The sequence below is a fragment of the Nitrospira tepida genome (genome assembly GCF_947241125.1).
In the GTDB taxonomy this organism is placed as follows: Bacteria; Nitrospirota; Nitrospiria; order Nitrospirales; family Nitrospiraceae; genus Nitrospira_G; species Nitrospira_G tepida.
This window is the reverse complement of record NZ_OX365700.1, coordinates 566,085-622,353: the sequence shown is the minus strand read 5'-3', so window position 1 is coordinate 622,353 and position 56,269 is coordinate 566,085. Positions and strand designations below refer to the sequence as shown.

The 56,269-nt window shown below is 61.5% G+C and carries 55 protein-coding genes and 2 tRNA genes (1 of these 57 running past the window's edge); 21 read left to right on the top strand and 36 right to left on the bottom strand.

The genetic code is table 11. The annotated features are described in order from the left end of the window. The 17 genes from aroF to QWI75_RS02955 form a co-directional block, all read right to left on the bottom strand. Nucleotides 1–793: the 5' portion of a 3-deoxy-7-phosphoheptulonate synthase gene (aroF, locus tag QWI75_RS03035; protein ID WP_289267210.1), read on the bottom strand. It extends 221 nt beyond the left edge of the window; only the first 793 of its 1,014 coding nucleotides appear in the window; it begins with the start codon at nt 791–793; the stop codon falls past the left edge of the window. Nucleotides 794–809: 16 nt separating this feature from the next. Continuing rightward, a complete protein-coding gene (gene hisC / locus QWI75_RS03030) occupies nt 810–1,904 on the bottom strand; it encodes a histidinol-phosphate transaminase (RefSeq protein WP_289267209.1) in 1,095 nt (364 codons plus the stop codon). Nucleotides 1,905–1,906: 2 nt separating this feature from the next. Further along, on the bottom strand, nt 1,907–2,983 hold the full coding sequence (gene pheA / locus QWI75_RS03025) for a prephenate dehydratase (RefSeq protein WP_289267208.1): 1,077 nt from the start codon (nt 2,981–2,983) through the stop codon (nt 1,907–1,909). Nucleotides 2,984–3,238: 255 nt separating this feature from the next. Then, nucleotides 3,239–4,243 carry a Holliday junction branch migration DNA helicase RuvB gene (ruvB, locus tag QWI75_RS03020; RefSeq protein WP_370693611.1) on the bottom strand — a complete coding sequence of 335 codons (1,005 nt, stop codon included), beginning with the start codon at nt 4,241–4,243 and terminating at the stop codon, nt 3,239–3,241. A gap of 5 nt (nt 4,244–4,248) precedes the next feature. Beyond that, nucleotides 4,249–4,743 carry a hypothetical protein gene (locus QWI75_RS03015; protein ID WP_289267206.1) on the bottom strand — a complete coding sequence of 165 codons (495 nt, stop codon included), beginning with the start codon at nt 4,741–4,743 and terminating at the stop codon, nt 4,249–4,251. After that, a complete protein-coding gene (gene ruvA, locus QWI75_RS03010) occupies nt 4,744–5,343 on the bottom strand; it encodes a Holliday junction branch migration protein RuvA (RefSeq protein WP_289267205.1) in 600 nt (199 codons plus the stop codon). It abuts the gene before it with no gap. Nucleotides 5,344–5,391: 48 nt separating this feature from the next. Next, the gene (locus QWI75_RS03005) at nt 5,392–6,144 is read right to left on the bottom strand and encodes a YebC/PmpR family DNA-binding transcriptional regulator (RefSeq protein WP_289267204.1); all 753 of its coding nucleotides are present in this window, start codon (nt 6,142–6,144) and stop codon (nt 5,392–5,394) included. A gap of 92 nt (nt 6,145–6,236) precedes the next feature. After that, the gene (locus QWI75_RS03000) at nt 6,237–7,055 is read right to left on the bottom strand and encodes a hypothetical protein (RefSeq protein WP_289267203.1); all 819 of its coding nucleotides are present in this window, start codon (nt 7,053–7,055) and stop codon (nt 6,237–6,239) included. Between the two features lie 96 nt (nt 7,056–7,151). Next, on the bottom strand, nt 7,152–7,913 hold the full coding sequence (locus tag QWI75_RS02995) for a PCP reductase family protein (protein ID WP_289267202.1): 762 nt from the start codon (nt 7,911–7,913) through the stop codon (nt 7,152–7,154). Nucleotides 7,914–7,954: 41 nt separating this feature from the next. Continuing rightward, nucleotides 7,955–8,893, bottom strand: a complete 939-nt coding sequence (locus QWI75_RS02990) for an Mrp/NBP35 family ATP-binding protein (RefSeq protein ID WP_289267201.1) — start codon at nt 8,891–8,893, stop codon at nt 7,955–7,957. A 111-nt stretch (nt 8,894–9,004) separates the two neighbouring features. After that, entirely contained in the window at nt 9,005–10,843 is a 1,839-nt protein-coding gene (locus QWI75_RS02985; RefSeq protein WP_289267200.1) for a GTP-binding protein, read from the bottom strand. 7 nt (nt 10,844–10,850) lie between these two features. Continuing rightward, complete coding sequence (gene cysD, locus QWI75_RS02980; protein WP_289267199.1) at nt 10,851–11,648, bottom strand: sulfate adenylyltransferase subunit CysD; 798 nt, start codon at nt 11,646–11,648, stop codon at nt 10,851–10,853. Nucleotides 11,649–11,678: 30 nt separating this feature from the next. Further along, nucleotides 11,679–12,737, bottom strand: a complete 1,059-nt coding sequence (locus QWI75_RS02975; RefSeq protein ID WP_289267198.1) for an anthranilate phosphoribosyltransferase — start codon at nt 12,735–12,737, stop codon at nt 11,679–11,681. Next, nucleotides 12,737–13,150, bottom strand: coding sequence for a DsrE family protein (locus QWI75_RS02970; protein WP_289267197.1), 414 nt, complete (start codon nt 13,148–13,150; stop codon nt 12,737–12,739). Before QWI75_RS02970 ends, QWI75_RS02975 begins: the two co-directional genes overlap by 1 nt. A gap of 53 nt (nt 13,151–13,203) precedes the next feature. Next, nucleotides 13,204–13,923 (bottom strand): phosphoadenylyl-sulfate reductase, encoded by a 720-nt coding sequence (locus QWI75_RS02965; RefSeq protein WP_289267196.1) that lies wholly within the window; start codon nt 13,921–13,923, stop codon nt 13,204–13,206. A gap of 139 nt (nt 13,924–14,062) precedes the next feature. Beyond that, nucleotides 14,063–16,555 carry a ferredoxin-like domain-containing protein gene (locus QWI75_RS02960; RefSeq protein ID WP_289267195.1) on the bottom strand — a complete coding sequence of 831 codons (2,493 nt, stop codon included), beginning with the start codon at nt 16,553–16,555 and terminating at the stop codon, nt 14,063–14,065. Nucleotides 16,556–16,619: 64 nt separating this feature from the next. Next, entirely contained in the window at nt 16,620–17,066 is a 447-nt protein-coding gene (locus QWI75_RS02955; RefSeq protein WP_289267194.1) for an RrF2 family transcriptional regulator, read from the bottom strand. A 528-nt stretch (nt 17,067–17,594) separates the two neighbouring features. Between QWI75_RS02955 and QWI75_RS02950 the strand changes: the two genes are divergently transcribed. The 7 genes from QWI75_RS02950 (at nt 17,595) to rplT (ending at nt 21,943) form a co-directional block, all read left to right on the top strand. Further along, the gene (locus tag QWI75_RS02950) at nt 17,595–18,182 is read left to right on the top strand and encodes a helix-turn-helix domain-containing protein (protein WP_289267193.1); all 588 of its coding nucleotides are present in this window, start codon (nt 17,595–17,597) and stop codon (nt 18,180–18,182) included. A gap of 104 nt (nt 18,183–18,286) precedes the next feature. Then, the gene (locus QWI75_RS02945; protein ID WP_289267192.1) at nt 18,287–18,559 is read left to right on the top strand and encodes an HU family DNA-binding protein; all 273 of its coding nucleotides are present in this window, start codon (nt 18,287–18,289) and stop codon (nt 18,557–18,559) included. A 129-nt stretch (nt 18,560–18,688) separates the two neighbouring features. Then, nucleotides 18,689–18,763 (top strand) — tRNA-Val (locus QWI75_RS02940). Nucleotides 18,764–18,839: 76 nt separating this feature from the next. Then, nucleotides 18,840–20,765 carry a threonine--tRNA ligase gene (gene thrS, locus QWI75_RS02935; protein WP_289267191.1) on the top strand — a complete coding sequence of 642 codons (1,926 nt, stop codon included), beginning with the start codon at nt 18,840–18,842 and terminating at the stop codon, nt 20,763–20,765. Nucleotides 20,766–20,768: 3 nt separating this feature from the next. After that, nucleotides 20,769–21,302 carry a translation initiation factor IF-3 gene (gene infC / locus QWI75_RS02930; protein ID WP_306417601.1) on the top strand — a complete coding sequence of 178 codons (534 nt, stop codon included), beginning with the start codon at nt 20,769–20,771 and terminating at the stop codon, nt 21,300–21,302. Nucleotides 21,303–21,331: 29 nt separating this feature from the next. After that, entirely contained in the window at nt 21,332–21,535 is a 204-nt protein-coding gene (gene rpmI, locus QWI75_RS02925; RefSeq protein ID WP_289267190.1) for a 50S ribosomal protein L35, read from the top strand. A 45-nt stretch (nt 21,536–21,580) separates the two neighbouring features. Beyond that, nucleotides 21,581–21,943, top strand: a complete 363-nt coding sequence (gene rplT / locus QWI75_RS02920) for a 50S ribosomal protein L20 (RefSeq protein WP_289267189.1) — start codon at nt 21,581–21,583, stop codon at nt 21,941–21,943. 119 nt (nt 21,944–22,062) lie between these two features. Here the strand turns inward: rplT and pheT are convergent, their stop codons facing one another. Genes pheT through fmt form a run of 5 tightly spaced genes read right to left on the bottom strand, consistent with a single transcriptional unit; the run spans nt 22,063 to nt 28,585 of the window. Further along, entirely contained in the window at nt 22,063–23,820 is a 1,758-nt protein-coding gene (gene pheT / locus QWI75_RS02915) for a phenylalanine--tRNA ligase subunit beta (RefSeq protein ID WP_289267188.1), read from the bottom strand. A gap of 13 nt (nt 23,821–23,833) precedes the next feature. Next, a complete protein-coding gene (gene pheS / locus QWI75_RS02910; RefSeq protein WP_289267187.1) occupies nt 23,834–25,396 on the bottom strand; it encodes a phenylalanine--tRNA ligase subunit alpha in 1,563 nt (520 codons plus the stop codon). A gap of 21 nt (nt 25,397–25,417) precedes the next feature. Beyond that, nucleotides 25,418–26,125, bottom strand: coding sequence for a ribulose-phosphate 3-epimerase (gene rpe / locus QWI75_RS02905; protein WP_289267186.1), 708 nt, complete (start codon nt 26,123–26,125; stop codon nt 25,418–25,420). Next, nucleotides 26,125–27,672, bottom strand: a complete 1,548-nt coding sequence (gene rsmB / locus QWI75_RS02900; protein WP_289267185.1) for a 16S rRNA (cytosine(967)-C(5))-methyltransferase RsmB — start codon at nt 27,670–27,672, stop codon at nt 26,125–26,127. The genes rpe and rsmB overlap by 1 nt, the downstream gene beginning before the upstream one ends. Further along, nucleotides 27,623–28,585: a methionyl-tRNA formyltransferase gene (gene fmt, locus QWI75_RS02895; protein WP_289267184.1), complete on the bottom strand. Its 963-nt coding sequence runs from the start codon at nt 28,583–28,585 to the stop codon at nt 27,623–27,625. The genes rsmB and fmt overlap by 50 nt, the downstream gene beginning before the upstream one ends. Nucleotides 28,586–28,674: 89 nt before the next feature. Here fmt and QWI75_RS02890 point away from each other — a divergent pair. Next, nucleotides 28,675–28,751, top strand: a tRNA-Met gene (locus QWI75_RS02890). Between the two features lie 509 nt (nt 28,752–29,260). Here the strand turns inward: QWI75_RS02890 and QWI75_RS02885 are convergent. Then, nucleotides 29,261–29,836, bottom strand: coding sequence for a hypothetical protein (locus QWI75_RS02885; RefSeq protein ID WP_289267183.1), 576 nt, complete (start codon nt 29,834–29,836; stop codon nt 29,261–29,263). 1,163 nt (nt 29,837–30,999) lie between these two features. Here QWI75_RS02885 and QWI75_RS02880 point away from each other — a divergent pair. Further along, nucleotides 31,000–31,632, top strand: a complete 633-nt coding sequence (locus QWI75_RS02880; RefSeq protein WP_289267182.1) for a hypothetical protein — start codon at nt 31,000–31,002, stop codon at nt 31,630–31,632. A 246-nt stretch (nt 31,633–31,878) separates the two neighbouring features. Here the strand turns inward: QWI75_RS02880 and QWI75_RS02875 are convergent, their stop codons facing one another. Next, the gene (locus QWI75_RS02875) at nt 31,879–33,150 is read right to left on the bottom strand and encodes a PQQ-dependent sugar dehydrogenase (protein WP_289267181.1); all 1,272 of its coding nucleotides are present in this window, start codon (nt 33,148–33,150) and stop codon (nt 31,879–31,881) included. A gap of 356 nt (nt 33,151–33,506) precedes the next feature. Between QWI75_RS02875 and QWI75_RS02870 the strand changes: the two genes are divergently transcribed. After that, on the top strand, nt 33,507–34,427 hold the full coding sequence (locus QWI75_RS02870) for a GGDEF domain-containing response regulator (protein WP_289267180.1): 921 nt from the start codon (nt 33,507–33,509) through the stop codon (nt 34,425–34,427). Nucleotides 34,428–34,538: 111 nt separating this feature from the next. Further along, nucleotides 34,539–35,645: a magnesium/cobalt transporter CorA gene (gene corA / locus QWI75_RS02865; protein WP_289267179.1), complete on the top strand. Its 1,107-nt coding sequence runs from the start codon at nt 34,539–34,541 to the stop codon at nt 35,643–35,645. A gap of 447 nt (nt 35,646–36,092) precedes the next feature. Here corA and QWI75_RS02860 read toward each other — a convergent pair whose 3' ends face one another. Beyond that, a complete protein-coding gene (locus QWI75_RS02860; RefSeq protein ID WP_289267178.1) occupies nt 36,093–36,908 on the bottom strand; it encodes a right-handed parallel beta-helix repeat-containing protein in 816 nt (271 codons plus the stop codon). A 353-nt stretch (nt 36,909–37,261) separates the two neighbouring features. On the opposite strand from QWI75_RS02860, the gene ybgF reads away from it, so the two are divergent. After that, the gene (gene ybgF / locus QWI75_RS02855; protein WP_289267177.1) at nt 37,262–37,819 is read left to right on the top strand and encodes a tol-pal system protein YbgF; all 558 of its coding nucleotides are present in this window, start codon (nt 37,262–37,264) and stop codon (nt 37,817–37,819) included. 34 nt (nt 37,820–37,853) lie between these two features. On the opposite strand, the gene QWI75_RS02850 is transcribed toward ybgF, so the two are convergent. Then, the gene (locus QWI75_RS02850) at nt 37,854–38,372 is read right to left on the bottom strand and encodes a DUF2726 domain-containing protein (protein ID WP_289267176.1); all 519 of its coding nucleotides are present in this window, start codon (nt 38,370–38,372) and stop codon (nt 37,854–37,856) included. Beyond that, nucleotides 38,372–39,604 (bottom strand): anhydro-N-acetylmuramic acid kinase, encoded by a 1,233-nt coding sequence (locus QWI75_RS02845; protein ID WP_289267175.1) that lies wholly within the window; start codon nt 39,602–39,604, stop codon nt 38,372–38,374. Before QWI75_RS02845 ends, QWI75_RS02850 begins: the two co-directional genes overlap by 1 nt. Nucleotides 39,605–39,799: 195 nt before the next feature. On the opposite strand from QWI75_RS02845, the gene QWI75_RS02840 reads away from it, so the two are divergent. From QWI75_RS02840 to QWI75_RS02825, 4 genes are all read left to right on the top strand, one after another. Beyond that, a complete protein-coding gene (locus tag QWI75_RS02840) occupies nt 39,800–40,738 on the top strand; it encodes a metal ABC transporter substrate-binding protein (protein ID WP_289267174.1) in 939 nt (312 codons plus the stop codon). Between the two features lie 44 nt (nt 40,739–40,782). After that, nucleotides 40,783–41,562 carry a metal ABC transporter ATP-binding protein gene (locus QWI75_RS02835; protein ID WP_289267173.1) on the top strand — a complete coding sequence of 260 codons (780 nt, stop codon included), beginning with the start codon at nt 40,783–40,785 and terminating at the stop codon, nt 41,560–41,562. 252 nt (nt 41,563–41,814) lie between these two features. Further along, nucleotides 41,815–42,645 (top strand): metal ABC transporter permease, encoded by an 831-nt coding sequence (locus QWI75_RS02830; protein WP_289267172.1) that lies wholly within the window; start codon nt 41,815–41,817, stop codon nt 42,643–42,645. 220 nt (nt 42,646–42,865) lie between these two features. Continuing rightward, complete coding sequence (locus QWI75_RS02825) at nt 42,866–43,504, top strand: outer membrane protein (RefSeq protein WP_289267171.1); 639 nt, start codon at nt 42,866–42,868, stop codon at nt 43,502–43,504. A 135-nt stretch (nt 43,505–43,639) separates the two neighbouring features. On the opposite strand, the gene QWI75_RS02820 is transcribed toward QWI75_RS02825, so the two are convergent. After that, the gene (locus tag QWI75_RS02820) at nt 43,640–44,116 is read right to left on the bottom strand and encodes a GNAT family N-acetyltransferase (protein ID WP_289267170.1); all 477 of its coding nucleotides are present in this window, start codon (nt 44,114–44,116) and stop codon (nt 43,640–43,642) included. 77 nt (nt 44,117–44,193) lie between these two features. Here QWI75_RS02820 and QWI75_RS02815 point away from each other — a divergent pair, with 77 nt between their 5' ends. Further along, the gene (locus QWI75_RS02815) at nt 44,194–44,373 is read left to right on the top strand and encodes a hypothetical protein (protein WP_289267169.1); all 180 of its coding nucleotides are present in this window, start codon (nt 44,194–44,196) and stop codon (nt 44,371–44,373) included. Between the two features lie 70 nt (nt 44,374–44,443). Here QWI75_RS02815 and QWI75_RS02810 read toward each other — a convergent pair whose 3' ends face one another. The 8 genes from QWI75_RS02810 to QWI75_RS02775 all read right to left on the bottom strand — a co-directional run bounded on the left by QWI75_RS02810 (nt 44,444) and on the right by QWI75_RS02775 (nt 51,372). Then, nucleotides 44,444–44,872: a hypothetical protein gene (locus tag QWI75_RS02810; protein WP_289267168.1), complete on the bottom strand. Its 429-nt coding sequence runs from the start codon at nt 44,870–44,872 to the stop codon at nt 44,444–44,446. A 37-nt stretch (nt 44,873–44,909) separates the two neighbouring features. After that, nucleotides 44,910–45,920 (bottom strand): RluA family pseudouridine synthase, encoded by a 1,011-nt coding sequence (locus tag QWI75_RS02805; protein WP_289267167.1) that lies wholly within the window; start codon nt 45,918–45,920, stop codon nt 44,910–44,912. 77 nt (nt 45,921–45,997) lie between these two features. Continuing rightward, on the bottom strand, nt 45,998–46,429 hold the full coding sequence (locus tag QWI75_RS02800) for a hypothetical protein (protein WP_289267166.1): 432 nt from the start codon (nt 46,427–46,429) through the stop codon (nt 45,998–46,000). 79 nt (nt 46,430–46,508) lie between these two features. Next, nucleotides 46,509–47,192, bottom strand: coding sequence for a hypothetical protein (locus QWI75_RS02795; protein ID WP_289267165.1), 684 nt, complete (start codon nt 47,190–47,192; stop codon nt 46,509–46,511). Between the two features lie 225 nt (nt 47,193–47,417). Continuing rightward, on the bottom strand, nt 47,418–47,741 hold the full coding sequence (gene rbp / locus QWI75_RS02790) for an RNA-binding regulator (protein ID WP_289267164.1): 324 nt from the start codon (nt 47,739–47,741) through the stop codon (nt 47,418–47,420). A 284-nt stretch (nt 47,742–48,025) separates the two neighbouring features. After that, complete coding sequence (locus QWI75_RS02785) at nt 48,026–48,523, bottom strand: hypothetical protein (protein ID WP_289267163.1); 498 nt, start codon at nt 48,521–48,523, stop codon at nt 48,026–48,028. Nucleotides 48,524–48,670: 147 nt separating this feature from the next. After that, nucleotides 48,671–49,654 (bottom strand): glutathione S-transferase family protein, encoded by a 984-nt coding sequence (locus tag QWI75_RS02780; protein WP_289267162.1) that lies wholly within the window; start codon nt 49,652–49,654, stop codon nt 48,671–48,673. 158 nt (nt 49,655–49,812) lie between these two features. Further along, nucleotides 49,813–51,372: an HDOD domain-containing protein gene (locus QWI75_RS02775; RefSeq protein ID WP_289267161.1), complete on the bottom strand. Its 1,560-nt coding sequence runs from the start codon at nt 51,370–51,372 to the stop codon at nt 49,813–49,815. A 185-nt stretch (nt 51,373–51,557) separates the two neighbouring features. Between QWI75_RS02775 and QWI75_RS02770 the strand changes: the two genes are divergently transcribed. The 4 genes from QWI75_RS02770 to QWI75_RS02755 all read left to right on the top strand — a co-directional run bounded on the left by QWI75_RS02770 (nt 51,558) and on the right by QWI75_RS02755 (nt 55,670). Next, a complete protein-coding gene (locus QWI75_RS02770) occupies nt 51,558–52,148 on the top strand; it encodes a Tll0287-like domain-containing protein (RefSeq protein WP_289267160.1) in 591 nt (196 codons plus the stop codon). A 294-nt stretch (nt 52,149–52,442) separates the two neighbouring features. After that, complete coding sequence (locus tag QWI75_RS02765) at nt 52,443–53,867, top strand: circularly permuted type 2 ATP-grasp protein (protein ID WP_289267159.1); 1,425 nt, start codon at nt 52,443–52,445, stop codon at nt 53,865–53,867. A 55-nt stretch (nt 53,868–53,922) separates the two neighbouring features. After that, the gene (locus tag QWI75_RS02760; protein WP_289267158.1) at nt 53,923–54,903 is read left to right on the top strand and encodes an alpha-E domain-containing protein; all 981 of its coding nucleotides are present in this window, start codon (nt 53,923–53,925) and stop codon (nt 54,901–54,903) included. Further along, nucleotides 54,900–55,670 (top strand): proteasome-type protease, encoded by a 771-nt coding sequence (locus tag QWI75_RS02755; protein WP_289267157.1) that lies wholly within the window; start codon nt 54,900–54,902, stop codon nt 55,668–55,670. The genes QWI75_RS02760 and QWI75_RS02755 overlap by 4 nt, the downstream gene beginning before the upstream one ends. The last annotated feature ends 599 nt before the right edge of the window (nt 55,671–56,269 follow it).

Below are 56,269 nucleotides of genomic sequence, written 5' to 3'. Positions count from 1 at the left end.
GCAGGTGCGACAATTCCTTGAGCGTGGGGACCGCCGAGAGGTCGAGCGTGTTGCGATATTGGGTTTCGAACGTCCGGATGCCCCGCTCGCACAACATCACGTTCCGGTTGCCGCGCGACATGATGTATTCCGCCGACAGCAGGAACTCCTTGAGCGTCGCCGAGAGTCCGCGCTTGAGCAGCACCGGCTTGTCGTAGGAGCCGACCTCCTTGAGCAATTCGAAGTTCTGCATGTTGCGCGCGCCGACTTGAATGATGTCCGCCTTTTCAAGAAACAAATCGATGTCGCGCGTGTCCAGGATCTCGCTCACGACCGGCAGCCCCGTCTGCTTCCTGGCCTCCAGCAGATAGTCGAGCCCTTCCCGGCCCACTCCCTGGAAAGAATAGGGCGAGGTCCGCGGCTTGTAGGCGCCGCCACGCAGGATGCTTGCCCCGCCGGCCTTCACCTCATGGGCGATGCCGACGGTCAATTCCAACCGCTCCACGGCGCAGGGACCGGCCATCATCGCCAGCTTCTTGTCCCCGATTTTCACCCCGCCGACATCGATGATCGTCCCCTCTTTCTTGAACTCCCGGCTGACCAGTTTCCACGGAGCCAGAATGGGCGTGACGCTCTCCACGCCCGGGAAGGCCGTCAACGGCTGATTGTGCAGGATGCGATCATCCCCGATCACGCCGATGATCGTGCGTTCCTGTCCCGTGGAAATATGCGACTTTAATCCGAGTTCCCGCAGCCTATCGAGCAGATGATCGATCTGCTTTTCCGTCGCGTCCGGTTTCAAGACAATGATCATGTTGTGGCCTCGACGCTCAAGACTGTATTGGTTCACGCTCCAGCACGTTCCGGAGCGCGGCAAGAAACATCTGATTCTCCTCGGGAAGGCCGATCGTCACCCGCACCATCGACCCTTCGATGTGCCGGACGATGACCCCTTCGCGGAGCAGGGCCTGGAACAGTTCCCGCCCGTCGCGTCCCGCATCGAAATACAAAAAATTCGCCTGGCTCGGGAGCGGAGTCAAGCCCAGGGCTTCGAGTCCCTGCCGCACCACGGCCATCTGCTCCCGATTGAGGCTCCGGCTTCGCGTCACATGGGTCTCGTCGCCTAAGGCCGCGATCGCCGCCTCCTGCGCGACGCTATTCGCATTGAAGGGGGGACGCAGCCGGTTGAGGTAACTCGCGATCTCCGGGGTGGTCAGCCCATAGCCGATGCGCAGGCCGGCCAAGCCGTAGATTTTCGAGAAAGTCCGGAGCACGATCGCGTGGCGCCCCTGTTTCACATAGGCCAGCGAATCGGCATAGTCGGCCGCATCGGCATATTCATAATAGGCCTCGTCGAATACCACGACGACCTGCTCCGGCACCCGCTGCATCAGGGCCCGGACTTCGGTCTCCGTCACCATGGTGCCCGTGGGGTTATTGGGATTGCAGATAAACAGCAGCCTGGTGCGAGGGGTGATGGCATCGGCCATGGCGGAGAGGTCATGGCGTCCGTTCTTCATCGGCACAGTCACCGACTTCCCGTGCGCGGCGGTCACTTCCATTTTATAGATCACGAACGTCTCGCTGGCCATGACCGCTTCGTCGGCGGGAGAAAGGAACGTCCGCGCCAACAGGCCCAGAATCTCGTCCGAGCCGTTACCCAAGAGCACTTGGTCGGGAGTCACCTTCCATCGTTCCGCCAGCGCGGTGCGCAGCCGGAATGCCCCGCCGTCCGGATAGCGATGCAGGGAACCGGTCACCGGCCCGATCGCCGCCACCGCCTTGGGGGAAGGACCCAGCGGGTTCTCGTTCGAGGCGAGCTTGACGATCCGCGACAGGCCCAATTCCCGCTGCAGCTCCTCGATCGGCTTGCCCGGGACGTAGGGAACGAGCGAATCAATGTCTGGATGAACAATCAGTGCCATGGTTACGCGTGCGCCGGGTACGATCCGAGAATTTTCATGAAGAGACAGCGGGACTTGACCTCGTCGAGCGCTTTCTTCATGCGCTCTTCTTCGACATGCCCTTCCACGTCGACGAAGAAAATGTATTCCCAGGCCTTCCGTCGCGAGGGACGGGATTCGATTTTGGTCATGTTAATGCCGGATGAGGCAAAGGGCCGCAACAGGTCATAGAGGGCGCCCGCGCGGTCCTTGACCGAAATCATCACGGAGGTCTTGTCCTTTCCGGTCCGCTGGGGAGCGGTCTTGGCCAAAACCAGAAACCGGGTGAAGTTATTGATGTTGTCTTCAATCCTCGACTGCACCACCTTCAGGCCGTACAGGTGCGCCGCCAGCTCCGAGGCGATGGCTCCGGCGGAGGCGTCTTCGGACGCCATTTCGGCGGCGCGTGCAGTGCTCGCGACTTCGGACAGGGGTACGTTCGGCACGTGGGTTTCCAGCCAGTTCCGGCATTGGGCCAACGCATGGGGGTGTGAATAGATCTTTGTGATCTCCTCCTTCGCCCCCGACTTGGACAGGAGGTGATGCGACACCTCAAGCAGGACCTCCCCATAAATGAGCAGGGGTGAATCGATGAACATATCGAGCGTGTGGCTCACCACCCCTTCCGTCGAATTCTCGATCGGCACGACCCCGAAATTCGCCCGGCCCCGCTCGACCTCCGTGAAGACATCTTTGATGCTTGTCACCGGGACATATTGCGCCGACTCGCCGAATTTCTGGCGGGAGGCCAGGTGCGTGAACGTGGCGCGCGGCCCCAGATAGGCAACCTTTTGCGGTCCCTCCAACGAGAGAGAGGCGGACATGATCTCCCGGTAGACCGACCGGATCGCATCGCTCGGAAAGGGGCCGGGATTCCGGCTGGTGAGCCGCTGGATGATCTCCGCCTCGCGCGCGGGGGTATGCAGATTCGCCCCGGCGTCGTTCTGCCGCTTGAGTTGGCCGATTTCAATGACATAGGTCGATCGCTCATTCAGCAACCGAAGGATTTCATCGTCCAGTTGGTCGATCCGCCGCCGCAGCTCTTGCAGGTCTCTGTTCATCACCGGAGGGTCCGTCTCATACGAGAATTCCTACTGGATGCGGCTCGACCAGAATTGGCGCTATAGCGCAGCCCTGGAATGCATGGCCGGAGAGAAGGAACTTCTCTTCACGTCCAAAGTGAAGATGTTACTAAAAACCCCTGAAGTCTTGCAAGGATAGGCCAGTCGAACAAATCGGGTACTCAGCCGGGAGTGATGCGAGGGGCCCGGTGGTGAACCCCGCGATCATTCTCATGCCATCACCCTGATGCTCGCCTATGCGAACAGATCTTTTTTCTTGCCGAAATGCTCATAGGCCAGCCTTGTGGCGCAACGGCCGCGCGCGGTCCGCTCGAGATAACCGGCTTGAATCAGATAGGGCTCGTACACTTCTTCGAGCGTGGCCCGGTCCTCGTTGATCGCGGCAGCGAGGGATTCGACCCCGACCGGCCCTCCTCCGAACTTCTCCAGGATGGTCGAAAGGATATTCCGATCCATTTCATCGAACCCAGCCCGATCCACCCCGATCCAGTCCAAGGCATCCTGCGCCACTTGGCGGCTAATGTGCCCTTGGGCCTTGATCTGGGCAAAATCCCGCACCCGTTTCATCAGCCGGTTGACGACTCGGGGCGTCCCCCGGGCCCGCCCGGCGATTTCCCTGGCGCCCTCCTCGTCGATGTCCACGCGAAGCAGGCGGGCGGTCCTGCGGACGATCGCTTCCAACTCTTCCGGCGAATAGAACCCCAGCCGATAGACCAGTCCGAACCGTTCCCGGAGGGGGCTGGTCAGGGCACCGGCTCTGGTCGTCGCGCCTACCAGGGTGAAGGGCGGCAGCTCGAGCTTGATGGTCTTGGCCTGCGGACCCTGCCCGACGACCAGGTCCAACTGATAGTCCTCCATCGCCGGATACAGGGCCTCCTCTACCGAGGCGGGCAGGCGATGGATCTCGTCGATAAACAGCACATCACCGGCTTGCAGGTTGGTCAGGATCGCCGCCAGGTCCCCGGCATGGGCCAAGACCAACCCCGAGGTCGAGCGGATCGCCGCCCCCATTTCCCGCGCGATGATATGTGCGATCGTCGTCTTGCCGAGCCCGGGAGGGCCGTAAAAGATCGCATGGTCCAGCGCCTCCCCCCGTTGCTTGGCTGCGTCGATGCAGACTTGCAGCGACTGCTTCATCGACACCTGGCCGATATAGTCCTGCAGGCTCTGAGGCCTGAGGGTCAACTCCAACCCCTGCTCTTCATCCGTCTGGCCGGGCGACACGATGCGCCGATCCATGGACATTACTGGCTCCCCTGACCAGTCGAAGGAGGCGGCGGCAACGTCTGGCCGGGAGGCGGCATCGCGCCCTGTCCCGGCGTCGGGAACTGACCGGCGCAGTCAGGCGGGCAAAAGCGGCCGCCCTGGGAGGGATTCGGCGTGCTGGAATCCATTTTTTGGAGCTGACATCGGCTCATGGCGCCTCCGTCCCTGGCGCACTGGGTCGGTACCATCGTTCCCCCGACCTTGACATAGCCTTCCGGGCATTCTCCGCAGACGGACAGGAGATTGCCTCCGAGCGGCACGCACTGCACCAACGTGGCATCGCCCTCCGGGCAGGTTTTCGGATCACTGGTCACCGCGGTCGTGGCAAACCCCTCCGGGCAGCTCCCGCAGCGCAACTGCCTGATCTTCGGCTCTTCCTTCTCTTCGGCTCCCGCGGGAGTTACGAGGAGGCCGGCGGCCAGGACGGCTCCAGTCAATCCTATAACGCCTATGACGGTGACCTGTCTCATCATTCACCCCTTGGCTAAGTGCTTGAGCGTCGCCCGTATGACGTCGGTGAGATCGGCCTGTTCAAGATGGAGCTTGCTCAAGACCTGTTTGACATCGGCCGGCTTGTACCCCAGATTCACCAGGGCGGAGGTCGCGTCCTCATAGACGGATGTGGCAGGACAGCCGGCGGCGGGTGACGACAGCCCGCCGATCACCGACAGTCGCTCGACCCTGTCCTTCAATTCGAGCACAAGCCGGCTGGCGGATTTCTTCCCGATACCGGGCACGGTTGCCAACCGATCGATATCGCCGGCCTGCACCGCCTCGGCCAGGTTCGGAATCGTAAAGGTCGAAAGCACACTCAGCGCCAACTTGGGTCCGATCCCGCTGACCGTGGTCAGCAGCCCGAACGCAGTCTTCTCCGGCTCAGTCAGAAATCCGAACAGTTGAATCGCATCCTCCCGGAGGCAGGTCTGCACATGCAGGCTGGTGACCTGAGCCACGTCCGGGAGTCCACAGTAGGTGCTGAGGGGAATAAAGAGTTCGTAACCGACGCCCTGCACATCGATGACGGCCTGGCTCGGGGATTTGCGGACCAGTCGGCCCGTCAGTGAGGCGATCATGCCGGCTCGGGCAGGGGCCCGATGACTCTACAGGCAACCAGCTTGATACTAACCGGCTGCCGCAGCCTTCTCCATGATTTCTTCCGAGATGTCGAAGTTGGCGTGAACCTTCTGGACATCGTCGTGATCGTCCAGCACCTCCAGAAGCTTGAGCATCTGCTCGGCCGCCTTTTCTTCAAGCTGGACGGAGTTCTGGGGCAGGAACGTGACTTCGGCCAGCGAGGGTTCGATCTGGGCATCCGCGATGGCTTTTCTCACCGGCTCGAAATCATGCGGCGCGGTGATCACTTCAAAGGTCTTGTCCGTGACCTTGACGTCCTCGGCCCCGGCGTCAAGGCTCAGAGACAGGAGCCTGTCTTCCTCGACCTTGTCCTTATCGACGATGATCAGGCCCTTCTTGTGAAATTGCCAGGCGACGGCGCCGGCCTCAGCCAGGTTGCCGCCGTTCTTGGTGAGGAGACTCCGGATTTCCGCGACGGTGCGGTTTCGATTATCGGATTGGATTTCGATCAGGAGCGCCGTCCCGCCCGGACCGTAGCCTTCCAGCGAGAACTCTTCGATCGTGACTCCGGGCAATTCGCCGGTCCCGCGCTGGATGGCCTTCTTGATCGTGTCATTGGGCATGTTGGCTTCGCGGGCCTTGATGATGGCCAACCGCAAGCGCGGATTGCCGTCCGGGTCCCCTCCCCCCCTGGCCGCGATCGTGATCTCGCGGATGACCTTGGTGAAGAGCTTGCCCCGTTTGGCATCAACCGCCGCTTTGTGCCGCTTGGTGGTGGCCCAATGACTATGGCCGCCCATAGGACCCTCCTGCCATCAACCGGTGGAACTTGGTACAGCTAGCACAGACTGAACGGGGGTGTCAACGCGACCGCGGTGCGGCTCGATCCGCACTATTCCCGATACAGCAGCAACTGCACCGCGATCACCAGCACAAGCAATGACCAGGTGAGGTCCCACCAGGAGATGTTGCGAGTGCCAACGCCCTCCAGGCCGACGCCGGCTCTTGGACTAAGTTGCCGGACGGTCTTCCAACCAGCGAGGGTCTTGGCAATCCCAGCCGCGACCGCGGTGGTTCCCATCAAGGCATGGTGCATCGCAATATGTTGCGCCGCGGGATGGGCGCCATGGTTGTGGGAGAACAGCATGAGCCCGCCCACAATCGCGAAGAGCGGCAGCGGGAACAGCCAACCCGGAGCCTGAAGAGCCTCTCGCCGCCTGGCCAATTCAATCGCGCCGACGCCCAAGGCGAGCAGGCCGTATTGCTTGTGTTGCGCGATCTCGCCCGTTGCCCTGACGAAAGTGTCGAGAAAACTCATGTGCCCGACCGGCCAGGCATCATGGTCGCTCCAGATCAGCAGCCAGACCCCGGCCGCCATCAGCGCTCCCGGCAGCAGATACGTGTCCCAATCTTTGCCACGAACACCAAAGCTGGACCGGAGTTCGCCCAAGCCGAGCAGCAGGACACAGAGGGCGCTGATCTGATGGCTGAATTCAGAATAGGCCTTGCCTTCCGCCGACCCTTCCCACTGCGGGACTTTCGACGCGGGCTCTGCATGCCCGGGGACTCCATAACCGGCATCGGATTCCCCGTGCTGGTCCTGATAATGTTGGGCCTGAAGAACGGAGGGAGAGATCCAGGGTGAAGCGACGAGAACAATCGCGAGCCACAGATGCCGAAACGAAACCCACCAACCTTTGATCTCAGACATTCCTTCCAACTACCCGACCGACGAGCGCCCGACAAACAAAGAGCCCATTCGGCCTGCCGAATGGGCTCTGTACCGCAGCCCGCTGCAACCCATTGCTTACATGAACTTCAGAAACTTGTCCTTTGCCTCATCCATGACCTGAGCGGTGACGGTCGCCGCGCCACGTTCTTTGGCGAGCCGTTCGATTTCACGCCGCGCCATTGGCCGGATGAAGTCGGGGATATTTTCAAGCCGTTGTTCCGCCTCCGCGGTCCAGGTGAGGCCGTTGGGTTCGCTCTTCGCATCATCCATGACCTGTAGGGTAATGCTCGCGTACCCATGCCGTCTGGCATAGGCCTCGACGCTGGCCTGCACCATAGGTTTGACGAAGGACGGCAAACGTTCCAACCGCTCGGTAGCATCCGGAGTCCAAGTCAATCCCGAGGGGGCGGTCTCCGCCGGCTTGCTCCCGCTGCCCATTCCCATCTGGGCGACGACCGCGGCGAAAGGACAGGAGCCTCCCGACTTCTCCCCCTCCTTCGGCGAGGCGGAGGCGGCTGGCTTGGGATGGGCCTCCTGATGCGCCGGTTGTCCCGCCTGGATCTTTTCGTTCAGATAGGCCGCCATTTGCCCCATGCCGGCCTTGGCTTCTTCCTTGAGCGTCCCCCGGGTCATTTCAAACGGCTCGGCCGGAGCCGGCCTTCCGCCGAGCTTGACGCCGAGTGAACTGACCATCTGCGTCTCGCCCGGATTGGTGACCATGGAAAACTTGGCCCCGCAGGCTGGGCAGCCGAAAAACACCCCCAGCGAGCCCTCCGCCGGTTGCTCGACCTTTTGGAAGGTCATGTAGGTTTCACAGTTGAGGCAGACGAACTTCATGCCAGCACCTCGTGATGTCGCACGTCCAGGTTACAGCGTCCTTAGAGCTTCTCAGCCAAGACCTTTCGGTATTCGGCCAACGTCACAACCCGTTCGGCGATCTGCCGATAACGTTGCAGGGTCGGATAGGTCTCGTCGAGCAACGGCACACCCTTGTCGAAAGTCTTCGCCAGGGTCCGGTCGAAGGGGATCCGTCCGAGCAACGGGACATCCAAGGCTCCGCACATGGCCTCGGTGTTGCCTTCGAACAGATCGTGTTCCGCCCCGCAGGAAGGACAGCGGTATTGGCTCATGTTCTCGACCACTCCGAGCACATTGATGCCCATGTCCCGCGCATAGGTGATCGACTTCTGGACGACATCGGAGGCTACTTCCGACGGGGTGGTCACCACGACGGCGCCGGCCAGGTCGGGAATAAAGCCGGCGATGACCGGCGGCTTGTCCGCCGCGGCTCCGGGGGGAAGGTCCGTGAGCAGGTAATCAAGCTCCCCCCAGATGACATCGCCGAGAAATTCGCGAATGACGTTCATTTCCATCAAACCCAGCCAGACAGGGCTGAGGTCCATCGGCCCCTTCCAACGCACAGGCGAGGTCGCGTCGAGGAAGAAATCCATCGATGCGACCTTGATGTTGAGCGGTCCGATCGGCGGCAGGGCCCCTTCCGGCGTGATGGTCAACCGCTGGCCATGCAGGCCCATCATGCGGGGCACGCAGGGCCCGTTGAGATCGACATCCAACAGCCCGACCTTATAGCCCATCCGCGCCAGGGCCAGCGCCAGGTTCACGGTCGTCATGCTTTTGCCGACGCCGCCCTTGCCGCTCATGACCACCAGCTTGTATTTGATGCCGGCCATGCGGTCTTGGACCTGCCGCATCTGGGCCGTAATCTGCTCCACGACCTTGGCGTCGTCCTGGTATTGGAGCTTCGTCAGAATGTCCTTGAGATTCTTGTCCGGCGCCATGGCCGTGGTATCACTCATCGCAGAGCACCGTTTGTAAACGGGCACCCTAGCACAGGCTTTTCGAGAGAGTCAAACCACCCGAGCCCCGCCGGCGGGACGGCGCCTATTCACGTCGACCGCCGCCGAACATCAAATGGAATACTGCGGAGAGGGCGTTCCTCCCCCCTGATGGGAGAGAATTCCTCGGTCCTTCAGCTCGGCGATGATCTGCTTGGCGATAGCCTCAAAATCCTTAGGACCGGCAAACGACACATCGGTGCCCGGCGGCGGCTCCTCCGGTTGATTGGACAGGTGCACGGTGATCACCGGCGTCGGCTGGACCAAGGTCCGGACATCCTGATGGTCGGCCCGGCTGAAGGTGTTGGTCGTCGAAATCACGATCAGGCCGGCATCCGTGAACAGCCGGGCCACTTCGCCGAACCGCCGGACCAATTCCTTTTCCTTCACATCTTCGTCCCGCACGTCGCTGTCGAGCCCGTGCCGGAGATTCTGCCCGTCCAGCAAATAGGCGTGCCGTCCCTCGGCGATCAGGCGGACTTCCAACCGGCGGGCCAGGAAGGATTTGCCGGCATGCGCCCCTCCGGTGATCAGGACCATCGCCGCCCGGTGCCCGAACAGCGAGGCCCGCTCGTCCGGGCTCACGTCCCCCTTGACCCAGGCGATATCACGCCGCCGAGCCTCCTCGCGGAGCTGGGTCTGGTCGTCCTGGAGCCCCTCGGTGATGATGCCGCCGCCGGACACGTCATACTGGTCCACGAGCACGAACCGTCCGGTGACATCGGAATCCGAGTAACGATCGAACGCGATCGGTGATTTGGTCCGGATGGTCAGCTCGGCGACTTCGTTCCGGCCGACCGAGGTGTGGATCTGTTTGGCATCCAGATCCTGCGTGTCGATGATACGGTGGATGGTCGCGACCTCGCAGTCCACCTCCCGCGTGGCCAGACGCAGGAGATACTTCCGCCCGATCTCCAGCGGCCTCCGTCCCATCCAGAACAGATTACATCGGATCAGCGTCGAGACCTGAGGCACGGTTTCCTGATGGGACGCCATCTCGCCCCGCTCGACGAAGATCTGCTCATCCAGTGTGATGCCGGTGGATTGGCCGGCGCGCGCTTCTGTCGGAACGGGATCGACATTGAAGGCCTCCACCGTCCGCACCACCGCGGACTTGTTGGAGGGAGAGAACAAGAGCCGGTCGCCGACCTTGAGCACGCCGCTGGCAATGCGGCCGGCCAGGATGCGCCGGGCGTCGAACTTGTAGACGTCCTGCACCGGAAACCGGAGCGGCTGCTGCTCGCGGGCGGTCTCTTTGGTGAACGACTCCAGCGTTTGAAGCACGGTCGGGCCGCTGTACCAGGGCATGTGCGCGCTCGGCTGCGCGATATTGTCGCCCAGCTTGGCGCTGACGGGGATGAACCGCTGCGGCTTCACTCTTAGTTGCGCCAGAAACTCGCTGTACTCCTGTTCGATGCGGGCGAAGGTATCCTGGCTGTAGTCAGCCAGGTCCATCTTGTTCACGACCACCGCCACCTGTTTCACGCCGAGCAGGGACAGGAGATAGCCGTGCTTCTTGGACTGCTCCTTGACGCCCTCATGGGCATCGATCAGCAGCAGAGCCGCTTCCGCCCGTGCGGCGCCCGACACCATGTTCTTGAGAAACTCCTTGTGGCCCGGGGCGTCGATGATGATGTACTGCCGGTTCTTCCACGAGAAGAACGTGCGGGCCGTGTCGATCGTGATTCCCTGTTCCTGTTCCTCCAGAAAGGCATCGAAAAGAAAGGCATACTCGAATTCCTTGCCCTGCTGGCGGCAGATCGCCTGCACCTTTTCCAACTTGCCGTCCGGCAGCGAGCCGGTATCGGCGTAGAGGCGGCCGACCAAGGTCGATTTGCCATGGTCCACGTGGCCGACGATGACGATATTCAAATGGGCCTGAGAAACGTGAGTATCGGTCGCGGTAGTCATAATCGGCTCACATGTATCCGTCTTTGCGCAACATCTCCATCCCCCGCCCTTCGTCCTGTGCACGGCCCGCCCGCTCCGCTGTCTTGGTGCATCGCAACTCGTCGATGATGTCATCGACGGTCTTGGCGGTAGATTTGATCGGGAACGTGCAGGGGGCGCAGCCCAGGCTGCGATAGCGGATGCCCTCCCCCTTATCCAGATAGAGGTCGATGAAGGGGATGTTCTCCAGCTTGATGTATTCCCAGATATTGATCTCGGTCCAATCCAGCAGCGGATGGATGCGAATGTGTGTCCCGGCCGGAAAGGAGGTCTTGAACTGGTCCCAGAGTTCGGGCGGCTGCTCACGGAAGTCCCATTCGCCGTGCTTGTCGCGGGGAGAAAAGTACCGTTCCTTGGCCCTGGTGGCCTCCTCGTCAGCCCGAACACCAAGAATGATTCCCGTGTAGCCATGCTTCTCGATAAGCTGCTTCAGCCCGTTGGTTTTCAAGGCCGTGCAGCAGACCTGCCGCCCCAATGTATGGTTCATGCCGGCCGCCAAGGCTTCCTTATTCTGTCCCACAACCAGGTTGAGCCGCCATTCGCGGGCCAACCGGTCGCGGTATTCGATCATGGCCGGGATCTTGTAACTCGTATCCACATGGAGCAGGGGAAACGGCACGTGCCCGAAAAAGGCCTTGCGCGCGAGCCACAACAGCACCGTCGAATCCTTCCCCATCGACCAGAGCATGGCCAGGTTGTCGAAATGCTTGTAGGCCTCGCGGAGAATAAAGACGCTCTGATCTTCCAATTGCCGGAGATGTTTCATCGCTCTGGTCCTTTATCTCTTGCTGGATCTCTAGCTCGCGCGCAATCGCGAGGCGGCCGAGGCTGTACCCATTTGCGCCAACAGCCGCAGTTTGTCGCGGGCCGCTCCGCGATCGATCGTCTGGTTCGCCAGCGGCACCCCCGCGACCATCGACGGCGTCACGCCGCTTGCGTAGAGCAGCATGGCAGCGTTGAGCACCACCCAATCCCGAGGACCACCCTTCACTTCGCCCTGGAGAATTTTCACGAGCAGCGCGGCCTCCTGGTCCCGCAGCGACGGGGCAAAGCCGGCCATGTCGCGGCTCGTGCCCAGCGGCAAACCGACATCCTTCGGATGGAGCGTGGTGGGAATGAGTCTGCCGTCGCGCAACTCGACGAACCGGGTCAGGGACGCGATCGACAGTTCCGGCTCTCCCTCCACCCCTCGCATGACCAACGCATGCGGCGCGCCCAACATATTCAAGGCTTCCACCGTCTTATCGCAATAGGGCGGATGGGCCATGCCGATCAACTGGCAACGGGCCCGCGCCGGATTGATCAGCCGCGCCACCGGATGAAAAAAATTCCGCAGTCCCAGCTCCCGGCGCAAATCAAGAAACCGCGCCAACGGCGGATGGTAAATCGCCATGTCCAGATAGGCGAACCCCTTGCTTGCCAAAGTCTCGCTCACCTCCGCCGGTCCAAGGTCGGTGGAAATGCCCAAACGTCCCAGCACAGACCAGGGTCCGGGCCGCTCCGGCGTCCCTTCCCACCCATGCATCAGCACGGATGCTCCGGCCGCAGCCGCGATGATGGCCGCGCCGACGACCGCGTAGAAGGTGTCTCGCTTGCCCGCATAACAGGGCACGTCCACCATCTTGAGCCCGGAGAGGCCGGACAGCGGCAAAACATATTGGCGCGCCACCGCGGTAAAAGCGGCCAATTCCCCCACCGATTCCCCTTTCATTCGCATGGCCATCAAGAAGGCGCCGGCCTGGGCCGGCGTGGCCGATCCCTCGATCAGGAGACCCATCGCCTGTTTGGCCTCATCCCAGGTCAAATCCTTGGCGGTCTTGGCCCCCTTGCCCACTTTGGCGATGAACGCCTGCATTAAAACGCCACCACTTGGTCGGCCGTGCCGACCTCCTCTTTCCAAAAGACATCCAGACCCTGCACTTCGTCGATCTCCGCGATGATTTGATCCACGGTGATGTCGAAGTAGGCCAACGAATCCCGGCAGATCGACATCTTCACGTCTCCTCGTTCCTTCATCTCCCGCATCAGCGCCGCCAGATCGTGCCGCTGTTGCTCTTTCAACAGATTCTTCACCCGCGTTTCGCGTCCGCGATAGGCGTCCGAAAACGGGATGTCGCGGACTTTATCCTTGGTCATGCGGGAGACCGCTTCATCTCGGAAGAGCACACTGACCTGCACCCCATGCTGCGTGGCAACCCCCGCGAACTCCAGAGCTTGCAGCAACCGGTTGTAGGCCCCGCTGGTGATGAGCACGGCAAGTTTTTTCACAGGACGACCCTCTGACTGTTAGTCATCTGACGATCCCTCAGGATGATGATGGATTACTTGTGGAGCCCGCACTCGGTCTTGCCGAGATGTCTCCACCGGCCGGAGCGCGGATCCTCCCCGTTGCCCACCGGAGCGGTGCAATGGGTGCAGCCGATGCTGGGATAATTCCGGTCGTGAAGGACATTGTAGGGCACGTCGTGCAGACGGACGTAGGTCCACACCTCGTCGCTGGTCCACCGGGCCAGCGGGTTCACCTTGACCAACTCGAATTTCCGATCCCACTCGATGATGCCGGCCCCGGCCCGTGTTGGAGCCTGGTCCCGCCGAATGCCGGTGATCCAGGCCCGATAATCTTTCAGCACGCGCGTCAGCGGCTCGATTTTGCGCAGGCCGCAGCAGCGGTCGGCCCCCTCCGGTCCCTGATCCCACAGGGCTTCGCCGTATTGACGGGCTTGGGCCTCGGGCGTCAACAGCGGCCTCATCCGGATGACCTGCTCGGACTTGAGCCCGTACCGCTCGATCACGCGGTCCCGTACCTCGTGGGTCTCCGGAAACAGAAAATCCGTATCCAGGTAAAACAGCGGCGTAGCCGGGTCGATCCGGTGGATCATGTCGATCAAGGCGACGTCTTCCACCCCGAAGCTACAGGCCAGGACGATCCGTGGCGCGTAGCGCGGCAGCACCTCGGCCAGCACCTCCCACGGCTGTCTCGACTCGAACGAGTCGCTCAGATCCTTCAGCTCGCTCTCCGATGGTCTGACTGTCTCTGTCATCGCTCGCCTCTGCCTGCTTCACGCCATTTCGACTGGCATCGGCCCCGTTCGCGTCAATCGTCAATGGTCACCGGTCAATAGTAAAACAAACCGGGCGTCCACTCTCACCGAGCGACCACTGACTGATGACCATGACCCATCATGTCTCCACCTTCTCAACCAGGATCTTGAAGTGTGCCGCGGTTGGATCGAGGGGCTGTTCCGACAAGACCTTATGGCCGTCGTTGCGCAGGCTCATCGGCACATTCCGGATCGGCTCGCCGGCATCCAACCAGACTTCAAGCCGCTCGCCGGCCTCCATCATTTCCAGCTTGAGCTTGGTCTTGACATAGTTCATCGGACAGGCAACGCCGCGGAGATCATAGACCGGCGCCGCAGAGGGCTCCTGCGCCGACGCCCCGTTCCCCACCGCTTCTGGTGCGTCCTGGATCGGAGACGGCGCCGACACGGCCGCTTTCAGCTTCAGGTCCTTCCCAATCCCTTCGGTGGCGTTGCGGCAGGCCTCGATGAACCCCTTAGCAAAGTCCAGCCGCGCCAGCGCGAACTCGGCGCCGGCGTCCTTCGGACCGAGGTCTCCGCAACGCTCCTGCAAGTTCCGGTAGGCGGAGGGAATCACGCCTTTGCTGGCCAGCCTGGTTTCGAACTCGCGGAACGTGTCGGCATCGGTTGCCGGCTCGACCCCTTCCGTGACCAACAGGGCCTTGGCGCAGGCGATGATGGCTCGATAGGCCTTGTTGACCGCCACCGCATATTGATGTTTTTCCAACAGCAACTTCGCCTGATAAAACTCCTGCTCGGCCTCCAACATCTGGTTGTCGATCAATTCCAGAGCGCCGCCGGCGCATTCCCCTGGTCCCAAGTCTTCCAGGACAAATTCCTTCTCCCCCTCCCAGTCGTAGTAGTAGGTCGGGTCCTCTTCAAACGACGGGAGGATCGTGTGGGGAATCAATTCATCCTTCAGCTTGGATTTGCCGACCCGGGCGACAAAGGCCGGGAGCGTTTCCTCTCCCTGGCGGTCCCGACGGAACACCTCGACCAGGTGCGAGACCGCCGCCGGCACGTTCTTCGCCGGCAGTTTGACAACCAGTTGCCCGATACGCGCCATGCCGTTCACCCCGCCGCCGACGTGGAGTTCGTAATGGGGAGCCGTGTGGTCTCCGATGCGCTTGCCGACTCCGTGCAGCCCGATCGTGGCAATGTGGTGCTGCGCGCAGGAATTGTGGCAGCCGCTGATCTTGATGCTGGTGCCCTTGAGATCGTCCAGGACAGAGCCGGCAGGGAACACTTCGGCCAGGGCTCTGGCCAAGCCCTTCGACGAGGTGATGCCGAGGCCGCAGGTGTCCGTGCCCGGGCAGGCCACGATGTCCTCCACGAGTTCCGCACCCGGCTCGGCCAAGCCATGGGCGGCGAGCAGGTCGTAGAGCGCGGGGAGTTTCGATTCGGGCACCCAGCGGATAATGAGATTCTGACTGATCGTGGTCCGCAGATTGCCGTTCGCGAACTGCTCGGCGGCATCAGCCAGGACGTACATTTGATCGACGGTGGCGTCCCCCATCGGCAGCTTGATGAACACGGCCGCATAGCCAGCCTGCTTCTGAGCCAAGACGTTGGTGCGTCTCCATCGATCATAAACTTCGACCTCCGTGAGATGCATGCCCGGCACATGGCCGTTGCCATGGCCGCCGCCCTGCCCGCCGTTCTTCGACGGCATGATCAGCGGACCCGGCTCATCCCAATGGTCCAGCAAGCGGAGGGGTTCGGTGCGGGGAACGCCGTGCCCCATCGAAACATAGGCCTCTTCCCAGCGCCGCTTGAACTCCTCGAAGCCCAGCTTGTCGATGACGAACTTCATCCTCGCCTTATGGCGGTTTTTCCGGTTGCCGAGTTGGTCGAAGACCTTGATCACGGCTTCGATCGTGGGAATCAGTTCGGGCATCGGGACGAAGTCACGCAGGACCTGCGCGAGGCGCGGCGTCGAGCCGAGTCCTCCGCCAACCACCATCCGAAAGCCGATCTCGCCGTTGGGGCGGCGGGCGGCGAGCAACCCGATGTCGTGAATCGGGGTAAGGGCGCAGTCGTGCGCGCAACCGGAAAAGGCGATCTTGAACTTCCGGGGCAGGCTCTGGTTCAGCGGGTTACGCAACAAATGCAACGCGACCGTCTTCGCATAGGGCGTGACGTCGAACACCTCTCCGGCGCAGACTCCGGCCAGGTGGCAGGCCGTGACGTTGCGGACCGTGTTGGCGCAGGCTTCCCTGGTCGTGAGACCGACTTCGGCCAGGCCTCGCATCATCGTGCCCACATGTTTGAGTTCGGCGTAATGCAGTTGAATGTCCTGCCGCGTCGTGACATGGCCGACCCCCGTCGTATACAAGTCGGCCAGCTCGGCGATCCGGCGCAGTTGGTTGCCGGTCAGCCCTCCGAAGGGAATTTTGATCCGAAACATCTGGACGCCGGGTTGCCGCTGCCCGTAAATGCCGTGCTGGAGGCGGAAGGGTTTGAAGAGATCGCCGGACAGTTCACCCGACAGAACCCGTTGCGCCTCGATTTCGAACGCTTCAATCTCTTCGAGAATGTTCTGGGGGATGGGGGCCGTCTGCACCGGCACCCGTTGTATGGTGGCTGTGGTCATCGTCGTCCCTCTCGGCGCCGTGACAAGCAGGCGCGCGTCCGCCGCGATCGTCCGTCGATCGCGGTTAAATGTGATACATCTGGCTGTCCGCCTGGTGGGCGGTTTGATAGCGATCGATCAGTTCTTGGAGCGTGATGCGGTTGAGCACGTCGTTTTCCGCCTGGCGAAGCCGTTCCGTGACGACCCGAAGAAGCAGGTCGATCTGAGTCGGCCGGTGCAGGTGCGCCGGACCCCGCGCCGCCGTCCGTCCCATGATCGGCCCTTCGACCGCTTCAACGATCTGCGCCAGAGAGAGTTCGGCCGGCTGCTTGACCAAGAGATAGCCGCCTTGCGCCCCGCGCACGCTCTCGATCAGTCCGGCTCGCTTCATCGCATTCAGGACATGTTCGAGAAACCTCGCCGGGATGGATTGTCGTCGCGCGATGGTCCTCGCCTGAATCGGGCTGATCCCCCCATAAAGTGCCAGGTCGATGACGACCAAAATGGCATAATGGATTCGCTTACTTAACATGAAGATCTATAAATCCTACATATCCGATAGAGATTAAGGTTCGCATGGGGAGATTAGCGTATCACGCTGGGCGCTGTCAAGACGCTGGCACCAGGTGAGGAGCGACCGGCTGATGTGATCGACTTGCGAATCGAAGATGGATGGTCTTCTGACAGCTCCACCTGCTTCCGCTTGAAGCATGGTTGCAACCTTTGAGACGAGTCCATCGGTCGATTCGATCTATCTGTTTGCAACTTGGTTCACAGAATGAACGTCGTCTCGCGAGTTCCATTCGGCACATTGGCGCCATGCATCATCATTTCACGTTGCATTTCATGCTGTTCTCATCGTCGATGCCGATTGAGTCGAAAATACGTCCAATTCCAAGTTATTGAAATGGCTGCGCGCCCGCTTGTTCTGTTGATTTGCGGCGATCGAACACGCGCGAACAGCATCGGCTCCGATTTTTTTCGAATGCGATATTCCGAATTGACATCGTGCTGGACCTGGGACATAATCCCGCCCTCTTCTCCTGCTGGAATCCACACCATGGTTCGTGCCGTACCCCTGAATCTTCTGCTCGTGACTTCTGATGCGGATTTGCAGGCGCAGGTCAAACAAACGTTCAAGGACGCCACGGTCACCCATGCGAAGGAAGTCGGAGGGCTGTCACGGCTGATCCCCAAGAAACGGTTCGATGTGGCCTTGGTGGAATGTACGACCAATGCTTTCGCCGAACCGGGACCGCTCAAAGCGATCGTCGATTCGCACAAGCCGCTCGTGGTCGCCGGATCGCGCCAGTCCCTGCAGCAAGCCATTCGCTTTCTCCATGCATCGCCCGAAACCCGCAACGGCCAGAAACCCAATGGCCGCGTGCTGTCGCTGGAGGAACTGATCGAATCCAAAGTCGGAGATTTCGTCAAGGGCATGCGGAACGGATCCGCCAAGAATCTTTATCCGATTCTCATGTCGGCCGTCGAGCGGCCCCTGCTGACCCGCGCGCTCAAAGAAACCAACGGCAACCAAATTCAGGCCGCTCGATTGCTGGGGATGAACCGCAACACCTTGCGAAAGAAAATCACGGCCCTGCACATTCCCGTTTCCAGAACTAAAGCGGTTCAGACCATCGCCTCGTAGATTCAGGCCTGTGGCCTGCGTTTCATGTCACCATTAACCCGTGAGGGCGCCCCCTCTGAGCGAAACGGGGCGACCCTTGTGGCGCGTTACGGGAGGAATCAGCGATGACCAAAGAGGAACTGATCGCGAAGATGTCTGCGTCGGCCGGCATCACCAAGGTGGCGGCCGGGACGGCCCTCGAAGCCTTCACCGCGGCGGTATCCGCGTCCCTGAAAAAGGGTCAGCGCGTCAGCCTGGTGAATTTCGGCACGTTCTCCGTGAGCAAGCGAAAGGCCAGAACCGGCCGAAACCCGCGCACCGGCGAGCCGCTCAAGATCCCGGCCGCCCGAGTGCCCAAGTTTTCAGCCGGCAAGGAACTGAAGGCCGCAGTGAAGTAACGCGCCTCTCTCCGCAGCGCCATCGTCCAAGACCGGAGCTGGCAAGCAGGTCCCAGAGGTCCGGGCTCCTTCCAGCTCCGTTTCTTGACACTCAAGAAGACCATGTATTAGCATTCCGGCTTGGATTCTAGGCGCGTAGCTCAGGGGGAGAGCGCTACCTTGACACGGTAGAGGTCGACGGTTCAAGACCGTCCGCGCCTACCATGTAACCTGAGGCATCGAACCGGTGGTGCCGGTTCCGGTGCCTTTCTTCTTTTCCAGGCCATTTGTTTTGAGTTCAGTGCAGATCACAATCACCCTCCCAGACGGGTCTCGCCAACAGGTTCCGACTGGTTGCACGGTACAGGACGCGCTGGCCCAAGCCGGCGCGCGCCTGGATCAGAGCATCCTTGCAGCCAAGGTGGACGGGCGCCCGATGGACCTCTCGGCGCGGTTGACGAAGGACGCGGCCATCGAGCCGCTCACGTTCGACTCGCCGGACGGCCGGGAAGTCTATCGGCACAGCAGCACCCACATCATGGCGCAGGCGGTCAAGGAAGTGTTTCCGACCGCGCAATTGACCATCGGCCCGGCGCTTGACGAAGGGTTTTACTACGACTTTGCGTTCGATCGGCCCTTTACGCCGGAGGATCTGGAAAAGATCGAGGCCCGCGCGAAGGAGATCATCGCGCGCGGCCTGACCGTCAAGCGGACCGAACTGCCGAAGGACGAGGCCGTCTCCTTCTTTCGCTCGCGGGGCGAGCAGTACAAGGTCGAGATGATCCAGGGGTTCGAGGACGGCCAACCCATCTCGCTCTACAGCCAGGGGGAGTTCGTCGATCTCTGCCGCGGACCGCACTTGCCGACGACCGGGCATGTCGGCGCCTTCAAGCTGCTCAGCACCGGCGGCGCCTACTGGCGGGGCGACGAGCGGAATCCCATGCTGCAGCGGATTTACGGGACGTCGTTTCCGACCCAGGCCGAGCTCGACGCCTATCTCCATAAGTTGGAGGAAATCAAGCGGCGCGACCACCGCAAGCTCGGCAAGGAGCTGGACCTCATCACCATCCAGGACGAGATCGGCCCAGGGCTGGTCCTCTGGCATCCCAAGGGGTCCCTCATCCGGCTGCTGATCGAAAACTTCTGGAGGGAGCAGCACCTGAAGCAGGGCTATCAACTGGTCTACTCGCCCCACGTCGCCCGCCTCGACCTCTGGAAAACCAGCGGCCACGTCGACTATTACCGCGAGAACATGTTCGCCGCGATGAAGGTGGAGAACAGCGAATATCAGCTCAAGCCGATGAACTGCCCGTACCACATCATGGTGTACAAGTCCCATCTCAGGAGCTATCGGGACCTGCCGATCCGCTACGGCGAGCTGGGGACGGTGTATCGGTACGAGCGCACGGGGGTGCTCCACGGCCTCTTGCGCGTCCGCGGCTTCACCCAGGACGACGCGCATCTGTTCTGCCGCCCCGATCAAATCCAGGAAGAAGTGAGCCGGGTCCTCAATTTCACGTTTTTCATTCTCAACGCGTTCGGTTTCACCGAGTTCGAGATTTTTCTCTCGACCCGCCCGGAGAAGTCGGTGGGGTCCGATGAGAAATGGACCCAGGCCACCAGCTCGCTCGAAGCGGCCCTGAAGGAACAGGGCATTGCCTACGAGAGGGACGAAGGCGGCGGCGCCTTTTACGGACCGAAGATCGACATCAAGATCAAGGATGCGCTCGGCCGTTCCTGGCAATGTTCAACCGTTCAAGTCGATTTCAATAATCCGGAGCGCTTCGATCTGAGTTACATCGGCGAGGACGGGAAGTCCCACCAGCCGATCATGATTCACCGGGCGCTGATGGGGTCCATCGAACGGTTCTTCGGCATTCTGGTTGAGCACTATGCCGGAGCCTTCCCGACCTGGCTGGCGCCGGTCCAGGCCGTGATCCTGCCGATCTCCGAGAAGCAGCACGCCTATGCGGAGGCCCTGCGCGCGCAGTTGTCGGAAGCCGGCTTTCGGGTCGACGCGAATGTGCGCAACGAGAAGATCGGGCTCAAAATCCGCGAGGCGGAAACGTCCAAAATTCCCTACATGTTGGTCGTGGGTGATCGCGAAGTGCAGAGCGGCACGATCTCCGTGAGGGGGCGTCACAAGGCCGATTTGGGCAGCATGACCGTTCCGGCCCTGCTTGACATGTTGCGGGCGGACATGACACAACCCTTCGGCCGGTCTTAATTCATCCACGTTCTAAAGAGGTGGCTTATCGTTCCGAAGCTGAGAGTCAATCGGGAAATTCGAATCCGCGAAGTCCGCGTCATCGGCCCTGAGGGCGAGCAACTGGGGATTCTCCCGACGGTTGAGGCCTACCGGAAGGCTCAGGAGATGGGGTATGACCTGGTCGAAGTCGCGCCCATGTCCCAGCCTCCCGTGTGCCGGATCATGGACTATGGGAAGTACAAGTACGAGCTCAGCAAGAAGGAGCATCAAAGCCGGCGGCATCAGAAATCCACGCAGGTCAAGGAAATCAAGCTGCGCCCGAGAACGGACAAGCACGATCTGGAAATCAAAATCCGCCAGATCCGGGGATTCCTCGAAGAGGGCAACAAGACCAAGGTCAGCGTGAACTATCGAGGCCGCGAGATGGCGAATCAGGAAATGGGACGCAACGTGATGCAGAGCGTGATCGCCAATCTGACCGATTGCGGCACGATCGAGTACGCTCCCAGGATGGAAGGGCGGAGCCTCATCATGGTGGTGGCGCCGAAGAACTGAGAAAGCCACAGGAAAGACGAGGACACAGCATGGCGGGCAAGAAACTCAAGACACACAGCGGAGCGAGCAAGCGGTTCAAAAAGACGGCGTCAGGCCGCGTCCTGCATAAGCCGGCCGGGAGGCGACATCTGCTGACCGGCCGGACGCGCAGCCAAAAGCGCCGGCTGAAGGGGAAGAGCGAAGTCTCTCCGACCCAAAGCGGGACGATCGCCAGGCTGCTGCCGCACGATTGACGTTCCGGCGAACGACTACAGATCACACGAAGGGAGCACATCGCCATGCCACGGGTCAAAGGCGGGCCAAAAACCCGACAACGAAGAAAAAAACGGCTGAAACTGGCGAAGGGCCAATACGGCGCCAAGAGCCGGCTCTTTCGATCCGCCACCGAATCGGTCGATAAGGGCCAAACCTATGCCTACCGGGAGCGGAAGAAGCGCAAGCGGAACTTCCGGCAACTGTGGGTCGCGCGGATCAGCGCGGCCACCCGCCAGCACGGCTTGACCTATAGCCGGTTCATGAACGCGCTGAAGAAGGCCAAGGTGCTATTGGACCGGAAAGCCCTCTCCGAACTGGCCATCAAGGACCCCGGCGGATTCGAGCAGCTGGTCTCGTTGGCGCGCCAGCACGTGGCGACCGCCTGATCCATCACGACATACACAATAAAGACGGCCCTGGGACGAAGCTCAGAAAGCCTTGCCCCGGGGCCGTTGTCTATCTTCGCCCCTGCCTTGTTTCTGCCGCCGGTTGACTCGGTCGCGCCCTATTCCTCTTCCTCCTCCGCCAAGGCCGTCAGATCAAGTTCCAGTCCCGCGGCAGGCACGCCGATCTGCCACTGTTCCAAGACTTCAGGGTGGAACTCGCCGATGAGACCGATGCCTCGATCACGGATCACGATCTCGCCCACGCGCCCGTCCATGAACGAGGGGTGCGCGATCGGTTTCAATTCATACTCCAGCCCGAGATAGTACAGGAGCAGGTCCAGCGCCGAGTGCACCTCCGAAAATGAAACCGACTGATGGGCCGCCAGCACCCCCAGCGATGTCAGCGTCCGGGAGCCGATCGAACGGCTCTCGTCCGGCCTGGCCAACTCGCCGACCTCAAACAGTCGATGGGGATAGAAGGCCCGATTGGAGGCCGCCTCCACCCGCAGCAGAGACGGCAACAAACTCTGGCGGAGACAGGCGTAGGAGAGGGACATCACATTGTCCACCTCCACGACCCGCTCCCAAGGAGTCCCGGCCAGACGCATGCGGTCCACCAGTTCCTGCCGGGAGGCCATGATATTCGACATGACCTCCTGGTACCCGAGCCCGACCATGAGGTCCCGGACCCGATCGGATCGCTGTTCGATCTGCGACAGCCCTCCCACGGTAAACTGCTGCGGCATCACGGGCGTAAAGCTTCCATAGCCCCGGCTGATCGCGACATCCTCGACCACATCGACCGGGTGCATCACGTCGTTCCGATAGGGCGGCAGCTTCACGACCACCTGGGTTTTCTTCAGAGCCACCTCATAGCCGTAGGTCTCCAACGCCTTCCGGATCTCCTGCCCGCTCAAGGCCTGACCCAGCGCGGCGCCGATCTGGTCGAGGGCAATGGCGCGCGCCTGTCCGATCTCACAAGGGGTGACGACCGATTTGCCGAGCGGCGTCTTGTAGCCGTACCGCACCTCCACCGGGTCAATCCGCGCGCCCCGGTCAGCCAGATTCACCGCAAAGATATTGAGCGCCAGGACGACCATGGGGAGGTCCGTGCCTGTCACCTCGACGAACAGGTCCCGATCGCCGACCTGCACCTCTCCGATTTCCCGGCTGTTGATGATCGGCGGAAAACTCAAGGCCTGCCCCTCCTCGTCCCGCAACAGAGGCAGCCGTTCCGCTCCGGCCAGAATCCCGCCATACTCGACGCCCTTCGGATGCACCATCAGCATCTCCCCCAGCGTCATAGGGGTGTCCAAGCCCAGCGGCGTGAAGCGGGTCTCGTCCGGCTTGACCAATTCGTAATGGACCGGGAATCGGATCTTCGCGAGGCGATAGATGCCGATCGACACCGTGCGCCGCTTGCGCCCGAACATATCGGCCAGTTTTTCCTGCGTTTGAATCAATTGAGCCAGGCCGGCCTCGGTCACCTCATAGCCGCTGGCCGAACAGGCGGCGACGTAGGGACGGACCTGCTCGATGCCGGGACCGACCAGGATGCGTTGCGTGGCCTTGGTCTTCTTGGAGAAGAAGGGGTACGAGAGGAGTTTCCCGCCTCGCTTGATGCGAATTTGGCGGGCGATGCCTTCGCAGCACCAGAGATCGGGACGGTTGCTGTCCTGGAGCTCGACCCGCCACTCGCCCGTGTCCGAATCCTGTCCCTTGTACTCGCCCTTGACGAGCTGGAGCAGCTCCTCCAACTGTTCGGTCGAGATCCGTTCACGCCCCCGCGCCTCCGGTTTGCGCGTGGATGCCCCCGGCCCCTTCGAAGCCTCGATGAGCGATTCCAGATCGGTACGGTGAACACTAATCGTCGGCATGGTTTGATTTCGTCTAGAATTTACCCCGGGTCGTCCGGATCAGATCCAAATCCGCGGCAAACAAATCGCGAATGTCGTGAATGCCGAGGGCGACCATCGCCATCCGGTCCAACCCCAAACCCCAGGCGATCACCGGCACATCCACGCCGAGCGGAATCGTTACTTCCGGCCGAAACAAGCCCGCGCCGCCCAACTCCATCCAGCCCAACTTGGGATGACGCACGTGCAGCTCGACGGACGGCTCCGTAAAGGGAAAATAGGCCGGCAAGAACTTGCTTTCCTTCGCCTGCGCCACTTCCCGCGCAAACAAGTGCAGCAGCCCGAGCAGGGTTCGGAAATTGATGTCGGCTCCGAGCACGATCCCTTCGATCTGGAAAAAATCCGTGGCGTGGGTCGCATCCACCTGGTCGTAGCGAAAGCAGCGGGCGATCGAAAAGTACTTGCCGGGAATGAGCGGCCTGCTCGCCAAACAATGGGCGGAGACCGCCGTGCCCTGGCTCCGCAGCACCAATCGCCTCGCCCTGGTTTCGTTGAACTCATAGCCCCAGCCGGTCGAGCCGGTCTTGCCCCCGGATCGGTGCGCGGCGCTCACGCGCGAGAGGAAGGGCTCCTCGATCGCGGAAGCATGGGTCGGGTTTTTGACGAAGTACACGTCGTGAATGTCGCGCGCCGGATGAAACTGCGGCATGTAGAGCGCGTCCATGTTCCAAAATTCGGTCTCGACCAGCGAGCCCCGCATCTCTTGAAACCCCATGCTGACGAGTTGCAGCTTCACCAGGTCCAGGAACTCCCGATACGGGTGCCGCTTGCCGGGCGCCACTCGCGGCGGCCGTAGGCTGATCGTGTACTTGCGAAATCGTTTGTGACGCCAGGACCCGTCCTTCAGCATCTCCGGCGTCAACTGCGAGACCTCCTCGATCTCGCCGACTTGCGCCAAGGCTTCGGCCGCTTCCCGGCCCTCGCCGGTGAGCGAGTATTCGCGCGTCACCCGCTCGTCGATGCGGAACGGTTCCTGCGTATTGCCCCGTCGAACCGCGTACTGTTTGAGGACCGCCTGCGCCGGCTCCGCGATCGCCGCCAGATCGGTCGGACCGTCCTTCAACTGTTCCAACAGGCCGCGCAACGTCTCCGCCGTAGGGCTCGGGCGGCCGGTGGCCTGCACATAGCCGCCCTGGACGATCCGGATCGCGCCTTCCTTCTTCAGGGTGCCGACCACGCCGCTCATCTGCGACGGCTCGATCTGCTCCTTGGCCTGTAGTTCCTGAATGGTGTAGCTCTGCCCCAGATCGCTGGCCGTTCGTAGGGTTGCCAAGGCCCGTTCGATCGGGGAGTGGCTTTGGAGAAATTGTTCACCGATCTTGGTGAGGGAGACCTGAGAAGTGACGACTTCCGATTCGACGCGGATCAGCTTCTTGGCGAGAAGCCATTCCACCGCCATGCTGAGTTGCGACGGCTCGAGCTGGGTCGCTGCGGCGAGGGCCTCCAGGGACTGGGCTTGCTGCACCTCCCGAGCCAGGGCCGTGAGGACCTTGCCCTCAAGGGGATGGAGACTATCGATCAATGCCCTGCGGTCCACGCCACCTCGACTTTCGGCCGGTTACCTGGAGACGGAGCTGCGTCCACGAGACCCGTCCGGCATCGCATGGCCCGCCTCGCGCATGGCCTTGATCGTGCCCGCATAGTCGGCGCTGCAAAAGATGGCGGAGCCCGCCACCAACACGTCCGCGCCGGCCTCGACGACTTGAGCCGCGTTGTCCACCTTGACACCCCCGTCCACTTCCAAGAGGGCCTGACTCCGGGCTTGATCCAGCATCGCGCGGATTTTTTTGATCTTGTCCAGCGAGCCGGGAATGAACTGTTGCCCCCCGAAGCCTGGATTGACCGACATGACGAGGACCAGATCGACATCGGGAAGGATTTCTTCCAGCGTGACTACCGATGTGGCCGGATTCAACGTGACGCCGGCCTTGACCCCGCGCTCCTTGATGAATTGCACGGTCCGGTGCAGGTGCGGACAGGCCTCCACATGCACCGTGAGATAGTCCGCGCCGGCCTCGGCAAAGGCGCCGATGCAGTCGTCCGGATTCGTCACCATTAGATGCACGTCGAGCGGCAGGCGCGTCACCTTGCGGATCGATTCGACGATCGGCGGCCCCACCGTGAGGTTCGGCACGAAATGCCCGTCCATGACATCGACGTGCAGCCAATCCGCCCCGCCCTGTTCGACGCGGGCGATTTCGTCGGCCAACCGCGCGAAATCCGCTGAAAGGATGGAGGGTGCAATCTTGAGAGTCGAGCGAGTCATCACGAAGACCGACGGAGGCGCGCCGCGAAAAAGCCGTCCATGTTGAATGCGTTCACGGCTGAGCAGAATTCGCCGCGCGCGTTGACTAAAGACTGGGCAACGGGAGGAAGCTCCGGCGCCACCGACTCTCGCACAAACTCCGGATGCGCCTCGGAAAAGCGGTCGATCACCTGGGTGGTTTCTTCTGGCTCAGTCGAGCAGGTACTATAGACGATCACGCCGCCGGGCCGCAAGAGATGGCCGGTCCTGTCCAGGAGATCAAGCTGCGATCGATGCAGGTCGGAGAGGCTTTCCGCACTCTTCTGCCACTTCGCTTCGGGATGACGGCGCAACACGCCGAAGGCGCTGCAGGGCGCATCGAGCAGAATCCGATCGAACGGCTGAAGCAGGTCCGCCGGGAAGTCGGCCTCAGGCTGTGGTCGATCGTGTAATCGATCAGCGCGCGGCAACGTCGCGAGGTCATAAACGAACGACTTCACGTTGGTCGCGCCCAATCGAAGGAGATTCTCCCTCAAGAGTCGCAATCGCGACGGGCTGCGATCCAACGCGATGACTTCTCCTTCATTCTCCATCAGCGCCGTCAAATGCGTGGTTTTCCCGCCTGGCGCCGCGCAGGCATCCAGGATCCGTTCTCCCGGCTTCGGACCGAGCAGGCGCGGGATCAACTGGGCCGCTTCATCCTCAATATAGAATCCTCCCTTCCGGAACAGAGGAAGCTCGGCAGGATTGCCGCCTCGCTCGACCACAACCCCATCCGGGCTGACCTCGGTCGGCCGAGCCGCGATGCCGGCCGCTTGGAAAGTCGACAGCAGCTCGGCCTGTTGGAGCCGGATCCGATTGACGCGGAGCGTTAGCGGGGGTTCTGCCGCCACCTGCCGGCAGAGGGCCGCGGCCCCCTCAATGCCCAAGCGCGTGATCCACCGCTCGACCATCCAGGGCGGACAGGAATAGCGGACACTCAACGCCTCGATGGGCTTGATAGGATTGATCTGCGGATCGGAGGAAGGATCGGGCAACAGCATATCGGAAGACCGCAACAAGGCCCGGAGCACGGCATTGACGAATCGCGTCCAATGGTCGCGATTGTGGAGCTTGGTTCCTCGAACCAATTCCACCGTCTCATGCACGGCCGCGCGAGGCGGGATCTTAGTCAGCCACAGGATCTGATAGGCGCCGAGCCTGAGAATCCACCGGATCGGAGGGGGCAGCCGTTCGATGGGACGATCGGCCACCCGGTTCAGCCGCCAATCGAGCAGGCTCCGTTGCCGCAACACTCCATAGACCAGCTCCAACAGCAGTGCCCGGTCGCGCTGATCCAACGAGGCGGCGGCGCTCGCGCGATCGAGCTCGTCCTCGGCGTGCAGGCGCCGATCCTCCACCGCGCCGAGCACATCCAGCGCAACTGTCCGTGCGCTCCTGTGCCTACTTTTCGCTTGTGCTGTTTGGTCAGGACGTTTCACGAGGGAACGTGACGAACCGGGCCGGCGGATGGTGGCGTCATCCCTCTGCCGGAGGAGGCCCCAAGACGAGGCCGGGGCTGATCGCATGGCCAGCGAGATACTGAGCGACAGTCATGCGGCGGCCTCCTGCAGGCTGGAGGGCTGTGATGGCAAGCGCGCCTTCTCCCGTGGCCACGAGCAACCGGTCCTTCTCCACCTTGCTGATGGTACCGGGCTGGCCGGAGGAGCCAGCCGTCTCGGAAGCCTGGGCCTCCCAGATGTTCCATCGCTCTATCTGCTGATTCAAACGGGCAAAGGTGTAGGCGCCGGGCCAGGGGGAGAGACCTCGCACGCGATTCGCCAAGGCGGCGGCGGCGAGGGTCCAGTCGATGAGCCCATGTTCCTTCTTGAGAATCGGCGCCAGCGTCGCCTGACCGTGGTCCTGGACAATCGGCCGTAACTGCCCGGCCTTCAATTGGCGCATGGTTTCGATGAGCAGCTTGGCTCCCACCTGCGCCAGCTTGGCCCCGAGCGAGCCGCCCGTGTCGTCCGGCTCGATCGGAATCGCTTCCTGGAGCAGCATCGCGCCGGTATCCATCCCTTCGTCCATCAACATGGTCGTGATGCCGGTCTCCCGCTCGCCATTGATGATGGCCCATTGAATGGGCGCGGCCCCGCGATACTTGGGGAGCAACGATCCGTGGACATTGATGCAGCCTTTGGGCGGCAGCGACAGGATGGCAGGCGGAAGAATCCGCCCGAACGCCGCCACGGCGATGACGTCCGGCTGCCAGGCTTGAAGCGCAGAGAGAAAGGCGGGGTCCTTCATCTTGGTCGGTTGCAGCACGGGAACGCCGGACCGCTCAGCCAGTTGCTTGACGGGCGGCGCGGCCAATTCCTGGCCCCGTCCCTTGGGCCGGTCCGGTTGCGTCACGACCCCGACCACCTGATCCTCCGAGCGGAGCAGCGCCTCGAGCGAAGGGACGGCAAACTCCGGCGTGCCCATGAAGACGATCCGCATCACCTGCCTGTTACCATTCTTTTCCACCGCCGCGCAACTTTCCTCCTCCGCATCTTGTATTCAGGCGAAACGTTCTGTTAGCATCCGCCTGCGGGGTGGAGCAGCTTGGTAGCTCGTTGGGCTCATAACCCAAAGGTCGAAGGTTCAAATCCTTCCCCCGCAACCAACGGCCTAATGGAATCTTCCAACGGGCTCGGCTTCGGAATGCCGAGCCCGTTTTATTTTGCCGCCAAGATCTTCCTCTTTTCTGAACGCCATCCCCCACCGAATATTTTTAGCCCCGAGGGAGAGAGGATTCCCATGGTCCAGGCTGACGAAGGACGGTGGCTTCGGGCCTTGCCCTGATGCGTTGATATCAATCCCCTGTGCGGTGTCTTCCCGATGGCCGCCGCGCCTGTGAGGCCGCGCCGGAGCGCGAGGCCGGCGCGACGGCAGCCGTCCAGCATCTGATACACCATTTGCCCGCCAGGGCAGCGGCCCTCCGCACACCGCCCTTCCAGCCTCGTGTCTCCAGTCCCATTGCCACGTCGTACCTTCTCACCTTGCAATCAAACGGCTTCCTGCGGTTCAAACTGTGACGAAGCGCCTAGACCAAAAGTTGAACGTCCTACAGAGGCATACCATGCAGAACCAGGTAGTGAGAGGCCAAGCAAATAGTCTGAGAGGACACAGCGATCAGGTCGCGGGACCTGATAATGATTTATGGGCAATCTGCATGAACGCCGCTTCGGTTTCTGCTAGGAGGGGTCGCCAGATCTCCTCAGGGGTGTTGGAGGTCACCTTGAACTGCTCTATCAGAAGACGAATAACGGCCTCGATAGAAACGCGATTGGTAGGGAAATGGACCCGTTCAAGCGGGAAATCGCCGCTCAGGCAGTCCTCGGTTAGCGAACCGCGCACGTGGAGGTGAGTCGAAGGGTGCTGGTCTGGGGCTTCTCGGATGTAGTCGTACCGGCAGATCCAGCGGTCACCAAGCTTGTCCATTTGGTACTGGAAATTGGACGTCTCTACTTTGACGCGGTCCCCATCTTTGGTCGAGACCCAGAAGAGCGTCATTGTTACACGCAGGAATCGCCCATCGTTTAGTTCCACTGGGTCGGTTGGACCTTGGTATCCTCCGAGAACATAAACATTCGGTCTTGGGCCCTTGATCAGACGCACGGCTGCATGGGCTGGAATAACGGTATTGCCCAGAAGCAGTTGCACCAGGTCGCGGAACGCCTGGAAAGAGCCAGGGTTCTTCCCCGCCATGTAGCGCTTAGTAAGGTCGCGAGCGTGTGCGAGAAGTGAATGGAGGTCAGGCAGCGGCAAACAGAGGGTCGTCCTCAGTTAGGAGGCTGGCGAGCGCCAATAAGTCAGCTACCTTGCCACAGTCTTTCAGTAGACCCGAACGAAATTGGCGCACTAACTCCTCACCAGAGATGTTCAGGCGGCGCCGAGCCTCACGATCGAGTTGCTGAACAATCGATTCTCGCGTCAGCTCAAGGGGTATTGTGCTATCAACAGGTGCCATCGCTTTGTATACCTCTCTATATAAGCCCAGCTAGTTTAGACGGTATTACTCCTGCTGTCTACCCCTTCGCCAATTCCTAACCAGCGCTCATATCCCATGCCTCGCCAAGTCTCACCGCAGCGGAATCCTCAATAATGTTTGCGCAGTTAAATTACGAGGGAAGCCGCCCCTCGCAACCAATGGCCTGATTGAATCTCCCTGAGGTCGCACCCGCGCGCGAGGACGGCAGACCGACACGGCGACAGCCGTCTAGCATGTGATACACCTTCGCCCGCCAGGGCAGAGGCCCTCCGCACACCGCCCTTCCAGCCTTGCGCCTTCAGCATCATAGCTGTCCGTCCGTTATGCCTACGCCCTGGAGCCAAACGGCTTCCTGTAATTCACACAGTGATAACGCGCCTCGACTTGAAAAGTTGAATACCCCCTTTTTCAACCTCATATACGCTCCCAATCCGGCGGGACAGGTGATGACCCTGAGCCATGATGCGGTTGTGGACAAGGAAAGGACATTCTACTTTTATTTTTGACCATGCTATGTTGAAGGGGACGCGCTGCGGGCTAAGCTCGCGGAACGGGGGAAATTTGGCAGTGGTCGAGTCTCTGGCGGCAGGCGCATGAGAAGGCTCCGCTTACGTCGTGGCTGCATGACTGGCCCGGTTGGGCTGCGGCTCGCCTGGATCAGGTAACTGAATCGTGCGGAGCACGAGTGGAAACTCGAGGTACTCTGCGCAAGTGAGCAGCAGGAGCGCCTAATGGGGAGGATGGGTGGATGCGACGGCTGTGCAAGCGGTGTGACTTGGAGTCCCGGCTGTGCCCGCCAGACACCCCAAATGGCTCATGAAAACAATTCCTGGCCTCGCGTCGCGACCTGGTCCGCTCATCTTTCGGAGGAGAAATCTCCATGAGTGATTTCAGCGCGGCCCTCAGAGTTGTGGAAATAAATACAAAAAGTGGCTTCTACAGTGACGAGACGGCATATGTGATAGTAACTACGAGACTAGAAGGATGCTTGAATTCTTTTAAGCACGAAGAGTGGTCTGAGCGCCTAAAGCCATATGACCTCATCGAGGTCACAGGCTCAATCAAGTTCGTTATGTCGACTCGCAAAGTGGAGGAGCACGATTTTCTGGATGCAGAGGAGCGTTGCGTAGGCACGTTGTCCTTGGATGAAATACACCCTCAAAAACGAGATAAGTCGAACTATCAAGTTTATTTTGAAGCGGCACTTCCGTTGGATGCTCTGCGACAGGGCACCCTGGTTCCCGGAACGACTATGCGCTTGCGGAGTGGCCTAGACTTTCCCTCAAGAACGAACGAGTTAGCTTGTGGCGAGGTCCTAAAGACTCAGTTGGTAAGAATGGAATTGGAGACGCATTTTGAGCCACACCCATCTTTAATACTCAAGGAAGTTAGGGACGAGAAGCAGAAAATCGAGAGGGCGAGAAAGCGGGCATGGGCCAAGCCCGTCCTCCATATACTTAAGTTATTAATAATGGGTGTGGGATTGGCAACACTGCTGTACTTACTTACCTAGTCGAACTGTTGTCCGCCGGAGAATTAGGTCCTGTCCTTTACGGCCGGATGAATGTGCTGAAGAAACAAAGGGGACATTCTACCTCTCATGGCATCCACTTCTGCACCGAGCATTTAAACCCGCCCCGTGTCACGGCTACTCCGCTAGTTACCCCCACTCCTCACAGCCGATAGGCTTCCTGCAGTTCACGTTGTGACAGTGCGTATAGACCTGAAGTAGTGGAGTGTTCCATTTTTGAGTTCTTACTTACAGCGGTGCAATGCGCCACAGGCCGCCGTTCAAGGTCATGATGTACAGTTCGCCCTGCGCGTCTTCGCCAAAGCTGGTAATCGAGGGCCCCGGGCTCAGGCTTGGCCATTCAAACTGGTCGGTCACCTGCGCGTTCCGGTACCGGAAGCTCCGGACAAAGCCCGCGCAGAGATCCGCATAGAAATAGGTGCCTTGGAGCGACGGGATCGCCGTCCCGCGATAAACATAGCCGCCGATGACCGAACAGGCGCCTCCCGTTTGGTCATAGTCGAGCACCGGTAGGGTGAGTCCGCCGGGATTGCAATTGCTCGCAGGATTGAAGCACAGGAATCCCTCCATCAATCGCCAGCCGTAATTGGCTTGCCGGCCCGCATGGGGGGCCGGCGAGACATTGACTTCCTCCCGGGTGTTTTGCCCGACATCGCCGATGTAGAGATCGCCGGTCTGCCGATCGAACGAGAAGCGCCAGGGGTTCCGCAACCCGATACTCCAGACTTCAGGCGCTCCTCCCGCACCGGCGAAGGGGTTCGGGATGGCATTCGTACAGCCGTTGCCGGTGGTTGGGTCCAGTCGGAGAAGCTTGCCCAATAGCGAGGCCGGGTTCTGCGCGTTGTTGTTCGGGTCACCAGTTCCGCCCCCGTCGCCGGGTCCCGCGTAGAGACAGCCGTCCGGTCCAAAGGCCAGCATGCCGCCGTTATGGTTTGAGAAGGTGGGATGGGCGATCCTGCGCAAGATCACGGCAGAGGACGGGTCCGCTTCATTGGCGTTCGAGGTACTGGCTAGGTACCGAGCGATCACGATATCACCATTGGTATCCGTGTAATGCACATAGAAGCGCCCGTTGCTCTGATAGCTGGGATCGAACGCCATCCCGAGCAAGCCGCGCTCGCCGCCGCTCGCGATGGCACCAGAGAGGTCGAGAAAGGGGGTGGAGAGCAGCGATCCGGTTGAGACATCGAAGACCTTGATCGCGCCGCCCTGTTCCACGATGAACAGGCGGGTATTGTCCGTTGGAGGCGCAGTCATGAACACCGGCGCACTAAGCGCCATCGTGATGGGCTCGAGTTTCACGGCGATCGAAGAGGGTGGCGGCGGCGAAGGATCGCCCGCCGTCGTTCCTCCGGTGTCGTCTCCCCCACTACATGCCGAACAAGCCAGCACGAGCGAAAGCGCCCGCCACAGAGACAGGGTGCGGGGTGACAAGAGCTCTGTCTTGCCGACCGGAACCGCCTGATCCTTACGAAGGAATATCGTCCAGTTATTGAGCATGCACCTTTTCCCTGATCTCGGCCACTCGCCAGGTCTCCACGTCTCCCTCCCTCGACATAGCGGTCGCGCGCCTTTCTTCCGACCACATTATGCCGTAGCGCCGTCGTCGCCATCACCTTGCTTTCCGTCCGTGCCTCCCCAAAACTGGTGAAATCCCTAGCAGAGCGCACCCGGCCATCCTCCAGATCACCTTCCGGTTTCCGCGAATTCTTTGGCAAGCTCTATCGGGCAGGCTACACTGGCCGCTGAGAGGCCCGGACCGATCCATCCCGGTCCATATGGTCCATCCAGCCGGTCGGTCACCGCCGGTGCACAATCGGCTTGGTCGGCATGACCTGCCTTAGGACAGTGTTGGGATGCTGAAGATCCTGCTCGTCGAAGACAACCCCGTGGACGCCCAACTGGCCCAGGACATTCTCTCCGATTGGAGCGCGGACCAATTTCAGATCAGCCACGTCCCCGACCTCACGCGCGCGCTTGCTTCGTTGAGCCGGGACCGGTTCGACGCGGTGCTGCTGGACCTGTCGCTCCCGGACGGCCAAGGCCTCAAGACCCTAACCCTGGTGCAAGAGACTAGTCCCGGCATTCCGATTGTCGTCCTGAGCGGCTACGCCGACCAGGCGGCGGCCCTTCAAGCCGTCCAGCAAGGCGCCCAAGACTACCTGGTGAAGGGCCAGATCCAGGGCGACCTGCTCGCCCGATCGATTCGCTATTCGATCGAGCGCAAACGGACCGAGGAACGGCTGACCTATTTGGCTCAGTACGATCAACTGACGGGCTTGGTCAACCGCGCGCTCTTTCAAGACCGGCTCGTACAGGCCATCGCCCGGTCCCGGCGCACCCAACAGGGCTTCGCGCTGATGCTGTTGGACCTGGACGGTTTCAAGGCCGTGAACGACTCGCTGGGGCACGACGCCGGCGACCTGGTCCTCAAGATCGTCGCCGACCGGCTGAAGAACTGCGTCAGGGAGGTCGATACGGTCGCGCGCATGGGCGGCGACGAATTTACGATCATCCTCGAAGGGACGGCGACGGAACAGGGCGCCGAGACGGTCGCCACCCGGATCATTCAGTCGATCAAACAACCCTGCGCCCTGCCGACCAGGCAGGCGACGGTCGGGGTCAGCCTGGGCATCACCCTGTTTCCCCAGGATGATCAAAGTGCAGACGGGCTGCTGAAACAGGCCGACTCGGCCATGTACCTCGCCAAACAACAGGGCGGTACTCGCTTTGCCTTCTTCCGAAGTCAGGCGGTCGGGCGCCGCTCGTCAAACTGATCCCCATCGCCGTCGCCGACCTTCGCGAAAAATCCCCAGATGTTGCACCCGTCGTACGCACAGGGTAGAGTGCGCCCGAACCGCGGCATTCCAACCAGAGTGCTCCACCAGATGAGCGATCAACCGGCTCCTGCGGCTCCGACTGAAACCCCCAAACCCAAGCGCCAGCGGCGGCGATCCCGCAAGGCCGGCCTGCCGCCCGGCACGTTGGTGCACATCGGCGAACCCCGAGTCGGGCCGGTCACGCTCCAGTTCATGCTGTTCAATGCGGAAGGCTGTCTGGAGCCGTCGCTGGCCAACCTCGATGAACTGCCCGGGCTGTTGAACGACAACCAGATCTGCTGGGTGAACGTGAGCGGCATCCACGACCTGAGCCTGATTGAAAGACTGGGCGCCCTATTTCAGTTGCACCCGCTGGTGCAGGAAGACATCGTCAACACGGAGCAGCGCCCCAAGGGCGAGGATTATGGAACGTACGGCTTCATCGTGGTGAAGAATCTCAGCTATGCCGTTCAGGATCGCCATCTGCTGACGGAACAGATCAGTTTCGTATTCGGGCAGGGATTCGTCCTGACCTTTCAGGAGAACGGCAACGATCCCTTCGTCGCCGTGCGGGATCGGTTGCGGACCGGGCGAGGACGATTGAGAACCCAACGCGCCGACTATCTGGTGTACGCCTTGCTGGACGCCATCGTGGACAATTACTTCGGCGTATTGGAGGGGATCGGCGAGGTCACGGAACGGGTGGAGGAACAACTTCTCAGCGACCCGAAACCGGAGATCCTGAAGGAACTCTACAGCCTGCGGCGCTGCGCCCTGTTCGTGCGCCGGGCGGTGTGGCCGCTCCGCGAAGTGATCGGAACCCTCCAGCGGGGGCAATCACAGATGATCACCGAGTTCACCCGCACCTATCTGGCCGACCTCTACGACCATACCATCCAACTCATCGACGCGATCGAAACCTACCGCGACATCATCGCGGGCATGCTGGAACTCTACCTGTCGAGCGCCAGCAACCGGATGACCTCGGTGATGAAGGTCCTCACCGTCATCACCACCATTTTCATGCCGTTGAGTTTTATCGCCGGCGTCTACGGCATGAATTTCGACTACATGCCCGAGCTGAAATCCCCGCTGGGCTATCCTATCACCCTGGCAGTCATGGTCCTCATCGCCGGCGGCATGCTCTGGTTCTTCCACCGCAAGCAGTGGCTGTAAATTTGCCGCAACAAGCAGGAGGACGACGTCCATCACTCGTCATTCGTCAAATGTATTGGAACAACAGCTCTTCGTGCCCTTTCCCCGTCATCCTTGGTCGATTGACGCTTGACGTTTGACGCATGACGACCAGACCACGAGGCGATCGCTCGTTGCATTCCAGGAGCAACAGGTCCCTGGCTAACGGGCTTTTTGATCATCCTGCTAGCCCACATTATTCATGAACGCTTCTACTGCAACCGCCGATACGCCGATGCGACAAGCCAGCATGCGGCTTGGCGGCATGCTGGCGGGCAGGCTCGCCGCTCGCGGCCTCAACGTACTGTTTCAAGTACGCCTCAGCCGCAAGCGCCTCCGCGTGGGGGTACCCATTGCTGTTCTCCATGCAATGGGTCCAACGCCTGGCGTCTTAGCGGTTTCGTCACGAACCGTCATGAATAATGTGGGCTACCGGCCGATTTCGGAAAGCGGAGTTTCGGTGACTTGCAGGGGGCCGCGCGGATTCGAGGCAAGGTCGTTGGATTTCGATAGATCGCCGCGCGCCGGCGTCGTAACACAGTCCGGCGTCATCACCACGCCCCAGTGATGATTGTCCCGGCAGACATTGTCGAGGAGGAGCGCCTGCGCTTCGCAGAACAGGAGCATGCCGCTCAGATAGTTCTCCCGGCAGGTGTTGCGGATGAACTCGGGATGTGTGCCGGGATCGCGGACGGCCAAACCGAAGTGATGGTTCCCGACGCAGAGATTATCGGCGACCCGGGGGCAGGCTCCGCCGAACACGAAGATCCCCGACTCGCGGTTGCCGCGGACTTCGTTGTCGATGAAGGCGACCCGGCATTCCGGTCCGTAGAGCACCACGCCGGAGAGGATGCCGTCCGCGGCCCGACAGTGCGAAATCGTACAGGAGGAATCGAAGACGTTCACGGCTGAATGTTGGTCGCTGCCGACATAGCGGAACGTAATCCCGCTGATGCGGCCCGACGGCACCCGTTGCAGATACAGCGGACCCCCGCGACGGTTGAAGATCTGCACCGCATCCCGCCCGGCCCCGATCAGCGTCACCGGACGGTCCGCAATAAAGATCTTGTCTTCATAGGTCCCGGGGCGGACAAAGACGAGATCGTCCGGCCCGGCCTGGAGCAACGCCTCGCTGGGACGGACAAAGGCCTTGGAGCCGGCGGCATCCACGATGAGCGTGCGCCCTCCTGCCGGATTCGGCGGCGGCTGGTCAAAGAGAAGCGGTGCTTCCGAAGAGACGGTCATGATCGGCGGACGATGAGGTCGCAACGAGCTGGCACTCGCAGCGGCGATCCTGGAACAGGGTTCGGCGAGAAGTCAAGTTCCGACAGACCGAGGATTCCGATCCTCACCAACTCCACCCTTGTCCACAGGCAGAGATGGTTCTGAGCGAACCTTTTGGTGAACGCCGATCCGAATCCATGGGCAACAGCGAAGGGTGACATTTCTGGGTCCTGTACCAAGCTCGCAGCATTGCAGGCCGAATCGCCGAGCGGACAATTCTCGGCAGCGGGGATCATATCGATCCTTATGGCATAGCAGTTGCGTAGTGTCCGGCTAGCACGATCGCAGAGGTAGAGGAAAGCGAGGACGCAGCAATGACCACATTCTCTCAACGCATGCTTCTGATCTGGATTCTGCTCAGCCTGCCAGCCGCCCAGTCGCTGGTGCAGGCAGCTCCCGTACAGGACCCGGTATCTGAACAGGCCTTCGACCAGCTCAATGGCCAGATTGTAAGCCGCCAGACTCGATCAGAAGCGGCTCGACGCTTGTACGACCGCGTCATGGAGGAATACCGGCAACGGGATTATCGAGCGGCGCTCGCAGGCTTTCAGTTCTTTCTGGCCATTCACGGAAAGTCCTCGCTCGCGCCGAGCGCCCGTTACTGGCTGGGCGAATGCCAATACCGGCTCGGGCGGTACGAGGATGCGATGAACACGTTTTCAGAACTGGCGTCCTCCTACCCGGTGAATCCGAAAATCACGGCGGCCACGCTGAAGATCGGCCTGACCTACGGCAAACTCGGACAGCCGGAGGAAGCGCGCATCACGTTTGAACGGGTGATCTCCGAGTGGCCGGACACGGTCGAAGCCGACGTGGCGCGAAAAGAATTGGCCAAATACTCACCGACCGGGGAGCGGAACCTCGACCCGTGACCGGCTCGCGCCGCCGACAGTCCCCCCCGCTGCGTCACTCGCCGGACTCGATTCCCAAGCTGGCCGCCACGACCGGAACCGAGAGCACGTCCTGAGGAGCGAGCCGGACATGCTCGATCCCGGCGACCGCGAAGACCTGCGCGATCAACCGATCCCGGCGACGCTCCACGGCCGCAGGACCTTTCAAGCTCCCGATGTCGATCGCCTTGTAGATCTCGCCCGTTCCCGGATGCAGCAACACAAAGCCCACCCGTTTCAGCGCAAGCCGCCCCATCAACGTCGCGCGCTCGCTCCGGTTGCCGCCGCGCATCGAAACCAGGACCCATAGCGGCACCTGGCTCAGGACCAGATAGCGATCCTGCACCGCCAGCCTGATCAGGTTGTACCATTCGAGTTCTTCCCGAGACAGGACCGGCTGCGCCGTCAGGCCGACTCGGTCGATCAAGGTCCGGTCGTCCAGCCGTGGCTGCTGCCGCCGGCCCACCCCCCGCCAGAGCCACAGCCCTGCCAGCACGCAGGAGACGCCCAAGACGATCCATGCTGTCTTGTCCATCAGCGTTCCGGCGTTCCGAGTCGATGGAGGAGCCGCAGGATCGACTCCGGCGTCCCCGGCACGAGGTGGCCGAGCACCACCGCGCTCCTGGCCCCCGTCACCGAGGGAACATTGTTGGGTTTTCCATGGACCGTCTGATAGGCCAAGATGGCAAAGGCCACGGCCTCGAAGGCCTTGCTCGACCATCCGACCTCGTCCAACGTCCGCACCGGCGCCGGTGCCAGCACCTGCGCCAGGTGGCCCATCACCGCCCGATTCCGAACCCCGCCGCCCCCCACAATGACCTCATCGATCTCTCCCGGCAGCCACCGGCGCGCCTTCCCGATGCATTCGGCCGTGAAGCGTGCGCAGGTGGCCATGACATCTCGATCGGCGAGCTTCCGTCGTTTCTGGACGGCCCTGATCCGGGCGACAAACTCGGCGCCGAATTCTTCCCGCCCGGTGGACTTCGGCGGGTGGCGCCGGAGATAGGGATGCCGCAACAACTCGTTCAACAGCGCGGCATCAACCCGGCCGGACCGGGCCATGACCCCCTGGCGGTCCATGCTCAGCCGGCCTTTGGTCATCTGCTGGATCAACCCATCCAGCACCATGTTCGCCGGTCCCGTGTCGAACGCCTGGACCCGGTCCAAGCCGGCGCCCTTGGCCAAGACGGTCACATTGCTGATGCCGCCGAGGTTGACGACGAGCCTGGTCCGGTTGGGATCTCGCAGCAACATATAGTGCGCATAGGGAGCCAGCGGCGCCCCTTCTCCCCCGACCGCCATATCGCGGGCGCGGAAGTTGGCCACGGTCGTCACGCCGGTTCGTTCGGCGATGACCGAAGCCTCCGCAATCTGGAGCGTGGCGCGCACGGGTCCGATCCCCGGCTCGCGCCAACCGATCGGCAGATGGTGGACGGTTTGCCCATGCGACCCGATCAGATCGATCTCGGGGGGAGTGAGCTTCGCTCGCTTGATCACCTTCAACGCCGCCCGCGCGAAAATTTCGCCGAGCAGGGCGTTCAAGTAACAGATCTCGCGGACGGAGCCCTCCAGCGCCGCCTTCAACAGGCGCCGTTGAAGATCCGGCGAAAAGCGCGTCCCGGCAAAGGCGACCAAGCGGACCTCAAGCTGTTCTCCTTGTCCGCCGATCTCGACCAGGGCGGCATCGACGCCATCCCCTGACGTTCCCGACATTAATCCGACGACGCGCATGCGTGAGCCCCCATCTGCCCGTTCGGCGAACGCCATTCCATCGGTCACTCCATGCTCGGATGAGCCAAGCCCAAAAAGCGGCTTACGCTAATGGAACTGGTCGCGCGGGTCAAGTTCGTCGATGGCACGGCCAGCCAGTTCTACCAGATTGCCCTCCGTTGACTTCATGCAGACCCGATGCTAGGGTCCCCCGTGCCTTTGTGTCGGCCCCTTCGCGCCTTTCTTCGATTCGTGAGACACCTTTTCACAATCCTGGTCCTGGCCTTCGCCGTCCTGTCGACTCCTGCTCCTTTGGCCCAGGCCTCGGACCCCATCTCTGTGGTCGTGACGATCCCGGTGCTCAGAGATTGGGTGGAACGAATCGGCGGTCCTCACGTCCGCATCGCGACGCTCATCAAGGGATTGGAGAGCGAGCACTCCTATTCCCCTCGACCCAGCGACGTGATGGCCGTCCGCAAGGCGAAGCTGCTGGTGGAGGTCGGGGTTGGCCTGGAGATTTGGGTGTCCGGACTGGTCCGGAGCGCCAACAATCCCTCCCTCTTGCTGGTCACGACGGGCAAGGGCATCCCGCTCTTGCCGGATCGTCCACGGGAGGGTGCGGCCTCAACGGAAATCTCGGGCCATGACCACCATGACTCCGGCTCAAACCCCCATGTGTGGCTGGACCCGGATAACGCCGTGACGATGATTCGCCATATCACCGACGCGCTCAGCCAGACCGACCCGTCCCATGCCGCGGAGTTCCGGCGCAATCAGGCGGTCTACCTCCAAGAATTGGACCGTACGCGAAGCGAATTGCTGGACCAACTCCGGAAGCTGCCGGACCGGCGTCTGATCGTCCATCACCCGGCCTGGCCCTATTTCGCCAAGCGGTTCGATCTGGAGATCGTCGGGGAGATTCAAACGCAGCCTGGCTCGGAGCCTTCGGCCAGGCACATCCAGTCCCTGGTCGCCTTGATCCGCACCCATCACATCCGGGTCATCGTGTCCGAGCCCCAACTGAATCAGAAGCTGCCGGCCCTGCTGGCGCGGGAAACCGGGGCACGGGTCGCCATCCTGACGCCGCTCCCGGGCGCCCTGCCGGGGACGGATAGCTATCTCGACATGCTCCGCTATAATGTGCTCCAATTGCTCCGCGCCTTTGACCAGTCGGTGCGTCCCGCCCGGTGATGCGCCGGCTGAGCGCAGCTTGAGCAGCCAGATTGAGCCTTCGCATGGCACCACCCATCATCCGGTTCGTCCACGCGACCTTCGGGTTCCCGGGAACCGTCGCCCTCCGGGACATGAGCCTGGAGATCTACGAGGGTGAGTTTCTCGGCGTGATCGGCCCGAACGGATCGGGAAAGACCACGCTCTGCCGGGCGATTCTCGGGCTTCTTCCGCCGCTTTCCGGGCGCCTGCACATCTTCGATTGTTCCTGCGAAGAGCTGCGCTGCCATCACCGAGCCCGGATCGGCTACCTGCCTCAAAAGGGCGTGCTCGACCGGAACTTTCCCGTCACCGTCCTCGAAGCCGTGATGATGGGGCGGTACGGTGCTTTAGGTCTGCTGAAACGTCCCGGCAAGGCCGATCGACAAATCGCGCTGGATGCCTTGGAGAAGGTCGGGATGGCTGACTATCAAGACAATGCGCTGGGGCTGCTCTCCGGAGGACAGCAACAGCGGGTGATGATCGCCCGCACCTTGGCCCAGCAGCCCCAGGTGTTGTTGCTCGACGAGCCGACGACCGGCATCGATCTCACCACCCAGCACAGCGTGCTTGATTTGATCCGCCAGCTCCATCGGGACCTGGGATTGACGGTCCTGTTCGTGACCCACGACATCAACCTCATCAGCCCGCATGTCGATCGGTTGCTCCTGCTCAAGGGGCGGATCGTCGCCGCCGGGCCGCCCGAAGACGTGCTCAAGCCGGAGGTCTTGCAGCAGGTGTATGAGAAAGATCTGCTCATCTCCGAGCATGGCATGGTGACGGTGAGGGACTACCATCACCACTGACAAGGTATTGAAAAAGTCCACCAGCCATGTCGTGGCACGCATGGCTTTTGGCATGCACCGGATGCATCGACGCTTGGTTTCGTCGTCATGCGTCAAACGTCAATCGATCTATTTGACGAGTGACAGGTATCTGTCCTCCTCTGCTCGCGGCTGTTTGCACCGATTGCTCAGGACGCTCGGGCCGGCGACGGCATTTGATTCTCCGGACGGGACGCGTTATACCCTCAGCCCACCATTCGGCGCCGAACCTCGATGCTGGACCTGCTGACCTATGATTTCATGCAGCGCTCGCTGCTTGCCGCCGCGCTCGTCGGGGCGCTCTGTTCGCTGATCGGCGTCTTTGTCGTTCTTCGCGGATTGGCCTTCATCGGGGCCGGCACGGCCCATGCCGCGTTCGCCGGCGTCGCGCTGGCCTACCTGATCGGCGGTCCGCCCCTGCCGTTGGCCATTCTGTTCGGACTCAGCACGGCTTGGATCACGGGGTTGATGGAGGAGAAGGGCCGGATGAAACTGGACGTCTCGATCGGCATTCTGTACACGGCCACGATGGCGCTCGCCATTCTGTTCATCGGGCTGATGAAGACCTACAACGCGGAGGTGTACGGATATCTGTTCGGGAGCGTGCTGGCCGTCACACCGGAAGAACTCCTTTCGATTTCACTGCTGGGATTGCTGGTCCTGGGCACCATCGTGCTCTTCTCGAAAGAGCTGTACTTCATCGCCTTCGACCAGGAGATGGCGGAGGCCTCCGGCATTCCCGCCCGCAAGATCTTCTACCTCCTGCTTTCGCTGATCGCGCTGACCATCGTCGTGTCGCTGAAGATCGTCGGGGCGATTCTGGTCTTCGCCTTGATGTTGATCCCGGCCTCAAGCGCCTATCAGTTGACGCACAGTCTGGCGCAAATGACCTCCTACTCGGTGCTCATCGGCGCCGGCTGCGCGATCGGCGGCGTGCTGGTGTCCTACTGGTGGGATCTCCCTTCCGGCCCGACGATCGTGCTGTTGGCGACGCTTGTCTTCATCCTGGCGGCGCTGCTGTCCCCGAAACACAGACGCCTCAGCTCTTCCACTCTGACGCATTGAGAAGTTCTACCGATACCGGCCTGTTCCCTACAGGATTTCCGGCCGTGCTCTTTTTTCAGTGAGCCGGCCCGTCCCCGGCTCTTTGGCTTGCATCTCCTGCATCAATGGGCTATAGAGTCGAACGGCGGCCCCGAGATCGCGTTGGGCATCAGAGTCCACGGCATGATCCGAATCCAGCGGTCTCTTGATTCATCTCCAACGAGCGAGGAGGGAGGGTGACATGATGAGAAGACGAACGGGGCGATCGGCAGCAGGATGGCTGGCGCTGATGCTCTGCGGCAACCTCGGCCTGTGGTCGACGGCTTTGGCGGCCGACTGGGTGCATGACGGTCAGGTCAAGGAGGGCCGATTCCAGATCGGCGTGCGCGCCGGCCTCTCGCTCCTCTCTCAGGAATTCCTGGCGGGAACGGACGGAGGCCTCAGCCATGCCTTGAACGTTCAGGCGATGTATGGACTGAACAAGTGGTTCTCGGCCGGCTTGATGGTCGATTGGGAACGCCGCGGCATCGATAACGAAACGCCCAGCCGGGACCTGGGCACACTCAACACCGTGTCGATCCTGCCGACGTTGGAATTTCACCCGGGCCGGTTCGGCAATGCCATGCCCTATCTCTCCACCGGCATCGGCGTCAACGTCAACTCCTTCAGCGAAGCGGCGGGGACGCCCAGAACCGACGTGAGCAATACGTTTGCGTTCCGTCTCGCCGGCGGCGTGGATTTCCCCTTGACCTCCAATATGGCGCTCAACACCGAAGTCGCCTGGAAGCGCAATCGCGGCGGGATTGAAGTCGGAGGGGCTGAAGGCAACTTCGATGCGACGACCATGAGCCTGCTCGTGGGCCTTCGCTACACTTTCTGAGGATGAATTTGGAGCGACCCGGCCCGCGCCGTCGCGATCCCCCGGCGCGGGCCGCTGTGCGTGAGCCGCCGCGGATACGCTGCTCGGAGAATGATGGGGCCTCGATAGGCTCGATGCTTCCTCACTGAGCGGAGACTATTCCAACTTCGCCTGCTTGCCCCTCGTCCACACCATGCCGGTCTGCTCCTTGGCGCTGAATCCCAACTTCTCGTAGAAACCCGGCATGCGGGTACAGAGCCAGAACAGCTCGACACGCTTCAACCGCGGGTGGCGCAAAATCCGATTCACGAGGTCCGTGCCGATCCCCCGGCCCTGGTACGCTTTATCGACGATCACATCCCAGATGGACGCGCGGTACACGTAATCGGTCAGCACCCGGCCGAATCCGACCAACCGTGCTCCATCCCAGGCCGTCACGGCTTCATCTGTCTGTTTAAGCATCGCCTTCGTTTCCTCGATGGTCCGCCCCTTAGCCCAAGGGGCCTGCTGATAGAGCCGGAGGAGGTGTTGGGGGGAAATGTCGGTGCCGTCCGCATAGACGATCGTCCCGGCGGATTTCCGAGGCCTTGGGACAGTCTTCGTCTGGTCCGACACCTTGGTCTTGAGTGGCACGAGGTCTCTGTATTAGAGTACCGCCCGCCGGCACGTCATCGGATGCCGGAGGCTATCGACCAAATCGGGAATGCATTATGGCAACACAAGTCCGCGCCTGTCCCCGATGCTTCAAACTCATGTGGCTCAAGGAAGAGCTGCTGGAGCACGAGGACGAGAACACGATTCGCACCACCTGCCCCCATTGCAAGAGCCTGGTTCGGGTGAGACTGGTGATTGAAGGGCCGAACGCCACCGGCCCGAAAATGGGCCATTAACCTTCAGCCCCCCTGCGAAGCCTCTTCCAAAGGACGTCGAGACAGCCGGGCCCAGCCAGTGGCGACACTGTTAAACCATTCCTTTGCCTGCCCCTTCCAATTCCGGCTCATTGCCGGGCAGGATCTTATGGAGATGGGCGCGATACTCCGCCATTCGCTTGGTGTCGGCCGGCGACATCAGGATGTCCTTGTCCCGGGCCATCTGTTCAAGATGATCGAGAACCGCCAAGAGCGGTTGCACCGTCCCCAATAGATTGCCCGCTTCAAAGGCCTCCAGCGAATCCATGAAGAGCGGCGTCAACCGTCTGTAGGGAGTGCCGCCGGCCTGCCCGCGGAATCGCGAGAGGGTCTGCTCATAGGTCTCGACAGCCTCCGGCTTCGGCTTCAGGCCTCCCGGAAGCATGTTGAGGTGAACGACGGCCGGCAATCTGGCGGCATAGCCCTTGAGCTGCGTGATCAGATTGCCGAGGAGATCCAACACGTGATTGCTGTCCATCATCGTCGTTCGTCAAATGCAGCAGACTGATACGCTCACGCTATCGCGCTGTCAAGAGTCGATGGCCTCGAACGCGGCCGGCCGGCTCGAGCGCCTGCAACGCGGTGCGAACCTGCTGCATATCGGCCGGCGGGTCCACTGCAAACTGCTGATACCGTTTGGTCACAGGATGAATGAACCCCAACAACCGGGCATGGAGCATCACCCGCGGAATTTCCAGCTCGGCAACAGTACGGACCTTTCGCCCTCCGTACGTCGGATCGCCCAAGACGGGATGGCCGATGGACGCCAGATGGACTCGAATCTGATGCGTGCGTCCGGTCTTGGGCAGCAGCACGACTTCGGTGGCCGTTTTCCCGAAACGCCCTATCACCTGGTATTCCGTGACCGAGGGTTTCGGCCTGGCCGTCCGGGCGGAAAATTTTTTGCGCTCCTTGGTATCCCGCCCGATCGCCAATTCGATGAGGCCACGTGGTTTTTTCATCGAGCCCCAGACCAGCGCTTCGTACTCGCGCGTGATGCTGTGGGCCTTGAACTGGGCCGCCAGCCCCGCATGGGCCTCGTCCGTCTTGGCGATGACCATGACCCCCGAGGTCTCTTTGTCCAGCCGATGCACCAGACCGGGCCGTTCCTTGCCGCCGATCGTGGAAAGCGCCCCATCTGGCCGGTTGAAGTGGTGCAGGAGTCCATGGACCAAGGTGCCGGACCAATGGCCCGGCGCCGGGTGGACAACCAAGCCGGCCGGTTTGTTCAGGACCAGCAGCGCCTCATCCTCAAACAGGACATTCAGCGGGATGGCTTCCGGCTTCAGCTCCAGCGGTGCCGGACGAGGAATGGTGAGCGTAATGCGATCCCCCGGCCTGATCTTGTAGCTCGGCTTGGTCGGGTGGTCGTTGACGCGGATGCGGCCTTCCTCGATGAGCCGTTGAATCACCGCCCGCGACAAGGCCGGATCGCGGTTGGCCAGGAACAGATCAACACGCTTGGGTGTTTCCCCGGACGTGACCAGCACTTCAGTCTGAACGTCCGGCCAAGGACGAAGGGAGGTCATCGTGCGACGCGATCAGGCCGCTGGCTCCGGCTTGGTTTCTTCAGCAGGGGTGAGGCGCCAGCCCAATCCGGCGGGCTTCACAGGTTGCCGTACTCATTCAACGCCACCACCTTTTCCTCCGAGTCGTAGACGACCGGGTAGCGTCGTTGCTCCCCTCGCGAGGCCTCCGCCGCCGTTGCCGGAATTTCCCAGATCAGCAGGGTGATAACGTCCATGAAGAGATTGAAGATCGCGCGGCCGGCGCTCGGTTCATCCCCGCGGGTATAGACGTAGACGGCGGTGTGGTAGCCGTCTTTGGTTTGGGCGGTGTCGACCGGTTGGCCAAGGATGCCCTCCACATGTTGCCGGGCCATGCTGACCTGGAGCAGCTCCAGCCGCGGCTCCCGCTTCCCGCTGATCGCCATGCCGACGGAGCAACCGGCAAACTGAAGCGCGAGGAGGACAGCGGCAATCCACTGAACAGGACGGTTCGTGCGACCCTGTGTCGAGAGGAGACGGAACCCGGTCACCAAAGTCTCAACGAATCTCCGCGTGAGGGCATGGGCGTCACCGGTCGATCGGGATACAGAGCCATTTCGGACGCCGCGCTTATTGCTCGGTCTCTTTCCCCATAAATTGGGCGACAAGCTGGTCGGTGCAGGTATCCGCCAAGAGATCAAACGCTTCCTTGAGCCCACCAGCCTTTGGGCCCTGCGCGTTCGCCCCTCTGGGCCCGCCGGACGTGTCCTTCCCCTCCAGATCGCACACACCTTGCCACAGAATCTTCCCCTCGGGAAATCGGATGAGTCTGGCTCGCGCTCGATAGGCGACGATATCGGCCGGCTCAAACGGAAGGGGCACCACAGCCCAATACATCGTCGCGAAATCGAGGATCGTCTCGCGGCCGAACTGCATCTTCAGGCGGTCCGGCCCCTCGCCGATCATAAAGGGCGCCGGCACCGGCGTCAGGGTCGGGCCCCCCAATTTTTTCCCCGCGGCTGCCGCGAAGTTGGTCTTGACCCTGAGGATCGGATCCTTGAGATCGTATTCTCGGATCAACAAATCACGGGTCTGGGATTCCAAGGCCGCATAGCCCCCGCCGCCTGTATAGGCCACCCGGGGCTGGTCAGTGGGAACGTAGAGTTCGGGAGCCACGTGATGAATCACCTTGATCTCGGACGTACTCTTGAGCGACTCCCTAGTCGCGGGATCCAACCGCACCAGGTCCTGAGCGCAAGCCGACAGAAGCTGCACCGTACAGAGCACCGAGATGCTGGCCGTCTTCATCTCCATGGAGAGGCCCTCCTTTTCCGACCATCCCTCTTTGCGCCTATCAGGGCGCGCAGGGCCGGTAGGATACATGAGAGTTCTGACGATTTACCAGGGCCATGTGATGAGGACGGGTGGACCGGTTGCTCGCGCGGGTGGGCGGCTACATAGGTACGGGGGGACCCGGAGAAAAGAAAAGGGGGCGGCTCTCCGAGAGAGCCGCCCCCTCCTCATGACGTCGACTGGTGCCTACCAGCGGTCGCGCTTGCCGCCGCGGCTGCCACCCCCGCCGAATCCCCCGTTTCGCCCGCCTTCGGAACGGGCTTCACGCGGCTTCGCCTCGTTGACGGTCAGCGTCCGTCCGCCGAACTGCGTCCCGTTGAGGGCATTGATCGCGGTCTGAGCTTCAGACGGCGAGGACATTTCGACAAAGCCGAATCCTCGCGACTGGCCGGTAAACCGGTCTGTCACAATCTGCGCGGACGCCACAGCGCCGTGTTGTCCGAACAGGTCCGTTAACTCTTGCTCTGTTGCCGCGTAGGGCAACCCACCGACGAAAATTTTTGAACCCATGAGGGGTTCCTCCTTATTGAAAGTGATGAAGTGATATTGTCTTGAGGGAGGAAGAGAACGGGAAAAGTCTGCCCGAAGACGCAAACCATGGAGCGGCTTAGGATCGGCTTCCGATCAGAACCCCGAACAAAACAACATCGTGAATGGGCCTCTTCTTTTTCTCCTCATCGCAGGCCCTGCGCCGATGAGGTAGGTGGACTCTACCACACCCTTCCGGCCAGAACAAGCGTGATCAGCGTTATGTTCCCGGCAAGGCGAGGAGAGGTATCATCTGGCAAACGGACCTATGGTCGTTGGATGCGCGCCGTCACCTTATCAAGCTGACGGAGGCATCGCACGCGGATCGGGTCGATATCGGCCGGCAGCGGTTTCTTCAACGACTTTTTCGCCCGTGCGAGATAGTCACGCACCTGGGCTCGGTCCCATTCCGCGCGTGGAACGGAACAGACATCCTCGAGGGCTACGCCCTGTCCGATCCATCGCAAGACCTGGTCGGGATTGTTGGGCAAGGCTGACAGGAGCGCCACCTCCAGCGGATGTCGCGTGCCCACCCCGGTTCCGGGTTGCAAGGCGCGGCCGACCTTCAGCCAGGGAGTGCGCCCTTCCTCGATCTGCTGCAGCACATGTTTCCATTCGTGCGGATCGCTCGTGAGCCGCGCCACGACCGCTTGAGCCCCTTCCCGCTCGACGGCGAGCAGGATGGCGTCCGGACTTGAGGAGAGCGGGTTGTCCGCTCCTGCTCCAGCCGGCGGACCAATGAGACTGGTCACCGCCGCGACCATGGCGATGGCTCGCCGACTCCATAGGATTCCCGCGCACGAGCCCGGTTGCCTCATACTCCACCTCTCTCCCGACCAGAGTAGTGCCAGGACGCCGATTCTTCCAACAATTCGAGATTTCGATGACGGGCCCTGCCGGCCAGGGGGAGGTCAGGCGCCCCGAGCGGCGCGATCGGAGGAGATCGCGCCGGCGCCGAGGTGGCGCCGGCCCGGATCCGAGCGGAGATCCTGGATCGGTCCCAACGGAACAATCCGCGTCGGGTTGATCTCGCCGTGCGTCACGTAATAATGCCGTTTGATGTGGTCGACATTCACGGTGTCGGCGATGCCCTCCACCTGATAGAGATCCTTGAGATAGCCGAAGAGGTTCGGATAATCCACGATGCGGCGCAGGTTGCATTTGAAATGGCCGTGGTACACGAGGTCGAACCGCAGCAAGGTGACAAACAGGCGCCAATCGCTTTCGACGAACCGCTCGCCGAAGAGGAATCGACCCGTGGAGAGACGCGATTCCAACGCATCAAGCGCATCAAATAGACGCGTGACGGCCTGTTCGTACGCAGCCTGCGAGGTTGCGAATCCCGCCCGGTAGACCCCGTCGTTCACGTTGTCATAGAGAAACTCATTCAACCGGTCGATCTCCCGTTCCAGCTCGCTTGGGCACAGATCCACATCACTGGACGTGAACCGATTAAAGGCGCGGTTGAACATCCGCATGATGTCGTCATCGGAATTGTTCACGATCCGCCCTCGCTCCCGATCCCACAGGACCGGAACGGTGACGCGGCCGCGATACTGCGGGTCGGTGGCCTGGTAGGCCTCGCTCAGAAACCGGAAGTGATTGACGGGATCGAGCGAATGGCCGGGCCCCTCGCGAAAGGCCCAGCCCCGTTCGTCGCGAATCGGATCGACGACCGTCATGCCCACGACCGCTTCAAGCCCCTTCAGCCGTCGCACGATGATCGTGCGGTGGGCCCAAGGGCAGGCCCAGGACACATAGAGGTGGTAGCGGCCCCCCTCGGCCGGATAGCCTGACCTCCCGTCCTCCGTCACCCAATCCCGGAATGCATCCGCTTGCCGCTGAAAGGCTCCCTCGGCGCCCTGTTCACCTGGAAATTGCGGTGTCGCTGTCATGAGTGCCCATCCCGCACGATGACCGTTCATTCGCCCAAGGCACCAGTGTACGGAAAACATGGGTCGAATGCGACAGGGAAGCACGGACGACGGCCTTGGCGGGCTGTCGCCGAGGATGGGACAGCGGACGGGACCGGACGCCCTCGCCGGATGCCGATTCAGGCCGCGGGTCTCTGCTCGCGGACGCCCGCCAGCCGGTTCATGCTCAAGCTGGTCTGATTGAAGAGCGCGAGGAAGACTTCGTAGTCCTCATCCACGACAGAGCGAGGCGCTTCGCCTCGGTCGGCATAGATGAGGCCGATGGGACGGGCATGGATGCGCAGAGGGGCCAGAACAGCGGAGGTTGCCTTCCAGACCTCCAGAAATTCGGCTGAAGGACGGAAGTGATGGCCTCGGGCGAATTCCGTCACCAGCATCGGCTCGCGCGCCGCGAGCACCGAAGCCAGGAACGGATGCTGCCGGGACAGCGACCCCGTCAGGGAGGCTAGGTAGGGCTCGGCCGGCGTCACGCCGGTCACATGCCGCCCCACCAGCGCGTCACGATTGGTCGGGTTCAACAGGGCGATGCCGACCCTCACAAATCCGGCGCTGGTCTCTAGCGCCGCAGCGAAGGATGAGAGCAACGTATGGAGATCTTGGGCCGCGTCCAACGTGCGCTGAAATTCCCGAAGCGTTTCAAGCGGACGGATCTGCATCGGCGTCGGCGCCTCGGGACGAATGGTCTTCCGCTTCCGCTCCTCCGGCACTTGATCCGGCCGGCAGGAGGACGATAGGACCTCCGGCCCCGTACGGGCCGACGGAGGGCCGGCGGGCCGGCCGAATGAATCCGGCAGGCCGACCGACCGAACGAGTTGCCGGGCCTTCTCCTGGGCCCGCGCCAATCGCTTCTGCAGGACCGTCGGCTCAATGCCGGTGCCGATCTGAATCTGTCTGGTGATCCCCGCGACCTTCGCCGGATCGCTCTCCGTGCTGAGCGCTTCGATCAGCAGGTTGGTGCCCACGACCAGACCGGAGAATTCTTCGGACTCCGTTCGCCATCGGGAGGACGGCAACCCGGGCGGCGTCCCCAGCAGAAGTCCGAAATCGGCCGGCAGCTTCCAATGTTCGGCCAGCGCGACCGCGACCTGGCGTTTGGTCGCGCCGAGGATGCCGGTTTCCTCGCGTCCTTGTGCTCCAGCTTCCAGGCCGCGCAACGCCGCAGCCGAGAGGGCGTGCCAGAGGAGCGGCGCCTGGTAGGCGATCGCCAAGTCTCCGAGCGAATAGAGCAGGGCCGCGCTGAACAGACCGCCCCGCGGCGGGACCTGCATGGCGGCTTCGATCTCCGTCGCATAGGCGGCGGTGTACAGCCCTTTCACGATCAGCGCGGTCACCAGTTCATGCCGCTCCGGCCATTCTTTCAGTTGCTCGACCAAAGAGGTCGTGGCGACCAGGGCCCGCACGATGTCCTGTCCCAGCCAGGTCACGGCATGGGGGATGGACGTGATGGGCTGGGCCGGACTGTAGGCGACGCTGTTGGCCAATTGCAGAATCTTGCAGGTGAGCCCAGGGTCCAGCCGGACGATCCGGGAAAGATCGTCGGCATTCGATCGGTCATCGGCCTGGCGCAGGATCGTGCGGCAGGTCGCTTGCAGCGCGGGCAGGCCGCAGGAATGCCGGTAGAACAGCGGCTGCAAGTCCGGATGCAGCGCCTCTCGAATCTCTTCGGCCGGTGTCGGCATGGGAATTCGGATCGCTTGGGATGCGTGACTGAGTCCTGTATGAGCCGGCAGTGCTGATGTCTTTATCGGATAGGGCCATTCGATCTTGAGTCCGCCGCGGCGGTGTTCGATGACCCGATCGTGACCTTGCCGGAGGACCGGCGTACAATACCCGCACAGGCCGGTTCGAAAAAGGAGGTCGCTCCATGAGAGGCCGCACCGTACGTTCATTCGCGCTCGCGCCCCTGATTGTCCTCGGCATCCTGCTCGCGCCTCCCAGCCATGCGGCGGAACCCTCCCGGACGGTCACGCTTCCCATCGAGGCTGTCGCGGATTATCTGCACGCGGTGATTGAAGCCCACCGGACGTTCTACACCCTGCAGGTCGTCGAGCGGTTGCAGCAGCAGGGCAAGTTGGTCGCCTCGGAGAACTGGCGGGCCGCCCACACCCTTCCGCTTCCGGCGCAGTTCCTGAGAGAAACCAACGACCTCGCCTCGCTCACCGGCACGAAGATCCGATACCGGTTGATCGGGCTCTGGCCGATCAACCGGCAGAATGCGCCCGCCACCGAGGCCGAAAAGGCCGGGCTGGAACAGGTCCAACAGCATCCGGAGCAGCCCCATACCGGTTTGACGACCACCGGTACGGAACGCTATTTTCAGGCCATCTACGCCGACCGCGCGGTGGCCCAAGCCTGCATCGGCTGCCACAATGCGCATCCTAAGAGTCCCAAACACGACTTCAAAGCCGGCGAGGTGATGGGGGCGATTGTGATTCAGATTCCGCTGGAGCCTTAGCCCACATTATTCATGACGGTTCGTCGCGAAATTGCGGAGTCGCCAGGCGAGACGGGCGCGCGGAGCCGTGAGGAAGGGAGACAGACTTGAAACAGTCTGTTGACCGACCGAGCGGCGAGTCCGCCCGCCACCATGCCGCCGAAACCGCGTGTTGGCTTGTCGCAGCGGCGAATCCACAATTGCAGCAGAACTGCTCATGGATAATGTGGGTTAGGGGTCGGTTTTCAGCGGGCTGACAGAGGATGGTGGCGTGGGCGGTGACGAGCGGTTCCAGGGAGTCAGAAGGGATCTTTCATGAGATTCTCGGCCTATGACCCGGGCGAGTTCTACGACGAGCTGTACGAGGGAACGGGCCAGCCACGGCCCGAAAGCACGCTCTTGCTGCGGAAGTTTGCGTCGCTGGCCGAAGGAGAACTCAAGAAACGCCAGCAAGCGGCCGAACGCGTCATTCTCAATATGGGCATGACCTTCGGCGTGTACGGAAGCGACGGCGGGCATGAGCAGATCTTTCCCTTCGACATCGTCCCCCGGATCGTCACGGCATCGGAGTGGGAGCAGATCGAATCCGGGCTGGCCCAACGCCTGCGCGCCCTGAATCTGTTCATCGACGATGTGTACCACGAGCAGCGCATCCTCAAGGACGGCGTCATCCCCAGCGAGCTGATTTACACCAGCAAGGGGTTTCTTCAGGCCTGCATGGGGCTTCATCCGCCCCGCGGCATCTGGTGCCACATCGCCGGCATCGACCTGGTCCGCATCGGCGACGGCCGATATTACGTCCTCGAAGACAATATGCGATGCCCGTCCGGCGTCGCCTATGTGCTCGAAGCCCGGCAGGTGATGAAACGGACGTTTCCGGAGCTGTTCGACGCCTATCGCGTGCGGCCGGTCGATGGCTATCCGAACCAGCTCCTGGAGACCCTCCGCTACTTGTCGGACCTGCCCGACCCGACGATTGTGATTCTCACGCCCGGCATCTTCAATTCCGCCTACTACGAACATTCCTTGCTCGCCCAGAAGATGGGGGTGGAACTGGTGGAAGCCAGCGACCTGGTGGTCGTGGACGGATTCGTCCACATGCGGACGACCAAGGGCTCGCAGCGCGTGGACGTGATCTACCGGCGGATCAACGACGACTACTTGGACCCGCTCGCGTTCCGCCGCGATTCCGTGCTCGGGGTCCCCGGGTTGATGGAATCCTACAAGAAGGGGCGGGTCGCCCTCGTGAACGCGCCCGGCACGGGCGTGTCCGACGACAAGGCGATCTATGCGTACGTGCCGAAGCTCATCAACTATTACCTGGCGGAGGAGCCGATCCTTCCGAACGTCCCGACCTACCTCTGCTCGGACCGGCGGGATCGGACCTATGTCCTGGAGCATTTGGATCAACTGGTCGTCAAGGCCACCAATGAAGCCGGCGGATACGGGATGCTGATCGGCCCGCAGGCCTCGCAGCACGAGCGCGAGGAATGCGCCCGGCGCATTGAGGCCGATCCCCGCAACTACATCGCCCAGCCGACGCTGGCCCTCTCTCGAGTCCCCACCTTGATCGAGGATCATTTGGAAGGACGCCACGTGGATCTGCGTCCGTATGTGCTCTATGGCCAAACGGTGTATGTGCTGCCGGGAGGCATGACGCGCGTGGCGCTGCGAAAAGGGTCGCTGGTGGTGAATTCATCCCAAGGCGGCGGGAACAAAGATACGTGGGTCCTCTCATGAATGATGCGTTCATCATCGAACAGCGAACCGGCGGCGAGCCGGCGACCGGCCGACGATGCTGAGCCGGGTGGCGAGTTCCATCTACTGGCTGAACCGGTATATTGAGCGGGCGGAGAACTATGCCCGTTTCATCGAGGTCAACCTCAATCTGACCCTCGACCTTCCCGGAGGCACGGCCGAGCAGTGGGAGCCTTTGGTGGCGACCACGGGCGATCACGAGAGTTTTACGAGCCGCTATGGAAAGGCCACGAAGGAGACCGTGATCCACTTTCTGTCGGCGGACGCCGCGAACGCCAATTCCATTTTGTCCTGCCTGGCGGCCGCCCGGGAAAATGCGCGGTCCGTCCGCGAGATCATCTCCACCGACATGTGGGAGCAGGTCAACCGCTTCCACTTGATGGTCCGAGACGCCGTGGCTCATGGACTGTCCAGCCGAAATCTGCACGCCTTTTTGGCGGAGGTCAAGGCCGCCAGCCACCTCTTCCTGGGGATCACCGACGCCACCATGTCGCACGGGGAAGGCTGGCATTTTGCCCGGCTCGGCCGCCTCCTGGAGCGGGCGGACAAGACGTCCCGTATTTTGGACGTCAAGTACTTCATGCTGCTGCCGAACGTGGCCGAGGTCGGCACGCCGTTCGACATCATCCAGTGGTCCGCGCTGTTGAAGTCGGCCAGCGCGCTTGAAATGTATTACAAACGGTTCGGCCGCATCTCGCCGAACGGCGTCACCGCGTTCCTGATCCTCGATGCCACCTTTCCCAGGGCAATCCGGTACTGTCTCATCAAGAGCGAGGATTCGCTGCACGCCATCTCCGGCTCCGAGCACGGAGCCTACCAGAACCAGGCCGAGAAACGACTGGGGCGGCTTCGCGCGGAGTTGGACTTCGCCGATCTCGAGGAATGCGTCGCCGGCGGCCTGCATGAATTCGTGGACCGGTTTCAAGCGCACCTCAATCACGTCGGGGAGGCCATTTTTGATACGTTCTTTGCCCCCCGTCCGATCCACAGTACAATCACGGGAGCGGAGGCACAATGACCTTTTGTCTGGGCATGAAAGTGGCGGACGGGCTGGTCGGGATCGCCGACACGAGAGTGACGACCGGAGCGGAATGCATCACGGCGCGGAAAGTCTCCATTCACCAGCACGGCCGGCATTCGATGTTTCTCATGACCTCGGGGCTGCGTTCCGTGCGGGACAAGGCCGTGACGTATTTCGACGAGGCCATCGGGGAGAGCGATCAGACGTTCGACAAGCTGTTCAAAGCCGTCAACGTGTTCGCGGCCCAGATTCGCCGGGTGGCGGATGAAGATAAACAAGCCCTCGACAAGGCGGGGTTGATGTTTGATCTCCACGCACTCGTGGGAGGACAGTTGGAGAATGACCATGAACACAAGCTCTATCTCATCTACCCTCAGGGCAACTGGGTGGAAGTCAGCGAGGGCACTCCGTACTGCATCATCGGCGAAACCGGCTACGGAAAACCACTGCTCGACCGCGTGCTGCGGTACAACTCCAGCATGGACCTTGCCCTGAAGGTGGGGTTCCTGGCCTTTGACGCGACGCGGACCAGTTCCACCAGCGTCGAGTATCCCCTGGATGTCGTGCTCTATCGGCACGATACCTTCGATATCGCCGAGCACCGCTTTCAGAAAGAGGACCTCGTCGAGATTTCCTCCTGGTGGCAATCCAGAATTTGCGAATCGGTCGAAAAGCTACCTTCGAAGTGGGTCGATCGGCTGCTTGATGCCCTGCCCCTGCGCACTCGCTCGTCTTCCGAGATTCCTGGCACACCCGCTCCCTGAAATCGATCACCGGCGCCTCGGACAAGAGGGGCGGGCCGACACGTCTGATCTCGATGGGCGCACACGGACGAGCGCCGATTTCCCTCAACCGGTCGCGCCGGGATGAAGCGCCCGATTGGGTCCAACGTCCTTCCCTCTGTTCAGGAAAGATCTTGCCATTCGAGGAAACCGGTAGAGGTCATCTCGCTGATCGCATTGAAGCCCGCCTAGGGAATCCCCTAGTTCACAACACAGGCGACCCTCCTGTTAACTGACCGTCAAATGTCTGGGCCCAGTGTTTCGACTTCAACCGGCCATTCGACATGGCGCATCTGCATTAAGTCCGCTAAGATGTCATAACAATCTGACGATCAATGAACAGGCCTGGTTGCGTCGCGCGGTCATAAAGAGTATAGGATAAAGCTACATAGAGGAGAATCCCATGACTGTTCGGGATGCGCTCGATACGATAAAAGGAATGCCGTACTCCTCCGTCCGCTTTGATCTTCGCTTTGCCTACTGGTAACCATTCGCTCTGAATCTAGCGGTTCTACTGGCACGCCCGCGATCGGCGGTTTCCCGATCCGGTGCGCGACCATCACGGGCACACCCCTGGAGAA

Bases quoted from the DNA above. Each gene is read 5' to 3' on its own strand.
- hisC (WP_289267209.1), bottom strand. From the start codon at position 1,904: ATGGCACTGATTGTTCATCCAGACATTGATTCGCTCGTTCCCTACGTC.
- pheA (WP_289267208.1), bottom strand. From the start codon at position 2,983: ATGAACAGAGACCTGCAAGAGCTGCGGCGGCGGATCGACCAACTGGAC.
- ruvB (WP_370693611.1), bottom strand. From the start codon at position 4,243: ATGGATCGGCGCATCGTGTCGCCCGGCCAGACGGATGAAGAGCAGGGG.
- QWI75_RS03015 (WP_289267206.1), bottom strand. From the start codon at position 4,743: ATGATGAGACAGGTCACCGTCATAGGCGTTATAGGATTGACTGGAGCC.
- ruvA (WP_289267205.1), bottom strand. From the start codon at position 5,343: ATGATCGCCTCACTGACGGGCCGACTGGTCCGCAAATCCCCGAGCCAG.
- QWI75_RS03005 (WP_289267204.1), bottom strand. From the start codon at position 6,144: ATGGGCGGCCATAGTCATTGGGCCACCACCAAGCGGCACAAAGCGGCG.
- QWI75_RS03000 (WP_289267203.1), bottom strand. From the start codon at position 7,055: ATGTCTGAGATCAAAGGTTGGTGGGTTTCGTTTCGGCATCTGTGGCTC.
- QWI75_RS02995 (WP_289267202.1), bottom strand. From the start codon at position 7,913: ATGAAGTTCGTCTGCCTCAACTGTGAAACCTACATGACCTTCCAAAAG.
- QWI75_RS02990 (WP_289267201.1), bottom strand. From the start codon at position 8,893: ATGAGTGATACCACGGCCATGGCGCCGGACAAGAATCTCAAGGACATT.
- QWI75_RS02985 (WP_289267200.1), bottom strand. From the start codon at position 10,843: ATGACTACCGCGACCGATACTCACGTTTCTCAGGCCCATTTGAATATC.
- cysD (WP_289267199.1), bottom strand. From the start codon at position 11,648: ATGAAACATCTCCGGCAATTGGAAGATCAGAGCGTCTTTATTCTCCGC.
- QWI75_RS02975 (WP_289267198.1), bottom strand. From the start codon at position 12,737: ATGCAGGCGTTCATCGCCAAAGTGGGCAAGGGGGCCAAGACCGCCAAG.
- QWI75_RS02965 (WP_289267196.1), bottom strand. From the start codon at position 13,923: ATGACAGAGACAGTCAGACCATCGGAGAGCGAGCTGAAGGATCTGAGC.
- QWI75_RS02960 (WP_289267195.1), bottom strand. From the start codon at position 16,555: ATGACCACAGCCACCATACAACGGGTGCCGGTGCAGACGGCCCCCATC.
- QWI75_RS02955 (WP_289267194.1), bottom strand. From the start codon at position 17,066: ATGTTAAGTAAGCGAATCCATTATGCCATTTTGGTCGTCATCGACCTG.
- QWI75_RS02950 (WP_289267193.1), top strand. From the start codon at position 17,595: ATGGTTCGTGCCGTACCCCTGAATCTTCTGCTCGTGACTTCTGATGCG.
- QWI75_RS02945 (WP_289267192.1), top strand. From the start codon at position 18,287: ATGACCAAAGAGGAACTGATCGCGAAGATGTCTGCGTCGGCCGGCATC.
- rpmI (WP_289267190.1), top strand. From the start codon at position 21,332: ATGGCGGGCAAGAAACTCAAGACACACAGCGGAGCGAGCAAGCGGTTC.
- rplT (WP_289267189.1), top strand. From the start codon at position 21,581: ATGCCACGGGTCAAAGGCGGGCCAAAAACCCGACAACGAAGAAAAAAA.
- pheT (WP_289267188.1), bottom strand. From the start codon at position 23,820: ATGCCGACGATTAGTGTTCACCGTACCGATCTGGAATCGCTCATCGAG.
- rpe (WP_289267186.1), bottom strand. From the start codon at position 26,125: ATGACTCGCTCGACTCTCAAGATTGCACCCTCCATCCTTTCAGCGGAT.
- rsmB (WP_289267185.1), bottom strand. From the start codon at position 27,672: ATGCGATCAGCCCCGGCCTCGTCTTGGGGCCTCCTCCGGCAGAGGGAT.
- fmt (WP_289267184.1), bottom strand. From the start codon at position 28,585: ATGCGGATCGTCTTCATGGGCACGCCGGAGTTTGCCGTCCCTTCGCTC.
- QWI75_RS02885 (WP_289267183.1), bottom strand. From the start codon at position 29,836: ATGGCGGGGAAGAACCCTGGCTCTTTCCAGGCGTTCCGCGACCTGGTG.
- QWI75_RS02880 (WP_289267182.1), top strand. From the start codon at position 31,000: ATGAGTGATTTCAGCGCGGCCCTCAGAGTTGTGGAAATAAATACAAAA.
- QWI75_RS02875 (WP_289267181.1), bottom strand. From the start codon at position 33,150: ATGCTCAATAACTGGACGATATTCCTTCGTAAGGATCAGGCGGTTCCG.
- QWI75_RS02870 (WP_289267180.1), top strand. From the start codon at position 33,507: ATGCTGAAGATCCTGCTCGTCGAAGACAACCCCGTGGACGCCCAACTG.
- corA (WP_289267179.1), top strand. From the start codon at position 34,539: ATGAGCGATCAACCGGCTCCTGCGGCTCCGACTGAAACCCCCAAACCC.
- QWI75_RS02860 (WP_289267178.1), bottom strand. From the start codon at position 36,908: ATGACCGTCTCTTCGGAAGCACCGCTTCTCTTTGACCAGCCGCCGCCG.
- ybgF (WP_289267177.1), top strand. From the start codon at position 37,262: ATGACCACATTCTCTCAACGCATGCTTCTGATCTGGATTCTGCTCAGC.
- QWI75_RS02850 (WP_289267176.1), bottom strand. From the start codon at position 38,372: ATGGACAAGACAGCATGGATCGTCTTGGGCGTCTCCTGCGTGCTGGCA.
- QWI75_RS02845 (WP_289267175.1), bottom strand. From the start codon at position 39,604: ATGGCGTTCGCCGAACGGGCAGATGGGGGCTCACGCATGCGCGTCGTC.
- QWI75_RS02835 (WP_289267173.1), top strand. From the start codon at position 40,783: ATGGCACCACCCATCATCCGGTTCGTCCACGCGACCTTCGGGTTCCCG.
- QWI75_RS02830 (WP_289267172.1), top strand. From the start codon at position 41,815: ATGCTGGACCTGCTGACCTATGATTTCATGCAGCGCTCGCTGCTTGCC.
- QWI75_RS02825 (WP_289267171.1), top strand. From the start codon at position 42,866: ATGATGAGAAGACGAACGGGGCGATCGGCAGCAGGATGGCTGGCGCTG.
- QWI75_RS02815 (WP_289267169.1), top strand. From the start codon at position 44,194: ATGGCAACACAAGTCCGCGCCTGTCCCCGATGCTTCAAACTCATGTGG.
- QWI75_RS02810 (WP_289267168.1), bottom strand. From the start codon at position 44,872: ATGATGGACAGCAATCACGTGTTGGATCTCCTCGGCAATCTGATCACG.
- QWI75_RS02805 (WP_289267167.1), bottom strand. From the start codon at position 45,920: ATGACCTCCCTTCGTCCTTGGCCGGACGTTCAGACTGAAGTGCTGGTC.
- QWI75_RS02795 (WP_289267165.1), bottom strand. From the start codon at position 47,192: ATGGAGATGAAGACGGCCAGCATCTCGGTGCTCTGTACGGTGCAGCTT.
- rbp (WP_289267164.1), bottom strand. From the start codon at position 47,741: ATGGGTTCAAAAATTTTCGTCGGTGGGTTGCCCTACGCGGCAACAGAG.
- QWI75_RS02785 (WP_289267163.1), bottom strand. From the start codon at position 48,523: ATGGTCGCGGCGGTGACCAGTCTCATTGGTCCGCCGGCTGGAGCAGGA.
- QWI75_RS02780 (WP_289267162.1), bottom strand. From the start codon at position 49,654: ATGACAGCGACACCGCAATTTCCAGGTGAACAGGGCGCCGAGGGAGCC.
- QWI75_RS02775 (WP_289267161.1), bottom strand. From the start codon at position 51,372: ATGCCGACACCGGCCGAAGAGATTCGAGAGGCGCTGCATCCGGACTTG.
- QWI75_RS02770 (WP_289267160.1), top strand. From the start codon at position 51,558: ATGAGAGGCCGCACCGTACGTTCATTCGCGCTCGCGCCCCTGATTGTC.
- QWI75_RS02765 (WP_289267159.1), top strand. From the start codon at position 52,443: ATGAGATTCTCGGCCTATGACCCGGGCGAGTTCTACGACGAGCTGTAC.
- QWI75_RS02760 (WP_289267158.1), top strand. From the start codon at position 53,923: ATGCTGAGCCGGGTGGCGAGTTCCATCTACTGGCTGAACCGGTATATT.
- QWI75_RS02755 (WP_289267157.1), top strand. From the start codon at position 54,900: ATGACCTTTTGTCTGGGCATGAAAGTGGCGGACGGGCTGGTCGGGATC.